We start from the raw sequence: 54933 nt of genomic DNA, 5'->3' as shown, positions 1-54933 counted from the left end.
CACCGCCGATAACAGGCCCTGGATTAAAAAATAAATACATCAAGCAAGGTCTGGAGGAGCGTGGCTTCACTGTCACCTGGATAAATACGCTCGAACAGTCACCGGACACCGTTCTGGAACTCCTGCGCGAATCCTGGGACGCAGACCGGTTTCTCGTGAGTGCGTCGACGAAGGTACGGCTCGGCACTGCCCTCCTGCTGTCGCGGAAACTCGCCGACCCGGCCGTCGACAGTGCGCTGTTGCCGGCCGGTGGCTCCTTCGCGACCGAACTGGAGAGTCTACCACCGGGTATCCGCACCAAATATCTGGACTGGTTCGGTCGGTTCGACTGTATCCTCCCACAGTCGGACGAACTCTCCGGCGAACTGCGGGCGCTTTTCGACAGTGATGTACTCATCTCGACGCTTCCGAACCTCCGCCCGGTCCCCGACCAGCCGCCAGATTTCGACGATTTCGAGGGTACAGACCGTCTCTTGCGGCTCGCGTACGTCGGCCGGATAAAGGAGACGAAAGGATTGCACCATCTGCTGGATGCGGTCAAAGAGATAAACGAGACGGAGCGTCGTGTCTCACTCGACGTGTTCGGTCACTTCCTGGAGGGCGACGAGTACAAAGAGCAGTTCCTGGCGCAGTGTGAATCCACGCCCGAGGCGAGGTTTCTCGGGAAACTCGACAACCAAGACGTCATCGGTCGGCTCAGGGAGTACGACGTCTTCGCGTTCCCGACCTACTACTCGGGCGAGGGGTTCCCGGGCGTACTCGTCGAGGCTTTCGCGGCCGGCTGTCTGATACTCGCCTCGGACTGGAACTACAACGGTCAGCTCGTCTCCGATGGCGAGGACGGACTCCTGTTCGAACCACGGAGTTCGGACGCGATCAGAGAGCAACTCCAGTGGCTACTCGACAACCCCGGGTCGGTCGACGATCTCAAACACAACTCCTGGCAAAACGCGGCAAACTACAGCATCAGTACCGTGACCGACGAACTGACGACCTATCTCTCGCAGGCTGGCTGGTAACGCCGGGACGAGACACTGATCAGGATTTCCGAAGGATGATCTCGACTGTAATGTCGATATCTCGCATCGCTTCTATCGAGTCGATCTCGATTTCCCTGTCGGAGTAGGTTGGATGGTCGTCTTGGAGATTGGTCGTGCGGCCGTCGGCGGCGAACACCAGTTCGAAGCCGGCCTCCTGGAGCATCGAAATGAACTCGTCGTAGCTACCGGTGCGTTTCAGCGTACTCGGATGTAATTCCAGAAAGACGAGCCCGACGGAGCCGTTCCGAAGCAGCTCCGACATCCCCTGAAAGACCTCGTACTCGTACCCCTGGATATCCATCCGGAGGACGTCGACCGATTCGGGCGCGATGCCGTGTTCGGACAGGAACCCATCCAGGCTCTCGACTGGGACTGTGATCTCGTCGGTGTGGTGTGAGGAGGGGCTGTCGGTGATCGCACTCAGATTCCGATGTTTCGAGAGATGCATCGACGCCGATCCCGACGCCGCGCCGAATGCACACTGGTAACAGTCCACTGCGTCCGCAACGCCGTTGAGTCGGAGATTCTCCAGCAGAAGTTCGAACGTCTCCGGCACCGGTTCGATCGCGATCACCTCGCCGCCATCACTGCACTGGGTGAGATACAGCAGGGCGAAGTAGCCGATGTTGGCACCGATATCGACGACGGTCAGCCCACCACGGTCCGCTTCGAAGCGGGACAGCTCTGCCCGGTACCGCGCCGTCGCCCGGGGTTCCCGGAGACCATCGATTACCAGATCACGGGAGAGTCCCTCATCGAGGAGGTCGACCCGCATCCGGAAATCGAGGACGTCACACTCCAGATAGCGGCGGTCGTCGTTCGATTGCAGGAAGGACTGGTATCTGTCTCCGCCATCGATCTGGTCCAGCGCGTAGCGGGCACCGAGGGCGTACCTCCGCTTCGCGACGAGCGCAGCGACCATCTTGAACCGACGTGTGAGATACGAAATCGGTAATCGCGGATTCGACACTGCAGCTCGAGTCTCCGCCACGGTTTGCGACATTTATTCTACTGAACAAAAGAAACAGTGACTATTTAATATACACTAAATAGCCGAATGTATAGATATACTAACAACCGAGCGAAATATAGAGCGTATTGAGGTAGGTGGCTATTTCTTAATAGTATAGAGTAGTACGTTCCACAGGTGAGTAATCGTACAGCAACGTGGGACGGTACGAAAAAGAGCATCGACGAGGACGGACTGGTCAGTGTCTGTGCCAGCCTGGTCGGCGACGTACTCCCACAGCGGTACCGGACAGCTCTCGGGGCACGGTACAAGCTGGTGACCGATCTCCGTTCGGATGATGGGTCGGGACTCCCGGTGAGCGAGCGACTCCGGGCATTCCGTCACGGGTTTACGACGCGGTTGTACAATCTCTACGCGCTCGATAACGGAACGGAGCCGGAGTTGTATCTCAACGATATCGAACGGCGGCGCGCGAAATTTATCAATCCCCGGCCGGAGCTCCTCGACAACAAGTACAAATTCGACCGACACCTTCGTGAGAGCGGGTTCGGTGAGTATCTGCCAGAACTGTACGGATACATCAGCGATGGGACGTTCAGAAGTGACCAGTACGCGAGTATCGCAGAACTCGTCGCGGACGAGGGCCGCGTCGTAATCAAACGATATCGCGGCGGTGCTGGCAAACACGTCTACATCTGTACGGACGGCCCCGACGGTCCCACGCTCCGGGGCAAGAGTGACCGAGCGATCCCCTTGGACGAACAGATCGACGACTCCGAGAGCTATCTGGTGACAGAGTTCTGTGACCAGGCCGACTATCTGGATGAAATCTACCCGCGCGCGACGAATACGATCCGACTGCTCACGCTCAAAAGCGACGAGGAGGGTGTGATATTTCCGGCCGCAGTCCACCGGATCGGTTCGACACAGACCGGTGTCCTCGACAACTTCACACAGGGTGGGTTCTCGGCAGCGATCGACCTCGACACCGGAGAGCTGTCCGCGGCAGCCGAACCGGCCGCGAACCAAGGCGTGACCTGGCACGACACTCATCCGGATACGGGCGCGACGATACCAGGCACGACGGTACCAGGGTGGGACAGTATCCAGACGGAGATCCGACAGATCGCCAGAGAGATCGATAGATTCAATCACGTCGGCTGGGATCTCATCGTGACGGACCACGGTGAGTTCAAGATCATCGAGGCGAACAGCTATCCCAATCCGGATGTCCTCCAGGTCCATGCCCCACTGCTTGCAAACGACGACGTCCGTCGGTTCTACAGACAACATGATATCTTGTAAGAGAAACCTGTGACCGTTCGACGGACGTGTAGGACACTCTTCTGTCGACCGCACAATTAATTCCGACGTGAGAGAAAAAATTGAATAGCTGTCGATGGCTCTAAATTAGTCCTATCAAAACTGTCTGACCGTACGACTGTATGTCTATTTAAACAATGTATACAGTCTGTTACTTAGTAGATGAGCTCCGAGGTACATGTGTAATGTCCTCGATTGCAGTCGTCGTTCTGGACACTCTCCGGAAAGACTACTTCGACGAGTATTTTGACTGGGTACCGGGGCGAAGTTTCGAAGCAGCATACTCGACGGCAAACTGGACGGGTCCAGCACACGCCTCCCTCTTTACAGGCAAGTACGGGAGTGCCGTCGACGTCTCCTCGAAAGCGACAGCCCTCGAGTGCGACCGGCCCGTGCTGGCCGAGATCCTCTCGGAGGCAGGCTACACGACGAAGGGCTGGTCGGCGAACCCGAACGCCAGCCAGACACAGAACTTCGACCGCGGATTCGAGGAGTTCACAGGACCGGGCGAACTGAGATCCGGGGATCTGAACATCCTCGATACGAGTGAGTTCGCTGCCGAACACGACGAGCTGTCGCGGCCCAGGAAGTACACGCGTGCACTGAACGAAATTATCACCGGGGAGTACGATACACTCCCCTCATTGTGGTACGGGTTGAAAAAGATCAACGGATCACGCTGGCGGCCGATTCCCGACGACGGCGCATCTGTCGTCGAGGACCGAACGGCCGATATGTCGGTCGATTCCGACGAGTTCCTCTTCGTTAATCTCGTCGAGGCGCATACTCCCTACTATCCACCGGAAGCATACCGGGACTTCGACGAGCCAGTTGGGATGGGATTCGGGGACGCCTACGTCGGTGTCGACGATCCGGAACTGGTTCGCGAGGCGTACGATAACGCTGCCCGATATCTCGGTGATATCTACCGAGACATATTCGACAATCTCTCCGCGAAGTTCGATTACGTGATCACGCTGTCGGACCACGGAGAACTGCTGGGGGAACACCATAACATGTGGAACCACGTGAGTGGTGTCTATCCAGAACTGACGCATATCCCGCTGGTCATTTCGGGCGATGGGTTCGAGGGAGAAACCGACACAGTGGTCAGTATTCTCGATCTGTACGAGACGATTCTCGAACTGGCGGACGTCGACGGCCCTGTCTCAGATGGACACTCGATCGTGTCACCAACCACCGACCACGCACCCTATCTGGCGGAGTACCGTGGGCCGTTCAACCACAGTCTCGAACAGTCCAAGAAGTACGATTTCGACCTCGAACCGTACGACAGCGATCTGTTCGCACTGATCGAACCGGACTACTACGGCTACGAGGATTACGATGGCTGGAAAGAGATCGGTGAGCCACGACGAGACGAGCCGCGGAGCTTCTTGCGGGAACGTATCACCGAGTACGGGATGGACTCGACCGAGCACAAGTCAGTCGAGTTGACCGACAGTGCCGAATCCCGACTCGAAGAACTCGGATACATATGAAGCAGCAAATCGAAACTAGGCCATCTCGGTAGGTGGTACGAGAATAAATATAGAACGTACGAACGGCTGAAAGACGGGCTCGGCGGTCGATATCAGGAATTATACCGCTAGCTCTTTTCGACAGTGGTAGATATCCTCGAACTCCCGTTCGAGGAACTGCTCGCCGACCTCTAACCAGTACTTCTGTACTGTCGTCTCCAACAGTTCTTTGCCAAACGTTCGAACTGAGATCATAAACTCCGCATCTGACAGTCTGTCGGTTGTGTTCTGTCCATACAGTCGAACGTGTCGGGAGGTTCCGAACGCTCGTTCTCGCTGTTCGGGGCTGGTAATAGAACTGTCTTCGTAGATCGTCTCTAGCTGTTTCGTTTTCAGGACCATAATAATCGCGTCGCCAGATGATTCGAGAACACGGTGCAGTCCTGTCAACGCAGCCGTGTCGTCCGGGATATGTTCGAGAAGATGTGAACAGAGTCCGTACCGAATGTCGAATCGCGAAACGGGAGATCTGTGATATCTGTGTGGGCATCGAAAGTATCAATTTCCTGCTGGCGACCGATATTCCGTTCCAGCGCAGCCATCAGCACAAAGAGAGCACTCTCCCGTCACATCGATTCCCACCGTCTCAACCGTCAGATACAGCCAGAACGACCGGTGGCGTTTCTTTGGCAGACACTCCCGAGATTTGCCGTCGGGGCGAAATCGCACCCCAGTCGGCGCGAACTATTTGCCCGAGAACTTACAGAGAGAACGACTACGCCCCGATCCGGCACGTTTGCTCCCGGATACGCTTGGTGAGAAATCCTGAATTCTTTCGAACGAGCGACAGTCTCTCCCCGAGGATACCGAGTCTTCTCATCGGCATGCTCAGCCCGGACAAGTAGCAGAGATTGTATGAATTAATACTCTTCTCGGGGCCGAGAAGATATCCGGAGTTCAACTGTCACCTGATAGCGGGCCTGAATACCGTTCTCTCGGAGCGACTACAAAATTATTATTTTAGTGATTGTTTTGTTCGTCGTCGACGTCGATAGCTCGATAGCCGGGCGATCGCGTTCGTGTCCGTACGCTTCGAAGTACGGGCTGGTCGTGAGCGCCCGGTCGGAGACACCGGAGAACTGGAATTTCGCGACCGCGCGTCCGTCGGTTTGGGCCGTGAACCCGTCTTGATTCGGGAACACGTCGATATCCGGGTGGAAGTGGTAGCGAACAGTATACTCTGCAGTCTGGTCCGCATCGATGTGGTCGGTTATCTCCCACCCCTCGGCGGTAGCCGTCACGGTTCTGTGGTGGCTGTAGTTCGGACCACGTGCCCGGCGTTCACACGTCGCCCGGACGGACCGATCGTCGCACCGACCGACAGCAACCGTACTGCGTTTCCCCATCAGATAGCTCCCGCCGATCGGGATCGGTTCGACGGTGCCGTACTGTGCGGTGTTGTGAGCGCGCACGCTCCGGGCGTAGCGCCGGCGTGCGTTGCTGCCGTAATCGTACACGCCAGTATCAGTAAGCAGTGGGTCGCCGTCGATCCAGAGCAACACACTCAGCTGATCGTTGTGGGAGTGCCCCGGGAGATGTGGGGGGCCGGGCTCGCCGACGTCGACGAGGAGGGTACTCCCCCCGGAGGTCAGCATACGATAGCCCGAGCCATCGGGGTGGTCGAGATTGACTCGGCGCGGTTCGAGCGAGCACGCCTCCGCGTAGGCGAGACAGGCTCGTGCGCTGAGCTGTTCCCGATAGACGGAATCGTTCAACAGCGGGATCGCCCCGTCGGGCGACGTGAGCGCTGTCAGAAATCCCATCGCCTCCGATGCGATCCGCTCGATCTCGCCGAGTCCGGACGCGCGCCCGGAGAGCAGATCGTAGGCAGTGACGTAGCGTCGGAGGGCCATCACGTGATACATCGGGCTGCGCTCGAAGTGGCCACCGTCGGCGAGAAACTGCTGTGTTCCGACCTGCTTCAGCAGGGCCAGTCCCTGTTCCGTCCAGCCAGTGTCGTGGTCCCCGAAGAGGACGCCAGCCATCAGCAAGGCGATCGCGTTCTCGATCAGATGGTTCCCATCGACTTCGTACTCGACGTGGTTCGACAGAAATAGTGCGTTCCTGAATATTTCCCCGTAGAGCTGTTCGGGGACGGCTGTCTGTGGCGCCTGCTCGGCCCACGCGGCGTACCGGCTCCAGTTGAGGATCCGCATCGAGACCGCGTGGGGAATCCAGGACCGTCGCAGATAGTTCTGTTCGCCGATCGAGTTGGCCGCCGCCCAGGACCGGAGCTGACGGGCGACCGTCTCGCCAACAGCCGGCGCCGCTGTCGGTGATTCGTAGCCGAGTGTCAGCCACTCCAGATGCTGGAACGACTGTAGTTTCAGCCGCCAGAGCAGCGGATACTCGTCGAGTGCCCCGTGGTCCCAGTCGATCCCGTCGTCGAACTCGATCGTCCGGTTCAGGAAGGTGAATCGACCGTCGAGAGTGTCCTCGAACCGGCGTCTGTACCGCTTTCGCTCGGCGGTAGTGAGGGCGCTTCCGAGTGTCCGCAGGTTCTGGGAAATCGGCGCAGTGGTCACAGACAGCGATTCGGGGACCTGTCTGGCGTATCGGTCGTCGAAATCGACCGGGAGGCGAGGAACGACCGCGTGGCGTGCCTTCCGTTCGAGGATGCCCCCGAGCTGTCTGGCTTTCATATTCCGGAGCGTGTGGTAGATCAGCGACCAGTCGTCGGGCAACTCGACGGGAAGGGGCGTGTCGGCGTCGGACTCCTCGGGTTCGGATTCGAGCAGATCGGCCGTCTCCTGTTTCCCGGTCATGGTGTCGTCACGTCGCGCAGGACGTCGTTCAACTCCTGTGCGACCACTTCTCGGTCGTAGTGTTCGACGACGTGGGTCCGGCCAGCCTCCCCGAACGTAGCTCGTTTCTCCGCATCTGCGAGCAGTGAGTCGAACGCAGCTGCGAGTTTCTCGGGGTCAGTGTCGACGAAGACCCCACCACCGGAGTCGTCGATGAGTGATTCGATCTCGCCGACTCCCGTGGCGACGACGGGGAGTTCCGCAGACATGTACTCGTATGCTTTCGTCGGGACGGCGTATTCGAAGGTCTCGTCCTGTTCAAGTGGGGCAATCCCGACGGCTGCTTCGTCGAGTATCCCCGGGATCTCATCCCGTGGGACGAGCCCAGTAAAGATGACCCGGTCGTGGAGGTTCTCCTCGTCGACGATCTGTTCGAGATCGGTTCGGATATCCCCATCGCCGACGATTTTGAGTGTCGCGTCCGGGTGCTCGATTTCCGACATGGCACGGACACAGGGTTCGAGTGCCTGCGCGTAGCCAACGGTTCCGGTGTAGACGATCTCGGGGTCGGCGTCCGAGTCAGTCGGCTCGTAGACGCCGGTGTCGACACCGTTCGGGAGATGGACGATCTTCCCGGGGTCGAGGCCGTACTGATCGCTCAGCCGCTCACCGAGTACGGTCGTCGTCACGGTGACACGGTCGGCAAGTCGCAACATGAACCCCTCGTAGGCCCGGCTCGCACGCTCCAAGAGACCGCCCTCGGCGAGAAATCCGAGCCCGATGGAGGCGTCGATCCAGAGGTCGCGAACGTCGACGACCCACGGTTTCCGTCCCAGTAGCCGCCAGACGATCCCGACCGTACCAGTGAAAATTGGTGGCGACGACGTGATCATCGCATCGTAGTCGCGGGCGTTGAACAGGAGCCAGACGAGTGCGTGGAGCGGGAAGATGAGATAGTACGCCAGCCGGCTCACAAACGAGGGGTCGGTATCCGTCGGCTGCCACGCCCACAGCCGGTGGACCGTGACGTTTCCCTCGGTATGTGTCTCTTTCCGGGTCCAGTTGCGGTCGAACTCACCGTGCGGGAAGGCAGGTGGCGGTGCGAGGACTGTCACCCTCCATCCCTTGTTGGCCAGGTGGGTGCACGTATCGCTGATACGCGACGCGTTGCCGCCCTGATCGGGGGGGTAGTTCTGTGAGACGACGAGAACCTCTGACTGTGTCTCACCCATCGCTTATTCACCTACCAGCTGTCGGTTTCTCTGCCTGCACCCGTCGGAGAGCCGGATCCGATCGGTCACACCGGCACGTCGAGTGACCAGCCGACCAGTCCGGGACTGGCCCTGATCGGCCGATACGGTGACGGTATCAACAAATATCATTTGATCGCACTAACAAGGGGCTCCTAATCGTTATAGGTTTTCTACTTGCCGACAGGGCCCGAACACGCCCAACCGAACCCGGAGAAGAGGACAGCCAGCGTGTGAGATCGACTGATAGTGTTTGTTGCGGTAATTTTCGTGACCACGTTACAAATATCGGTGTTTCACGCCATGTAATCAATGTCTTGTTACACGACGGCGGTAAAGACTCGCAACAAACACTATGAGGCGGGAGTTCTCGAATCAGCTCGGCAGTATAAGATATATAACTTTGTTTCTCACTCACCCTGGGGAAACCATGGACGGAGTAATACTCGCCGCAGGGGAAGGAACGCGACTACGCCCACTGACCGAAGATAAACCCAAAGGGATGGTCGAGGTCGACGACAAACCGATCCTCACTCACTGTTTCGAGAGTCTGGTCGAACTCGGAGCTGACAACCTCGTCGTCGTCGTCGGCTACATGAAAGAGAAGATCATCGACTACTACGGTGACGAGTTCCAGGGTGTGCCGATCACGTACACCCACCAGCGCGAACAGCAGGGGCTCGCCCACGCCCTGCTGACTGTCGAGGAACACATCGACGACGATTTCATGCTCATGCTGGGCGACAACATCTTCATGGCGAACCTCGAGGACGTCGTTCGCCGCCATCAGGAGTCACGTGTCGACGCTGCCTTCCTCGTCGAAGAAGTGCCCTGGGACGAGGCCAGTCGATATGGGGTCTGTAACACCAACAAGTACGGGGAGATCACCGACGTCGTCGAGAAGCCGGACGACCCACCGTCGAATCTGGTGATGACCGGCTTCTACACGTTTACTCCCTCGATCTTCCACGCCTGTCATCTGGTCCAGCCGTCGAACCGCGGCGAGTACGAGATCAGCGAGGCGATCGATCTGTTGCTCCAGAGCGGCCGGACGATCGACGCGATCGGCCTCGACGGCTGGCGAATCGACGTCGGCTACCCCGAAGACCGGGAGGAAGCCGAGAACCGACTCCAGTCGGCAGAAACAGCCGCCGAAGCAACAAGCGACTGAACTCGGGGCGTCACGGTCCCAGCCCAGTTGTGGCCGGCATCTGCATTTTTTACTCGCACCCCCATAGTGAGTGGCAAAGAATTCCAAAGATTAATTACCACCCTCTGCCACTTTCGGTTTGAGCGGTAATTACATTTCGAACACAGAAAGGCGAATTTGTATGATCTCAGGTAAGTCAGAGGCAAGCGACGGCGGATGGAAAGATGACAGGGTAACACGAACATTCGACTGGACAGACGAGGACGCTGTCACTGTCGCAATTGTCAACACGGTTTCGACAGTGACAGACAGTGAGCCCACCGAGATGGAGCCACTGGGGGACGTGATCGACAGCGAGGCACTCGGGATGCTCTTTGCGACACCAGGGGCTGGTGGGGAGTCGAACTACGTCCAGTTCGAGTACGAGAACTGTTTCGTCAGAGTAAGCAGTGATGGAACAGTCGCCGTGACACCACTCGAACCGGTGTAACTGTTCGGTCAGAGCCACAGCGAGTCGGCAGTTGTCCGGCTCACAGCACCACCCAGGCGAGTAGTGTCGAGTTGATCCCGACAGCGAACACCGATGGGATCGCGAGTGCGAGCGGGACAACACCACCGTACTGGTCGGGGACGAGCGGGCGAAGCACGACTGCAAGCGCGACGACACAGCCTTTCAGGATATAGAGACCGACGAAGCCGATCTGATCGATCGTCTGGCGTGCGACGGGATTCATCTCCGTGAGGCCGAGCTGGAGGCCCTGGATAGTGAGCTGAACGTCGAGTACCATCGCAGTGATCGCAACAGCCCACAGTTCCCGCTCCGCGGAACGGATCGAGGCAAAAACCTGTGCGGTCAGCCATCGAGCTGATCGCCGGGTATCCGTGCCGACAAGCGTACGGAGGAGATCGGTGGGCCACATGTCTGGGCGAGCAGCCAGGAGCAGTCCATAGCACGGGCACCCGGCAGAATACATGTGGACTCAGCCACATATTGTTATCAGTTTCCTTCTGACAGTGTCGGTCCAGCGGAAATGTCCGTTACGCAGACAGAGCCAGACCCCGCTAAAAGCCGCTGAGAACCGTATTATGAGTTGTATAACTTTGTACGATCCACCGCTACCGTCGGTAGAGACGAATGACCGAAACTGTCGATCCCCGGAAAGAAAAAATACGGCTGGTTGCCCAGGTAGAGAACAGACACCGGCAGCCGGATCTGTGTACGATCTACGAGCCCCACTCCGACGAGCTACGACAGATGTCGAGCTGGATCACAGCGAAAGAAGGGGCATTTCTCGATCTCGAGTCCAGTCGCTAACGACTGCTGACGACACAGTGATTTCTGTGGGCAGCGATTGAAGCTCACCATAACTACGATACATCGGTAGAGGGCACGTCTCCCAATCAACCGAAAAAGCCGCGGAAGATGCCACCGGATTGTTCAGTTTCCTCCGACTCCTCCAGGTAGAGATACTTCAGCAGACGAGCGGAGCGGCCGTTCAGTGCAATCGTCCCCCGGTCAGAGTTGTAGTCGATGACACCAGCATCGGCCATCTTCGGGAGATGACACTGGTAGAGACCGACGTACGTGCGCTTTCGCTGCTGGGAGGACAGCTGGGCCACCTCACAGTCACATTCGATGCTCGCGATATGCTCCGCCATCTCACCGAGGTTTACCGTCTCCTCGGTCTGGTCGAGATACCGCAGTACCTCCTGGCGTCTGTCTGCACTGAGTATTTCGAAGATTACCGACTTCGGAAGCGTCCGGCCGTCTTCGATCGCTGCTCGTTCGGTATCGCCAGAGTCCGACTCGGGGCTGTCAACTGCTTTTGACATCGTCACAATGAATAATATCCTTGGACATATATTAGTTAATAGTCTTTTATTCCAGGACCAGATACAAAATAAGATTGTTAGCGAAAAACCTAGAAACTGCGCTGTCTGGCATTAATAACTCCATAATCGGGTTAGATATAGTATGTACATCTAGCCACCACGACATGCAAGCGAGACAGCTGAATCGTGATTAAAATTCAGAGACTATATTGGGAAATTTTTTTGAAAGCAAAGTAAGAAAATCGTATCGTGATGAACAATAGAACCCATTTTATCTGTAACTCACATCCGTACTGACGTAGTGAGACAAGAAGTACACCAGAAACACGCCGAGACAGCCCTGGATTCGTGGTGGGAGGGCTACCGGGAGAGACTGTCAGAAGGGGGCAGCCACCGGGTCGAGACGTTCATTCGATCACGGACGCCGACAGCCGGAACCCACAGCCGTCGTACCCGACTGTTCAGAACACTCGAAAGAGCGACGAACGCAAACCGGATCGAACGGTACGACGTCACCCTCCTCGGAGAGAAACTCTGTCTGTGCGATTACTGCCGGGCGTTTCACGACGACACAGCGTTACTGGATACGGTCGAACGACTCGGCTCGTGGCGTGATGGGGAGATTTACTCGACGGGATTTACCGAACGCGAGACAGAGTCGTCGATCACGGGCGAACGGTACAGCGACGTTGTTCCACCGGAGATCGCGCTCGGGATTTACGTCGACGACTCGCTGGCTGGCGTCTTCCCGTGCACGGCTGCCGGTGGCGACTTCCGACCCGAGGCGTATCTCGACGGTCTCGCCGCCGGACGGCTCGCCGGCATAGGCGACTAACCAGTGGATCTTCGAACCGTCACTGTCGGAGGAGTCGTCGTCACAGGAAGCCGACGTGAGCGCAGTGATCTCCGACAGAGAGTATTAACTCATATCATCACAAAAGGTATATTGGGGTGGCCGAGAGAGGAAAAATCAAGGCAGTCCGAATGGCGTCTCACTACGCCGGCCGGAAGTAAGAATACATGTCCCGAAACAACACGCCGACTAACTGTACGCCATCGAAGGAGACCACATACGACTGGACTGCGTTCGACTCGCCGATCATCGCCATCGTCGAGGGTGCAGCAGAGCTATTGGAGACAGAGCCAACAGAACTGCCACAGTTGTACCAGTCCATCGACACGGATGCACTCGAAACACTACTCGTCCAGGAAGGCCGGATACCGATCGAACTGACATTCGAGTACGGCGAACTGCTCGTCAGCATCGACGGTACCGGACGGTTATGTCTCGAGAAGTGAGCCTGCCGGTCGGGTGACTCCGCCAGGGACACACACGACGTACGGAGGAGCGGTTACCGGCGTCCAGTCACTCTCGACTGGGTGTGTTTGGGGAACACGTCGGAGACAGTCTCGGAGTGGTCGGCTTCGAGTAGTACCCGGAGTTCGGCCTCGTAATCGCCTTTCTCGATCTGTTCGCTCGGACCAGTCTCGACGACCAGCAACTCACGGGCCAGTTCGTCGATCGCACCGCGTCCGATGCCGGCAAGCGGTGCGAGATGGGAGACGTCGTACCGGTCCTCGATACTCTGTGCGAGCGAGCGGGGGACGGTTGGGACGCGGTCGTCACGTCGTGTCCCGTCCGCGATCCCGTCGTAGTCGAGACTGGCAGCCTGTTCGAGCGCGTGTTCGTGGATCGTCTGGATCCCGTTGCGGGGGAAGCCGTCGCCGGCCATCTCTGTGGCCGCTCCGCGAGCGACTTCGGGATCGAGTTCGACCCGACGGACCGGGAAGCCGGCAGCCTCACCGGCAGCCATCGCGTGTCTGTAGTCGTCTGTCACACCGAACGTGCAGCAAAGAAGGGTCAGATCACAGACCGGGTCGAGCAGACAGGCCGCGAGTGTCGAGTCTTTGCCACCGCTGTAGAGCACGCCGACCTCCATCGGTTACCGGCGTTTGATATCGAAACTCTTCGAGTCCGGCGTGAGCTCTTTGAGGATCTCTTTCATCTGGTCCTCGTCGATTTTTCCGCCGAGGCGGCCGCTCTGGGCCAGGGCGAGCACCTGCTGTTCGACCTGTTCGCCGACCTGCGGTTTGGACATCTTCACCGTATTGAGGCGTTTCCGCGCGCCGTCGGTGAGATTCTGGCGCAGCACGGCCTTCTTCTGGGCCTCTGCCTCCTGGCGCTGGGCCTCCATGGCCTCTTCCTGGCCCTCTCCCTGCTGTTCCTGGAGCTGTTTTTTCTTCTGTTCGCGGATCCGTTCGAGTTCGTCTTCGTTTGGCTCACCGCTCATGGGTACTGTTAGTTGGCTGCGAGGCAAAATCATTACGGAGGATTACCATCACTCTTCGACTTCGATAAAGCCGATCATCCCCGAATCCTCGTGTGGGATACAGAAGTACTGGTAGGTGCCGGGGATCTCGAAGGTGTACTCCCAGCTTTCACCCTCGTAGAGCAGGCCCCGCTGGTTGTTCCAGCCCTCGCGTGCGGCCGCCTCGGACTCGAAATCGCCCGTTGCGAAAAACTCGGCCTCCTCGGGGATCCCACCCTCGTAGGCGGTCACCGTGTGGGCGTGTGAACTCGTATTCGAGAACTCGACGGTCGTCCCGGCGTCGACCGTGAGCTCCTCCGGGCGGAATCTGTTTATCGTCATCCCGACAGTGTTCTCGCCGGCCGCCGCTGCATCGAAGAAGTCACTACAGCCAGCGAGCGCGGTCGAGACGCCCACACCGGCAGCCGCGAGGAATGTCCGACGGTCCATAGCTGTCGCTCAGGACTGCAACGACATAGACCGCTCGGTTGCAGGTCAGTACGGCTCCGTTCGAAATACTGTTAATGTGGGCACTGCTACAGGGACTAACAGTGGATTTCCTCGCACGCAACGCACACAACCCCTTCGATATTCATCCCCTCTGTGAACAGTACGTCCCGGGCTATGGCGCGACGACGGCAGATTTCCACGTCATCGGCGACCATCCCGGCGTCCACGGCGGGCTCTCGACGGGCGTCCCCTTTACCGAAAAGGAGTGGTCCGAGCGATTCTTCGACGCGCTCGTCGACGGTGGATTGATCGAATCGGCAGCACTGGCAGACGGACGCATCGACTCACCGGAGACGTTTTTCTCCTATCTGCACATGTGTGCTCCCGAGACGGCAGTACCCGAGCAGTGGTCCTACGACGAGATGGAGCCGTATTTCGACGCCGAACTCCGGGCGATTACAGCCCACGTCCTGTTGCCCGTCGGCGAGCGCGCGACGGAGTACGTCTTCGGGGAGTACTCCGCGATTCCGGTCGACGAGGCGGCAGATATGGACACGGCCCACGCCAGTGATCGACAGGGTGCGGGCTGGCTTATCGTCCCGATCAAAGATCCGGCCGAGTGGGACGACGACGATCAGGAAAAACTCGTCGCCGAACTCCAGGCGCTGCTGGCGTCGGACTACCAGCAGATCTCCGATCTCGGACGCTTCCTCCCGGACAGCGATCCCTACTTCGTCCGATAACTAGTCCTCACTCGCGGTTTCGACGACGCCTGTCGATTCTCCCGTTGTAGTCTCGTCGATATACGCCTCCTTCCAGGTGCCCCGCAGGAACCACGGGATGCTGACGACGACCCCGAGGATGTTCCCGACAGCCATCCCGATCCAGACGCCGCTCGCTCCCCAGCCGAGGCCGAAGACGAGCAGTGAGACCGTGCCGACACGGCCGATCCACAACGTCACGATAGAGATGATCATCGCCGTCTTCGTGTTGCCGGCCCCGCGGAACGCACCGAGCAGGACCTGTGTCACCCCGATAAAGGCAAACTCGACGGAGCGTGTCTGGACGTACTCGACGCCGAGTGCAATGGTCTCGGGTGCGTTCGCCACGTCGCCGAGAAAGACACTGACGATCGGTTCCGTCAGCAAGACGACGACGACGGCGACGAGTAACATCACGCCCGCCGCCGTCGACGTCGCGAGATAGACCGACCGCGTGGCCCGGTCTGCCCGGTCGGCACCGAGGTTCTGGCCGACCATCGTGTCGATCGCCCGCCCGAGCCCCATCGCCGGCAGGAAGACCAGCGAGACGATCCGGTTCCCGAGGCCGTAGGCTGCGACGACTGGCGGGGCGAAGGTGACGACGATCCCGATGAGTGTGATCTGTGCGAGTGCGTTCGCGGAGTTTTCGATCATACTCGGCGTACCCAGCCGGACGATATCTTTCATGAAGGTGAGATCGGGTCGCAGATGTTCGAGCCGTGTCGTCGGCCCCACAGCCGTAAAGAAGAGTATGTAGAGTCCGATCGCACTCGCGACACCGCGTGCGCCGATGGTCGCAACTGCCGCGCCCTCGATCCCATAGCCAGTGAACCCAGTCGCAGCGAGCAGCGAGGCCTCGACACCATCGAGGCCGACAGCACCCAGCAGTGGATTGCTCTGGAACCCGAAGATCAGGAACGGATCGAGCAGGATGTTGGCAACGACCGAGAGCACCATGACGTACATCGGCGTCCGGGTATCGCCGTAGCCACGGAGCAGCGCCGAGAAGACGAAGAAACCGAACAGGAACGGGATTCCGACGAAGAACACTTCCATGTAATCGGCGGCCAGTGGGATGACACGGGCACCGGTATCGGCCTGTGTCGGGAGCAGTTCCAGCGCTGGCCGGGCGAAAAAGAAGCCGACGACAGCGACGACGAGCGAGAGCAGACTGACGAAGGTGACCGTCTGTCCGGCGACGAGTCCCGCCGATCGGTCGCCTTTCGCGCCGGTGTACTGGGCGACGAGGATCGCACCCGCAGTCGTAAAGCCCGCGGCGACGGAGACGAGCAGGAAGATAAGCGGGAAGGCGAGACTGATCGCACCCACGGCATCAGCCGAGAGGCGGCCGAGATACAGCGTATCGACGACGTTGTAGGCGACCTGCAACAGCTGGATGACGATGATCGGCCACGCCAACTGAAACAGTGGCCTGATCAGACTCCCCTCGGTGATCGACTCCCGGGGTTCGTCGGGTCCAGCGCCGTCGCTGTCCGACTCACCGACTCCGGGATCGGACGAGTATCCCTCGGACGCGTCGTCACTGCCAGAATCCACCGACGACGTGCCGTCGCTGGAGGGATCGGGCGGCTCGTCGCTCACTAGATACGCTGTTGTGGGCGTGGTTTCTGTACTTTCCGGTCTATTTCGCCGTCAGAGAAAGTGTGACACGGAAATTACTCGCTGTTTCGCACCGTGCCACCGATCGCGAGTGCCGCACCGATCAACACCAGATTCTTCACGATATACTGCCCTTCGACGGTCAGTTCGTAGGGGACGGTTGCGAACGTGACATCGGGCAACACGACGAACGGGAGGAAGGTTCCGGGCATCTGCAAGAACAACAGCAGGATACCGACACGGGTCAGCCGCGGCGAGAGGAGACAGAGACCGATCGCTACCTCCCAGGCGCCGAGTACTGGAACGAACAGTTCCGGGGGAACGACGTAGACTGTGGCGGCAACGAGATCAGCGGCCGGACTCACGTCGAGGAGCTTCAGCGCACCAAACCAGACGAAGACCAGACCGAGTGAAACCCGCAAGACTGGAATACTCCAGCGAGACATCCCGGCTGCAATCGTTTCGTCGATCGATTCGAACCGATCCCTGTAGGAGTCGAGATCGGAATGGCTTAGTTCGGGTGCCATACTATCCCATACCACGAACTCGTCGAATAAAATACTTGTTAGAACAGAAATAATAATGCAGAATATACTCTGTATAAGATATAGTAGGAGTATTAGAACTACAATTGTACCCTAGCTCATTCAATTACTATCTGATTTTTAATTTCAATTCCCCACGTGTCGGCAGTCCACAACTGGGTCGAGACAGAGACGGACTCGCTGGCGACGGTCTCGCACAACTCGGATCTAGAATAACACTGGTGATTTATGTGTTCACACCAAACATATGTATGGAGTTACTATTACAGACGACGGAGATGCTCGGGGGAGTTATCGGACTCATCCTCCTGGCTTTCGCCGTTGTCGTTGCCTGGCAGTCGTTCGTGATCGTCGACGCATACGAGAAAGGAGCACTGACAGTGTTCGGCAAATACCGTCGGCTGCTCGAACCCGGGATCAACATCGTCCCGCCGTTCATCTCGAAAACGCACTTTTTCGATATGCGGACCGAGACGATGGACGTCCCACAGCAGGAGGCAATCACGCGGGACAACTCGCCGGTCAGCGCCGACGCTGTGGTCTACATCCGTGTGATGGACGCCGAGCGGGCGTTTCTGGAGGTCGACAACTACAGGCGAGCGGTCTCGAATCTCGCCCAGACGACCCTGCGAGCGGTGCTGGGTGATATGGAACTCGACGACACGCTCTCGAAACGGGCGGAGATCAACACCCGAATTCGGGAGGAACTCGACGAACCCACAGACGAGTGGGGAATCCGTGTCGAGAGTGTCGAGGTCCGCGAGGTCAACCCGAGCCAGGGCGTCCAGCAGGCGATGGAACAGCAGACCTCCGCAGAGCGTCGCCGTCGTGCGATGATCCTCGAAGCGCAGGGTGAACGCCGCAGCGCGATCGAGGAAGCACAGGGTGACAAACAGTCCAACATCATCCGCGCGCAGGGTGAGAAACAGAGCCAGATCCTCGAAGCGCAGGGTGACGCCATCTCGACCGTGCTCCGGGCCAAGTCCGCCGAATCGATGGGCGAACGGGCGATCATCGAGCGTGGGATGGAAGCGCTCGAAGAGATCGGCCAGGGCGAGTCGACGAAGTTCGTCCTCCCGCAGGAACTCACCTCAATGGTGGGCCGGTACGGCAAACACCTCCAGGGCAGCGACGCCAAGGAGAACGGCCACGTCCTCGAAAGCGGCGAGTTCGACGAGGAGACACGGGAGATCCTCGGTCTGGACGACATTGCCGAAATCCTCGGTGAGATCGACGAGGAGGCACAGGTGGATCTCGAAGAGATGGAGCGAGCAGCAAAAGAAGTCAAAGACGGGTCGTTCGATCCGGACGGTCAGAGTTAGCTGGGCGAGGCGTTGTAGCGGCCGAGGACAGCGATGGCAGCGACGAAGGCGAGGCTGCCGACGATAAGCGCCCCCAGTGCGAACACGACTTCGAAGAAGGAGCGCTCGCCGTACTCGGTCAGCAGTCGGAACGAGACGGCGATCAGATACAGTACGCCGAGAGAGATAGCCGCTTCAGCGACGGCGTGCGAGTGTGGGTGGCCGTACCGGCGACCGAGGGTGTAGGTTCCAACCACGACGAGTGCACTTCCGATACCGCCGACGGCGACGTACCCCAGTTCGGTCGCTCCAGCACCGAGAAACAGGGCTGTCAGGACCCCGGCGAGGACGCTACCAATGATGACTACGGTGAGGAAATACCCCTTGCTTTTGAATATATTTGTGTCCATACGGTCTCTATGCTGGATTTACACTCCGCGGTTATAACGGTTTTTGAAATTCCCCGGAGAGTTGCGGCTGAATCACCTGTCGAGCAGTCACGACTTGCCTGATGCGGGAATCTCGACGTTGTCGCCGACGGTCGCGCCGGTGGCGTTCATCCAGCCCCGCGGGACTTCGAGCACGTACCGGCCGGTGCCACGGTAGGGGCCGGTCCCGCCGACGGCCGGCACCGGGGCGTCGTGAATCTCCGTGATCGTCCCGTCGCTGTCGACGAAGACGATATCGAGTCCGATGGTCATATTCCGCATGTGGTAGCTTCGGCTGTCGGCAGAGCCGTGGACGAAGAGCATCCCCGTCCCGTTTGCCAGCGAGTCCGTCCGGCTCAGTCCGATCCGGCGCTTGTCGCGCGTGTCGGCGATTCGGGCGTCGACGGTCGCCAGTTCAGTTCCGTCGTCGTCGGTGATCGCGACCGACGTCCGCTCGTACTCGCCGGGTTCGAGGAGTGTCAGCGGAGGGATAAAGATGTAGAAGGCGAGGAGCGCGCCGACGAGGACGACAGCGGCGAGTACCGAGAGTGGCCTGCGCACAGTGGGTGTGGGTGGCCGCTGGGCCTAAATATTCCGACCGAGACAGTAAGCGTTATTCCCCGGGGTCGGCTTGTATCGGACGCAGGGTTCGTGGTCTAGCTGGTTATGACGCGGCCCTTACAAGGCCGAGGTCGGCGGTTCAAAACCGCCCGAACCCACTGATTTTGCGGCGAACGCAGTGAGCCGAAAATCTGTAACGTGAGGGCGTTTTGAGCCCAGAGGACGAGCGGAGTGACGTCCTCGCGGTTCAAAACCGCCGGGAGACGAAGTCTCCCGAGCTGCTCAGAAACGCGACGCGTTTCTGGCATCACGGAAATCACAGATTTCCGTACGACCTCGCTCGTTTCACTCGCGAGGACGCCCGAACCCACTGATTTTGCGGCGAACGCAGTGAGCCGAAAATCTGTAACGTGAGGACGTTTTGAACCCTGCCAGTCGCGCGCAACGCAGTGAGCACGTCTGGCTCCAGTCCGAAGCTGCGAGTATATTTATTTACCAGGGGTATCGATACACCACGAGAAGATGTTAGTGAGCCCACATAATCGGCAGTGGAGGTGGAAATCGTGGTAAGAGAGAGATCCCACCAGTCAGGGCAGCAGAAGGGTTTCGCGCGGCGGACGTTTCTTCGGGCCGCGGCGGTCGCTGGCACTGCCGTGGGTGGCGTCGGCCTCGGCTCGGCAGCCCAATCGGATGACAGAAAGGGCTTTCCGCCGAACGGGACAACCGCGTACGGAGCGGAGATCGAACTCGGCAACGGCAGTGCGCGGCCGTTCACAACCGAGACACCGTCGGGAAAACCGAAGTACCACGGGGTCGAGATCGACCGGGCAGCGCTCGACGGCCTCCCTGGCGCGGACGAACTGGAAAACTCGGGCGAGGAAGAATATACCGACAAATACAGTTCGACTGGCGAGGCGCTCGAAGTCCACTACAAGTGGTCGCTGACGTTCTTCGTCGAGTTCCCCGACGCCGCGAACACGCCGTTTACGTTCCTCGGTCTCAACTGGAATCCGAACGGCCACGCCGGGGGCGGAGGCGCGTGGGAAGTACCACACTTCGACATCCACTTCCATATGCTGGAGATGGAGACGATCGACGCCATCGAGGGACCGGCGCTCCCGCCCTACGACACGATCACGGGTCGAAATGACGATGGGAGTCCCACAGAGATCGAATCCGAACTCGCGGCCGAACAGCTCCCGGCGGGCTACGGCCGGCCGCCACCACCCGAAGCCGAAGAACGATACATCACAGACATGGGTGAGCATGCAGCACCGAGGGACGCCCCGGAACTCCCAGCCAATCCGGAAGCGTTCACGAACACCCTCATCCAGGGATTCGTCGGGACGGGCTGCAGTGGTATGGATCCGGAGCTGGCATTCATCGAGCCGATGACCACGAGGGAATTTCTTGGAGAGTTCAGGGGCACCGAGTCGTACGAGGTCGCACAGCCAGCAGTGTATCCACACGACCAGTACCATCCGACGGAGTACAGTGTCCGGGATCTGCCCGCCGAAGATGCAATCGCTGTAACGATCCAGGCCTTCGAAGAGATCTGACCGGTATGCGGCCGATTGGTAGATAGACGCCGGGTCGGGAAACTGGGTCACGCTGCGTGCACAGGAACCAAATCGTCCGCGTCGTCGCGCTCACCGCCGTAGACAGGTGCTTCGACGCTTTTAAGTGTCGCATTAGCTTTGTACCAGCCGAGACAGGCATTCGCCTGTTTCACTGACCCGTAGGAGCTTCAGGCGTACTACGGAGGTGAACAATGGCAGATCAGGAAATAGAGGAGGCAGTATCCCGCGCGCTCGACGAGTCACCGCCTCGGAACTTTACCGAGACGGTCGACATCGCCGTAAATCTGCGTGATATTGACCTCAACGATCCATCGAACCGTGTAGACGAGAGTGTCGTCCTGCCGGAAGGAACCGGTCAGGAGACCAGTATCGTCGTCTTTGCGGAGGGCGAGACCGCCATCCGTGCCGAGGAGGTTGCTGATCAAGTTCTCGACGGCAACGAGCTTGCAGACCTCGGTGACGACGACGACGCAGCGAAAGATCTCGCTGGCGACACCGACTTCTTCCTCGCAGAAGAGAACATGATGCAGGATATCGGGCGGTATCTCGGGACCGTGCTCGGTCCACGAGGGAAGATGCCCGAGCCGGTCGGCCCCGACGACGATATCGTCGAGGTTGTCGAACGGATGAAAAACTCCGTCCAGATCCGCAGTGGCGACCGGCGGACGTTCCACACGCGTGTCGGCGCGGAGGATATGTCCGCAGACGAGATCGCGACGAACATCGACGTGATCATCCGTCGCCTGCACGCGAGTCTGGAGAAAGGACCGCTCAACATCGATTCGGTGTACGTCAAAACGACAATGGGGCCAGCACAGGAGGTGGCCTAAATGAGTACACAGGAGCGCAAAACCGAGACGATTCCGGAGTGGAAACGCGAAGAGGTCGACGAGATCGTCGACTTCCTCGAAGAGTACGAGAGTGTCGGCGTCGTCGCGATCACTGGCATCCCGAGCCGCCAGCTCCAGGATATGCGCCGGGGACTGCACGGGACCGCGGAGCTCCGTGTCTCCCGTAACACCCTGCTCGAACGCGCACTGGACGAGGTCGACGAGGGATTCGAGGATCTCACCGGCTACATCAGTGGGCAGGTGGGACTGATCGGGACCAACGAGAACCCGTTCGGGCTCTACCAGCAACTGGAAGCCTCGAAGACCTCCGCACCGATCAACGCGGGCGAGATCGCGCCGAACGATATCGTCATCCCGGAGGGTGACACGGGTGTCGATCCCGGTCCGTTCGTCGGCGAACTCCAGAGTGTGGGTGCGAACGCCCGCATCGATGGAGGATCGATCAAGGTTATGGAGGACTCGACGGTGCTCGATGCCGGCGAAGAGGTCTCGAGCGACCTCTCGAATGTTCTCTCGGAGCTTGGGATCGAACCCAAGGAGGTCGGTCTCGACCTCCGCGGTGTGTTCGCCGAAGGTGTGCTGTTCGAACCCGAGGATCTCGAACTCGACGTCGACCAGTACCGGACCGATATCTCGGCGGCGGCCGCACGTGGTCGGAATCTCGCGATCAACGCCGGGTTCCCGACCGCACAGACGATCCCCTCGCAGCTCGCGAAAGCCAGCGGCGAAGCCAAGAACCTCGCACTGTATGCGAGCATCGAGGATCCGGAGATCATGCCCGAGCTGATCAGCAAAGCAGACGGGCAGGTCCGGGCGCTCGCAGCCCAGATCGACGATCCGGAGGCACTTCCGGACGAGCTGCAGGATGTCGCAGAGAGCGAGCCTGCAGCGGAGGCACAGACTGACGACCAACCAGACGATTCCGAGGACGCCGACGACGAAAGTGACGACACAGAAGCCGAAGCCGACGAGGCTGACGACGACGATGACGACGGCGACGCCGGCGATGCACTCGGAGCGATGTTCTAACAACAATGGAGTACGTATACGCAGCACTCATCCTGAACGAATCGGGCGAAGAGATCAACGAAGAAAACCTGACGAACGTCCTCGACGCAGCCGGCGTCGATGTCGAACAGTCACGAGTCAAGGCGCTCGTCGCCGCACTCGAAGACGTCGACATCAGCGAGGCTGTCGAGGAGGCAACGGCTGTCCCCGCGACGGCCAGCACGGGCGGCGCAGCCGCCGGCGGCGCTGCTGACGACGCAGAGGCAGACGACGACGAAGAAGAAGCCGAAGAAGAAGCAGCTGACGAGGAAGACGACGACGAAGACGACGGTGACGCAGGCGAAGGGCTCGGCGAGCTCTTTGGCTAACTCACGATCGCTTTCTTTCGACACAGATTCCGGATAGCGGTGCCGCCGGTTTCGCCCGGTGAACCCGACAGCGAAATGCCAGATGAGTAAGTTATACACCCGTCGGCCCGTACCCTCAGCTATGAGTCACGAACACGAGGACGCCGTCGAAGCCGAGACAGATCCGAAGAAACTCTCCGCTGTGGGCGGGTTTGTGGGCACCGTCATGGGGTCACGTCGCGGTCCGGTCGGGGCGATCGCCGGCGGCATCGTCGGCGGGACTGTCGGCTACCTGGCCGGAGCGACCCTGGAAGGCGAGGATATCGACGAGATGATCGAGACCGAACCGGTGTCGATCGACGTGTCAGAGCCGGAGTCTGGATCGGACGCGGAATCCGTGGAAAGCGAGACAACTACCGACGTGGAGGCAGACGACGAGGAGACGGACACCGACGGGGAGACAGGCGGCAACGAAGAGACCCCGTAGCCTCTCGCTCACTGATACATCCCGAGTGGCTGGGCCTGGGAGCTCTCCTGGGTTGCCTGCTCCATCTGTTTTGCGAGATTTTCCTTCGCGTCGGCGATCTCTTCGGCCTTTTCGACCAGCGACTCGGTCTCGACAGAGATCCCGGCGATGGGCTCGATCCCCTCCAGGAGGAGGATACGGGCGGCTTCGGGGTCGGGGAACTGCTTGTTCGACTGGACGATCAGGCCGACAGCGCCGAGTTCGTGTTCGCCGGCCTCGGCGAGGAGCGCACCGGTCGGACCGCTGATCAGTCCATTCTGGTCCGGGGCGTCGATGTCGTGTTCGTCGAGTAACTCGTCAGAGTCACCGGTCCCGATGCCGTACATCTTCGGAACGTCGTCTTTCTCCGCAGGGAGCCCGCTCAGACAGATCGGGGTGACGTCGTGTTCGTCGAGCCAGCCGGTGACACAGGAGGCAAATGAAGGGGCAGTTTCGGGCGACACCGGGACATCGCTCTGGAGCGCGAGCAGGTCACGGCGTTCGTCGCCGTAGATTCTGATTGGTGGCCTGATCTGGTGGCTCCCCGCCTCGTACGTCGCCACGCGTGGAAGCCCCTCACAGTGACAGGACGCAAAATGCTCCATCTCGAAGCTGTTGATTATGTGGTCGGTCGCGATCTTGCCAACCAGTCCGACACCGGGCAGCCCTTCGACCAGTACGGGTGATTCGAGGTCGAGTTCACTGTGGGTTTCGATGTGCGCCATACAGAGATATGACGGGCCAGTGACTTAATCGTGAACCCACCCCGGGGTCAAACCCCCGGGGCAGTCGCCTTGACCACCTGTACAGCCGCCAGGAGTTCTTGTATTTCGTTTGGACAGTACCTTGACGTCTGTGAACAGCAAGAAAGCCCCCGGTCGCTTGACTGACCGGGACTTGCTATTTTGAATGTCGCTCCAGAATATTCCGATCACACCCACCCCCTCACGAAACACCGTGTTCACTCCAGAAACTGTCGAGTTTGCCACCCAGGAACTCCGGCGTGAGCCGGACGAACTCTGATTGCTCGCCCGGGGAGAGATACGGAAAGACGCTGTGGCGTGCGCCTGGTGTGTACCGGCGGCCGACGAGTGCCCTGACGCCGACCTCCTCTGTTCCCCGGATCACTCGACCGAGCGCCTGGCGAGCACGACGCACCGCCGGTACTGTCAGCGCGTACTCGAAGGCCTTGTCCTCGCCGAAGGCCTCACCGTAAGAGCGTTTGACCGCGCGGACCCGCGGCGAACCGATATTGACCAGCGGAACGCCGACGACCGCCGCGCAGTTGAGTTTCTCACCGTCGTAATCGACACCTTCGGTCAGGGTCCCCCGCGTACTCGTCACGAGGACTTTCCCCTCACCGCGGAAGAACTGCTGTTTCAGCTCTTCTGTCGCCTCGTTCGAGGAACTCTCGTCGACGAGTACCTCCTTGTCGACGACATCGTCCAGATACCCGCCGGCCCAGGTTGCCTCCCGGTAGTTCGGCATCGCGATCAGAACATTTCCGGGTGATCTGGCGAGCGTCCGCAGGACGTGTGCGTACTCGTCTCGCGTCCGGTTCCAGGTCGCTGGATCGCGCTGCTCCTCGGGGTCACCGCGATTGCGGGCAGTGAACGGTTTGGTATCGACGAGAAAACTCGCGCGGTTCTCCTCGGGGAACGGGAGCTTGTACGTCCGCTCGACGACCGGGCGATTCGACTCCCGGAGCGCTTCGAGTCCCGCGACTTCTGTAAAGATATCGAGCGGTTCCAGCGTCGCACTCATCAACACCCCACCGCCGAGTCCGTCGAAAATCTGCTGGAGAGTGTCGCCAGGCATACACTCGAAGAGGATCAGTCCGGCGGTGTAGTTGGCCTGCCAGGGCTGTTCGACACTCTGGGGCTCTTTCGGCGCGTGTTCGAGTTCGATCTCCCGGAGGAAACTGGCGTGGTCGGACTCCCACCAGTTCCCCATCAGCGCACCGACGGCCGTACAGACCGGTGTCCGAGTGAGTCCCATCTCGTCGATTGTCTCCTCGACTGCGAGTCCGATCGCAGAGAGCGAGCGCCAGAGGTCGCCAGTATATCCCTCCCGTTCGGCCCACGCGGTCAGTTCGTCCTGTTCGACAGTCTCGGGATCACGCAGCGGTATCTCCAGGTTCCGGTCCGGTAGGTTGTCGGGTGCGCCCGGCCGCCAGCCCTCTCCGACTTCCTCGTCGAGGTAGGCGGCGATGCGGTCGTCCAGCCAGGCGAGCAGATCGTCGTAGAAGTTCCGGGCCTGTTCGACAGCGGCGAAGGGCACGTCGTGGCTGGATAGCTGATCGCGGACCTGTTCGTGGTTGTCGTCGCTCTCGCGGGCACGCGAGAGGAGCGTGGCGAGATCGTTCCGGGCGCGTTTCAGCGTCGTCCGCCCCACCCGATCCGAGAGCAGATCCCGGACACGTTCTTCGAGGCGGTGGGCCTCGTCGACGATCAGGAACGTGTCCTCGTCAAGGATCGCCTCGACCAGCGGCCGGGAGTTCGGGTCGAACAGGTGGTTGTAGTTCCCGACGACGACGTCCGCGCTTTCGAGCAGGACACCCATCGCACGATGCGGGCAGAGTCCGCGCTCGGTCGCCTGCGGGAGGTAGTCGTCGGCGGTGAGGACGCTATGTTCGCCGGCAGAGAAATCGAACGGGACGCCCTTGTTGCGGGCGTACCAGTCGGCCTCGAAGGGGCAGTACAGCGGTTCGTCGTTACCCTCGCTCATCGATTCGGGTGCACTCGGCTGGCTGCGGGGGTAGGGACTCGTCGCGCCAGCCGTCGCGAGCATGTCAGAGGCGAGTCGTTGCTGGCCGGCCCCGTCGGGGCGGGCGTGTTTCACGAGATCGCTTCCTTTCTTCGGGTCCCACCAGATCTCCTCGGTCTGGACGCCGATCTCGGCGCTGGCGACGGGCATCTCGTCACTGCTGCCCTCGCTTTCGACCAGTCTGGCAGTGTTCTCCCGGAGGTCCTCACAGCGGTCGTGCACACTCACGTCGTCGGGGAAGACCCCCTCCCGGCCGTACGGGCAGAGATCACGCTTGCCCACGAGGGCAATTTCTTTCATCGGCTCGTCGAGACCTGCATTCAGGGCGCGGAGATCCTCGATAAACTGCAAACGTTGCTGTTTGACCGGCGTGACGACGAAGACAGTGTCGTACTCGCCGGCTTCGACCAGCGACGTGGCGGCGGTCAGGGAGGCCATCGTCTTTCCGGTCCCGCAGGGCCCCTCCATCGCCAGGTAGCCCCCGGCCTCACCGACCTGGATCGCGGATTCGATCGCGTCACGCTGGTTCTCGTAGGGTTCGGGGAAGGCGAAATACTCCGCCCAATCGGCGTCGGCCATTCGAAGCAAACTGGGGCGGCCTGCCGTTTGAACCCACGGATTCGTCCCGTGGCAACTGGCTGCCTTCTACAGTGGTCGGTTACTCCTCGATGATGGATGTGGTAACCTCGTAGTACGACCCCTGGAACTCGTAGACTCTGTCCGAGTTGCTCCCGAAGATCGGCGTCACGCCGTTGTACTCTTCGAGTCGGACACGGTCGGCGTCGTACTCGAAGGCGAGGGCGATGGTATCCCGGAGCTGTTCGGTCCGGAGGACCTGTTCGGTGATCACTGGCTGGACATCCCCGGCAGGGTCGCTGACACGCTGGAGTTCGAATGCACCCTTCTTCGAGTACTCGTTGTCGGGATCACCGCGTGTCGAGGTTGCAACGAGAGTCTCGCCGTCCCACTCGGTCGATTCGATGCTGTTCGTCGTGGTCAGCTGGATCGGGGGGCCATCGAACTCGAAGGTCGCGGCGAAGGCGATCGCCTCTTGGTAGCTCTCCCCCTCGAACCAGCCGCGAGCACGGAAAGCATAGTGGCCACCGCCGACACCACCGAGGGTGAGCTGTTCGGTGCCACTCATCGATGGTACTGACTCCCCATCGACGATCCCGCTATTGTCGATGCTGACCGTCCAGGTGTGGGAATCGTCCGGTTCGACGGCCATCAGTGGCTCGGGATACTCGTGCGGTGCGACGTGGTACCACTCGCCGTCGACGCGTTTGTGGATCCGCCAGTTGTAGAAGTTCGTACTCAGTTTCGACTCGCTCCGGTTGTACAGGGTGAAATCGATGGAGTCCCCCTCCGCGACTGTCCGAGCCGTGGGTTCGAGGACGGCCGGAACCGTCTCGGGATCGACTGCATCGTAACAGATGACGCGGTCGACGCCGTCGTACTCTGGACAGTCCTCGGGAAACTCCTCGTCGGGGAAGCGGGACTGTAACTGGTCGGGCTCACCGGTTCTGGGGTCGTCGTCGCTGTTGTTGTCGTCAGTCTCGTCCGGGTCGTCGTCCGAGCCGCTGATACAGCCGGCCAGAGCGAGGCAAGCACCGCCGGCAACTGTGCCGAGCAGTGCGCGGCGTGTTGGACCATTCATACTCGCAGTTCACCCCGCAGTGATAAATACGCGGGGAACAGTCAAATGACCGTTTGAGAGACGCCGCTCGGAGAAGCACAGTTACAGCTGATCTTCGGCGTCAGAGTCGAGCGAGTAGAGCCGCTTTCGCGCGTCGACGACCGACGGCCGCGCAGTGACGATGCCGGCGTCGTCGAGTTCGGACAGGGCAGACCGAACCGTCCGGCCGGCGAGTCGTGTCTTCTCGGTGAGCTGTGGCTGGGTCAGCTCACCCTCGTACTCCAGGGTTTTCGCGACGAGTTTTGCACTCGGTGGAAGCTCCGACAGCGCATCGATGGCTGTCATCTCCGGCGACTGGTGGCTCATACTCGGTACTGGCGGTGACGGGAGTTTAATAGCATACCGGCTGTGCATCACCACTGCACAGCCGGTTTCGGGGAAAGCTCACTCGAAAAACGCTGCCAGCCGATCGGCGGCCTCCTCGACGCGCGGTGTGACGAGCGCGAACCGGATCCACTCGGCCCGAGAATCGCTGAATGCCTCGCCGGGCATCCCCGCCACGCCGGCCTCGTCGATGAGTCGCTCGACGTTTTCGAGCGAACCCGCGAAGTCGGGGAACCGCGCCATCACGTAGAATGCACCCTCGGGATCGGTGTACTCCGCGCCAGCGTCGTCGAGTGCGTCGGTAAACGTGGCGATCCGGTCCCGGAGGCGGTCGCGGCTCTGCTCGTAGTAGCTCGGGTCGGTGTTCCGCAGTGCGTGCAGGACGGCTTCCTGAACGGGCCGCGAGCCGGTCACGTTCGTCAGCATGTGTCTGGTTCTGGCGTTGTCCAGCAGGTCGCCGTCGGCGTCGGGAAAGACGGCGTAGCCGACCCGCCAGCCGGTGATCGCCATCGATTTCGAGAAGGAGTTGGTGACGAGTCGGTGCTCGGAGTCGACGGCGAGTGCGGACTCGAACCGGCCGGAGTAATCGAAGTGATCGTATACCTCGTCGCTGACCAGCAGTGCGTCGTACTCCTCGGCAACCTCGACCAGTTCCCGGATCGTCTCCCCGTCGTATGTGACGCCGAGGGGGTTGTTCGGCGAGTTGACGACGATGACGGCCGTCTCCTCGCTCGCATGCTCGCGGACAGTCGCCGGGTCGAGATGCCCACTTTCGTTCGCAGGAACGAACGAGATATCCGCGTCGAGCATGTTCGCGCGTCCGGCGTAGTAGGGGTAGACGGGATCGGTGAGCAGGATCTCGGAGCCTGGCATCGTTTCCAGCCCTTCGGTCATCGCGAGGTGGTTCGCCTCGCCCGCGCCGTTGGTGATCAGCACCTGCCCGGTGTCGACCCCACGGCGGGTAGCAATCTCTTCGCGGAGACCCCGGATGCCGACGCTCGGGGGGTACTGGAAGGCGTCAGGGTCGCTGTCCGCGTAGGCGTGCAGTCCCTCCCGGAGTGCGTCGGGTGGCTCCCAGTCGGGGTTACCGCTGACCATATCGACGACGTCGCGGTCCGCCCGGCTCGCGTACTGCATGACGCGGAAAAACTGCGGCGTCTCGTAGTCCATATCCGCCCGTTGGCCCCCGTCGTCTTTGCTGTTGTGACTCTAGCAGTGCCGTGTTTGGGTACGACTGGGCAGTGCAGTACGACTGTTAGCGACAACGAGAAAGCCCCGAACCACTACCCGCCAGGTCGACGGAACGTATAGCTCGTATCGGCGGCTTCGACCGTGAGCGAACCCCCGCCGTGGTCCACAGTTAGCTCGGTCAGCCCGTCCTGCTCGAACTCGTGAAGCGGCATCCCCGTGCTGATCCAGCCCTCGCGTGACAGTTCGACGTACGCAGAGCCAAAATCGAGACGAACCCAGCCATCGTCAGTAGTTACGTCTCCACTGGAACCGAACTGGCGCAGTTCGTCGACAACTGCGTCCCACTCGGTGATGTTGACACGGATCGACATGATCTTACAGGCGGTCAGTCACAGCGTCGGCATCGTAGTTCAGGGAGAGTTCCCGTGACCGGCCTCGGCCCTCCACCTCGGTGTAGCTCGCGTCGATGATCCCGAGCTGGTCGAGTTTGTTGATGATCTCCGAGTAGCGAGTATAGCCGAGGTCGGTCTTCTCGTGGAACCGATCGTAGATCTCGCCGGCTTGCTCGCCGCTGTGTTCGGCGATCACCTCCACGAGTGCCGTTTCAGAGTCGGACAGTTCCTGCAGTCGGCGCGAGAGGTGGACGTACTTCGAGTTCTCGTAGGCCTCCTCGACGTCCTCTCGCTCGACGGTTCGGCTGGCCCGCATCTCCGCTTTCATCCCGGCCCGGCGGAGCAGATCGATCCCGACCCGGAGATCCCCACCCTGTTCGGCGGTGAGTTCGGCTACCTTGTCCAGCACCGGCGCGGTGACGACGTCGTCGTGGAACCCGCGATTTGCACGTTCCTGCAGGATCTCCGCGATTTCGGGCTCGTCGTATTTCGGGAAATAGATATCCTCCGGTCGGAACACGCTCTGGACCCGCCCGTCGAGTTCTTCGAGAATGTCCATATCCAGATCCGAGGAGATGACGATCACGCCGATCTTCGCGCCACCCTGCTCTTCGTGTGCGCGCAGGAGCGAATACAGTGTATCGGAGGCCTCGGACTCGTAGAAGAGATAGTTGATGTCGTCGAGTGCGACGACGAGCACCTCGTCACTCTCGACGAGGCGGTCGGTCACCTGCGAGAACAGCTTCTTGAAGGAGATGCCCGATGCTGGTGGCTCGTAGTCGAAGACTTCCTCGAACAGCCGCGAGAAGATCGCGTACCGTGTCGAGTTGACCTGGCAGTTGACCCTGACGGCCTGGACGTCGGTCCGCGCGCGCAGCTCGTCGAAGAGGATCTGGACCGAGGTCGTCTTCCCGGTGCCGGGTGGACCCTGGGCCATCACGTTGAGTGGGCGCGAGCCACGCACGGCGGGTTTGAGTGCGTATTTCAGGCTCTCCATCTGGCTTTCACGGTGGATGAACGTCTCCGGGACGTAGTCGATCTCGAAGACGTGTTCGTTGCGAAAGACGGACTCGTCCCAGGACAACATCTCCTCGTCTGGCTCGTCCGTCATTATACTTTCACCGAGCTTGCGGCGACACTTAACAGTATTGCAGCGTCATAGTGATTGTTGCGGTTATTTTCGTGACCGAGTCACGGATATCGACGTGTCACGGCGTGTAACACAGAATTTGTGTCGCCAGAGCCGTAAAGACTCGCAACAATCACTATCAGACGAAGTCGCAACTACCCACACGTTTTCTTGTGTCAACTCGAATTTCAATTCATGGAACACGAACTCCGCTGGCGGCTCGATTTGATTATCGGGTTGGTTGTGTTTGTCGCGCTGTGTGCGGCGACGATCGTCGTCACCACAGTGGCGTACGGTATCCTCTGGGTGATACTGTTCGCGGTGCTCCTGTGGATCGCGTTCTCCCAGATCGACTCTCTCCAGCAGTACACAGGCTGGCACCGCAAGAAATCGCCCTAGAACTTTTCGAGCAAGCCACTGTAAAACGCCGCCCCGTCACCTGTTTCGTCGTCGTCGGCCAGTTTCTCGACGATCAACTCCGGTGTCGACCGTGCGAGTCGACCCTTCACTGGCGACCGATCGACCTGCAGTTCGCCGTCTTCGATGCCGTCGGCCTGGATCCCGTCGACAGAGAGTTCGATCTCCGCGACATCCATTATTTCGCGAGCCAGGTGGGAGACGAACACCGCCGTCGCGCCGCGCTCGTCGAGTGCTTCCAGAATCCCGGCCATGATGTTCGCACTCGCACCCGGTTCGGTGATGCTTTCGAGTTCGTCGACCAGAACGAGTACCGATCGGTCCTCGCTAACGTCCGTCACGAGATTGCCGAACTCCCGCAGCGTCGATTCGAAGGCCCCCGCATCGAGCGTGCCCTGGGTTTTCGCGTAGTAGTGTAGTTCCTCGATGCGCTCGATTCGGGCCTCGTCGGCGGGCACTGGTAGCCCCATATGTGCGAGTGTTACGACGAGTCCGACGAGATCCAGCGTCGACGTTTTCCCGCCGCTGTTGACTCCCGAGAGAAGTGTCACACCATCGACGCCGTAGTCGATCGGTTCGACATCCTCGAATGGAACGTCCAGCAGCGGGGATCGTCCACCTTCGATTACGAACCCCTCGCCGGCGAAGGTCGGCATCGTGCAGTCGAAATCCCGGGCGAAGCGAGCGACTGCGAGTTCGACATCGAGTTCGAGTGCCCGGTCGACGAGTTGCTCGCAGTCGGCCTGCAATCCAGCGAGTTCGTCGGCGACGGCCAGTTTCTTGCTGGTCGCCCGACGATCCCGCATCGCGACGAGTTCCTCGCGTAAGCGATTGCGGACCTCTTTGTCGTGCTCGACCGGGTAGGTCGGCTCGTCGTCGAAGATCCGCCGCGCCAGCGATTCGTTGTCGGTCAGATCGAGCACGTCGACGAGCTGTTCGCGGGCCTGGTCGACGGCCGCACTGTACTCGTCGGCGAGTTCGCGCTGAAGGAGAGAATCTACACCGGCACCGCGTTCGACGAGTGAGAGCAGATCCGTCCCCTCGATCGTGACATCCCGTTTCTCGATAGCGTTCCGGAGGTGATCGTTCGCCAGCCGTTCTGCCTCGCTGATCGCGCCATCGAGTGAATCGATCGCCGCGTTCAGCCTGTCGAGTTCCTCGTCGCCGGTGACCGTGCCGTCGGTGTCGAGTTTCGACAGCGCGTTTTGCAGCGTATCGAGATCGCAGGGCGAGTCGAGCGCTGCCTCGCGGTGGACGCGAGCCGCCGCCTGCAGGCTGTCCCTGTTGTGTGCGAAAAAGGAGAGCGTTCGCTCGGGAACGACCGACTCGGGTTCGTCGAGTGCGCCGGGCTCGACACGGACGTCGCCTTCCAGTTCCGTTCCGACGAAGGCCTCGTCGAGTGCGATCACCGTCGAGTAGCCGCGGGCGAGTTCGGAGAGCTGGCGGGTATCCTCGACAAGTTCGACGCTGAGTTCGGGGACGGCCTCGCGGGCTTTCGCGTAGGTTTCGGCATCCTGTGTCGCGAGACAGCGGTCACGGACGCGGAGATCACTCGGCGCTTCGAGCGGTTCCACCCCAGCGAGTGCATCGAGAACAGCGTCAGTTGGGTTCTGTTCGATGGCGTCGCGAGCGAACGCCTGGACCTCCTCGATCCGGGACTGGACACCGCTCGGGTACAGCGTCTCCAGTCGGCTGGCAGCGTATTTCGTGACTGTTCGGTCTTTGAGCAAGGCGAGTGCCTCGCGGTGGAGTTCCTTGGCCCTCGGGGTCGCAGCGAATCCGCCGGGATCGTCGTGCTGGGTGCGGATCGCACCGCGGGCGATTCTGGCTGCGCGACCGTCGCTAACCCCCGGTGCCCGTGCGATGGCTGCGACATCTCCCTCCTGTAGCGCCCGCTCGGGCTCGTCGAGTTCCCGCAACGCCTCGGCCGTCTTCGCTCCCACACCGGGGATCGACGTGAGCTCCATCTACGTTGCAATTCGGAGCGGGGGCAAAAAATCTAGCGAGTAGGGTGAGGATTTCGTGTCGTCAGGATTGGAAGGTTCCAATCACTCCGTCAGTTCGGCCTCGAAAAACAGCCAGCTCGATTCTTCCTCAGCCAGTTCGTCTTTCGCAGTCGATTCGTCGGTGATCCGAAAGCCTGCCTCGCGTAACTGCTCGCGTGTCGACTCCTGGCCGGCGATATGCCACTGCATCTCCACGCCGCTATCGAGCCAGTCCGGATTCGTCCCACACCACTCTCCGGTGCCTTCTGTGAGCAACAGTCCCCCACCCGGACGGAGAACCCGGGCACACTCGTCGATGACCTGCTGGTGTTGCGCCAGCGGAACGTGGATGAGGGAGTGAAAGGAAACAGCTGCATCGAACGTGCCGGCGTCGAAGGGGAGCCGGGTCATATCCCCCTGCAAGAGTGGTGTTCCGGGGACTGCCTCACGGGCCATCTGGAGCTGGCCACGGGAGATATCCAGACCGATGGCCGCCCTGTCAGTAGCGAGGGTGCGGAGGATCGGCTCGCCCTGCCCACAGCCAGCATCCAGGATGCGAGCCGACGGGGAGAGTGAGTCGAGAAATCGGTCGAGGATAGCCAGTTCGTCCGCGTCGGGATCACGGCTTCCAGCGTAAATCTCCGTGAGGTCGTCGTACCCACTCCGGACGGCGTCCTTGTCGACCATGTGGACAGCGACGGAGCGGAGTTGTAAACTGTTTTTGATAGATTTCGTGTCGGTGAACTGATCCTGACAGCCCTTATAATCGTACAGTGTGTTGACACAGATATGAACGTCGGCGTCATTTCGGATCTCCACGGGAACAAGGTCGCACTCGACGCTGTGATCGAGGATATGCCGGCCGTCGATCGGATCATCTGCGCCGGGGATATCGTCGGCTACAACCCCTGGCACGCCGACTGTGTCGACTTTGTCCGCGAGGAATCGATTCCGACGGTGATGGGCAACCACGACCGTGCGACCGCGGGCAGTACCTCCTTTGGCTTCAACAGTATGGCCGGCGCAGGGGTCGAACACGCCCGCGAACAGCTCAACGACGACCAGCTCTCCTGGCTCGGTGCACTGCCCGACTCCCGGCTGGTCTGTGACGATCGCGTGAAGATCGTCCACGGCCACCCCGACAACCCCGACCGCTACACCTATCCCTCGGAGTTCAGTCCGAAACTCCTCGACGAGGAGGACGTCCTCGTGATGGGCCACACCCACGTCCAGGCCAACGAGATCTTCGACGAGGGAATCGTGATGAACCCGGGGAGTGTCGGCCAGCCCCGCGATAGCGATCCGCGGGCTGCCTATGCGACCTTGGATCTCGACGAGATGACTGTCGAGGAACACCGCGTCACGTACGATATCGAGAGAGTTCAGGAAGCGGTTCGGGAGGCTGGGCTGCCCGGCCGGATTGCGTCGCGTCTCGAAGAAGGACGGTGAGTTTGGGTTAAGGGTGTTGGAATTATGAGAGATAGAGGGACTCAGAACAGAGATTCAGACAGCCAGAAAGCCCCCGGGCGTTCGCCGGTTGCGACTCGCTGCGCTCCTCGCTTCGCTGTCGTTCGAAAGGCCGCCGGCCTTTCGTGATCACGAGAGAGCTTTGCTCTCTCGAACGACGGTGCTTACGTCGTCTCACTCGGCGAACGCCCGGCCCCTTTCAGTCCCGCCCGGCCTGGAAAATTACATCGGGCGGGACTGATACTGCCGGCTGTAAGAAACTGAAGAATTGCGTCACCCCGGGGTAGCGCATATCTTTACGAATTTACAGCCGGCAGTATGAAAGGGGCGAGGCGCTGGACGAAGGCGGGCGACGTAAGCACTGGACCGAACGGAGTGAGGGAAGCGCGCAGCGAACCCCCCAAGTTCAGCGCCTCGGGGCTTTCTTGCTGTTTGTAACTCGAACATCGCTATCCCAAGTGAAAAATCCGACTCCTAGAACACGTCTCGCAGCAACTCCAGTGCACGTTCGCGTTCTTCCCAGTCGACGAACACCGAAATCGACGTCGCGCTGGTCACCACGTCGTGGATGTAGATGTGCTCTTCGGCGAGCGGACCGAGCACGTTGTTCACGGCGCCGCTTTTGTCCTGGAGTTCACCACCCGCAACCCGGACGACTGCGATTCCCTCTTCGAGCGTGACACTGGAGAGAATCTCGTCTTCGACGACTCGCTCGTGGAGCACCGTCTCGGCTTCCTTCGCGTCTTCACAGTCGACGTAGAAGGTAATCGAATCGAGGCCGCTGGAGTTGGTCTCGACGTTGATCCCCGCCTCGGACAGGGTCGCCGAGAGTCGGGAGAGCACGCCGGGCTGGTTTCGGATCGACCGACCAGCGACCGTGATACAGGCCAGTTCGCGCTCCTGGAGATCGATCAGGTTCTCGAACTCGCCTTCGATGTTCGTCCCGCCGGTGAGGAGATCACCGTGCTGGTGATGGACGACACGGACTTCGAGATCACCAGTCTTGTATGTCAGCGCAGACGGTGCGACGACCTCCGCACCGCGGAAGGAGAGATTTCGGAGTTCGTCGACCGTGATCTCGCCGACGTTACGGGCCCCTTCGACGACGTTCGGGTCGCCGGTCATGACGCCCTCGACGTCTGTGACGATGACGACCTCGTCGGCAGCCATGTAGTTGCCGAGCATGACCGCAGTCGTGTCACTGCCACCACGGCCGAGTGTCGTGATCGTCCCATCGTGATCCTCGGCCAGGAAGCCGGTGATGACCGGGACGACACCGTTGGCCATGGATTCTGCGCAGTCTTCTGCGCGTGCACGCGTCACATCCACGTCGACCTCGCCGTACTCGTCGGTGATGATCGGCCAGTTGTCCCGGCCCGGTTCGAGGAACTCGGCGTCGATGCCGCGGGCCTCCAGCGCGCCTTTCAGCATTCTGACGGAGGTCCGCTCGCCCATGCTAACGATCTCCGCGCGGTCAGCCTCCGTCGCGTCGAATTTCATCTCGTCGAGCAGTACGTCAGTGGTGCCGCCCATCGCACTGACGACAACGGCGACCTCGTGGCCAGCCTCGACGGCTGCCGCGATCGAATCAGCCGCGCGATTGATCCGGTCGCCGTCCGCGACGCTCGTACCACCGAACTTGGCAACTATCCGCATACAATCACCTGTTGTGTGTGTCGGTAACTCATTTTCCGCCCCTTTGTCGCCACTGTGGATAACTGCTTTCATCTGGACTACCCAGAAATGTTAGAGCAAGGACAGTCCGAGCGGTCCTGCCCGGGGACGAGCCGGGCGTGTGAGAGAGACACATATAATTGGCCCCGGGTCCAACGGGTGGCTATGGAACTGCGGGACGCTGTGGAGGCCGACGCCGGACGGCTCGCTGCGCTGACGGACGCACCGCGGGACGTCATGCGGAACCTCGTCCACGACAGAACTGTTCGTATCGCCGAACGGGACGACGAAATCGTCGGGTTCGTCAGCTACGACGCCCGCGACCAGACCGTCCACGTCACACAGCTCGAGGCGGAGGGAGAGGCGTACGAACGGCTGCTCGAAGAGCCGGTCCGCTTTGCCCGAACGGAGGGGATGGCTGTCGAACTGCTCGCACTCCGCGAGGAATCGGAGATCCAGACGGTCGCCGACGAGATGGGGTTCGAACGAACCGGCAGTGGCCCCCGGTTCGACGGGAAACCGACCGTCAGATACCGCGCCGAAAAACTGTAGCCGACCCCCGAGACCGACAACTATAGCACGACCTGCGACACCCGCCAGCCACCTGCGCGCGCGAGACCGAGCACCGACCCGAATCCCGACCGTCGCGGGCGATACCTGTTGGACGAACGTACATATGAAGACAGGCGTGTGTCAGCCGTCAGACGGCCGGCATATCCCGACTTCCTCTGTCGATTAGGGATTTATACTGTCACACGTGGGTTTAAGTACATCCAACGAAACCGATAGCTTGCAGTCGCGACTGCAAAGTCACACGCTTCCGGCGGTTTCGGTACGTCCACCGGAGACGGACAGTATATGACCGGCCGGGCCGAAGAGTTGTCGCATGCTCGAACTGGACGACGTACAAGCGGCTCGCGACCGGGTAGCGGAGACATCGCGGCACACGCCGCTGGTGTACTCGCATACCTTTTCTGCGATGACAGGTGCCGACGTCCACGTCAAACAGGAGATGCTCCAGCGAACGGGGGCGTTCAAGATCAGGGGGGCGACCAACCGGATCGCGACGCTCCCAGCGGAGACGCTCGAAGCAGGCGTCGTAACGGCGAGTGCCGGCAATCACGCACAGGGGGTTGCACTCGCAGCCACGCGCATGGGCGTCGACTCGAAAGTCGTCATGCCGGAAGACGCACCGATCTCGAAGATCAAAGCCACCCGCAGCTACGGGGCCGAAGTGATCCTCCACGGCGTCGACTACGACGAGGCCGCCGAGCGCGCCCGTGAGATCGAAACAGAAGAGGGGCGGTACTATCTGGAGGCGTTCGACGACTGGGAGGTTATGGCCGGCCAGGGGACGCTCGGGCTGGAGATCTACGACGATCTCCCGAGCGTCGAGACAGTCGTCGTCCCGATCGGCGGCGGCGGACTCATCTCGGGGATCGCGACTGCCCTCAAAGGACTCGACCCGGACGTGAGAGTGATCGGCGTCCAGGCCGAAGGTGCGTCGAGCGTCGCCCCCTCACTGTCGAAAGGTGAGCGGATCGAACTGGACAGCGTCGATACGATCGCAGACGGGATCGCGACCCGGACCATCGGCGAGAAGACCTTCGAGGTGATCAAAGAGCGCGTCGACGAGGTCGTCACCGTCTCGGATGCAGATATCGCAGTCGCAGTGACGACGCTGCTCGAACGGTCGAAAACCCTGGTCGAGGGGGCCGGGGCGGTCCCGCTTGCAGCACTGCTCGCGGGTGAGTTCGAGTACGAGGACGACGAGACCATCGTCCCGACACTCTGCGGGGGGAACATCGACATGAATACGCTGACGACGGTGATCATGCGCGGGATGATCGAGACTGGGCGCTATCTCCGAATTCGGACGGTACTGCCGGACAGACCCGGCGCGCTGGATTCACTCGTGGCGGTCATCTCGGAGCAGGAGGCCAACATCTACGCGATCCAGCACGACCGGACCTCCCGGGACGTCTCGATGGACGACGCGGAGATCGAGATCGATCTGGAGACGCGGGGCCACGACCACGTGACCGAACTGATCGACGCGCTGGAGACGGCAGGCTACGAGATCGAGATCCTGACCGGTGAGACCGAGTTCTGAGTAACAGAGCCAGACAGCAGGATCCAACTAACGAAATTAGAGGTTATTTATATATACTTATACTCCATTCAATATATAAATAATTCAGATTACATAATAGAAAGCATAAATAGATGTATTTTAAAGAAAGTAATATTTTCTCGAAAAATAGTTAATACATCCGGGCAAAAATCGAAATTTGGATGGTAAATAACAATCCAGATGCGGAAAGAGTAGATGAATCAAGTGATTTTGACAAGATGTCAGAGTCGGTGGGTACCAAATCAGCTTTGACGCGACGGACACTTATGAAGATAGCAGGAGCGAGTGGGATTGTTGCGGGAACTGGATCAATGACAGGAGCAGCAGGAGCAGACGAACACGAGAGCGACGAGGACGGTGAAGACGAGGAATCTGAAGAACTTCCAGAGATCCTTCTCGTTGGATCTGGTGGAACTGTCGCGAATCCAGAGACAGAAGGATATCTATCACCGTCAGAGTTGGTCGAGGCACGACCAGAACTGGAGGAGGTCGCAAATATTTCCGTTGCAGGCGTCTCGCAACTGGGAAGCAGTCAGTTGAACAAAGATGTTCTGTTCGGGATTCACGATGCGATCATGGAAGCCGCAGAAAGTTCGTCACCACCAGATGGTGTTGTGGTAACCGTCGGTTCGAACACCGTCGAGGAGGTGCTGTATTTCCTCAATCTATCGCTAAAAACGGAACTCCCAGTCGTCGGGACCGCTGCCCAACGGGGTGTCGATGCACTCGGAACCGATAGTGACAAGAACCTGTACGATGCTGTCCGCGTTGCAGGTCACCCCGACGCAGCAGGCCGTGGCGCGCTGCTAATGGTAAACGACGAGATCTTCCACGCGCGGGATGTGACAAAACTGGTAAGCAGTCGTCCCGACGGATGGAGTTCACCGAATACTGGCCCAGTCGGGCTGACAGACGGCGGTATCGAATTCTATCAGCAGGTGGAGCGAGCATCGTATCCAGATACCGAATTTGACCTTTCCAACCGAACACCGGAGGATTTCTCACTCGGTGAGATCGATATCACGTATTCTGCGCTGGGTATGGAAGGCAGAATGGTCGACGCAGCAGTTGAAGCAGGTACCAAGGGCTTCGTCGATGCGGCCTTGCTGACAGGTACTTCTGCCCGTCCGGACGGAAAACGTGGCCTACAGTCAGCACTCCGACATGCAGCACAAGATGGTATTCCGGTCGTCACCTCTCATCGAGGGACGCAAGGTGTGATTACCGGTGACGAGGATTTCATCGGCGGTGGAAGCCTCACTCCGCAGAAAGCAAGAATCCTATTGGCGTTTGGCATGATGGAAGGGAAAGAAGGTGAAGAGTTACGGGAACTATTCGAAACGTACTGATCTGTCTGACAGAGCTGCTACACTTATTTTGCACACTGTGTCCGAGCAAGACTGAAAGCGAAATAAACGACTGATAGAGAACCACCACCGATGAGTACACTTTTGAGATGACCGCCCCAAAGAGCGGGTATGTTGAGCGCGAAGATGGAGGATTATCTCAAAGCCATCTACGAGGTCAAACAGCGGGAGGGGGAACCCGTCTCGACGTCGGCCGTCGCGGAGTTGCTCGACGTCGAGCCACCGACGGTGACGAGTATGATGGAGAAACTCGAATCGCGCGGGCTCGTCGACCGGGAGAAGTACAAGGGGGTGGAGCTGACGACCGAGGGGGAGACCGTCGCGCTCGAAGTGCTCCGGCACCACCGGCTGCTCGAAACCTATCTCGCCGAGCAACTCGATTACGACTGGGCCGAGGTCCACGACGAGGCCGACCGGCTCGAACACCACATCAGCGAGGAGTTCGAGAAACGCGTCGCCGAACTGCTCGACGATCCGGAGGTCGATCCACACGGTGATCCGATCCCCAACGACGCACTCGAACCCGTCCAGGGCGAGGACAGGAAACTCAGTGGACACGAAGAAGGCGAGACGCTGATCGTCCAGCGTGTCAGGGATCGCGATCCAGAAGAGCTGTCCTATCTCCAGCGCGTCGGGATCACGCCGGGGACCCAGATCACGGTCGACGAGATTCCACCGATCGGGATGGTGACCGTCAGGCTCGCCGACGGGGAGACCGTCTCACTGCCCGACTCGATCGCGGACTCGATCCGTGTCCGGGTCCCCGGTGCCAGTGTCGAAGACGCCAACGGACTCTCGTAGGACGATACTCCGTCTCCAGCGGGCGACGGCCAAGTCGAATCATTTTAGAGGGCCACGACGCTACGGGACTGTACCAATGGCCATCAAACCTGCATACGTCAAAAAGACGGGGCGCTTGCTTATGGAGAAGTACCCGGACGCGTTCGGCCCGGATTTCGAACACAACAAGGAACTGGTAACGGAGCTCACCAACATCGAGTCGAAGGGCGTTCGTAACCGCATCGCTGGCTACGTTACTCGCAAGCAGCGCTCGCCACAGCCTGCATAACGCGTTCTCTATTACTCAAAAAAAGCCGCGCCTAGAGATCGATGTCGACGACGGTGTCTGACTGGAGCCAGGCCGTACTATTCTCTCGATCGTAGATCACGCACTGGCCGCCACCAGTCTCGATTAGTCCGTACCGTTTGTCTTCCTCTTCGGAATTGATTTCGCCTTTCATGGCATTATGTGGGAGGGATTCCCGCTGTCTGGTGGTAGGTGTCAACTAAATATAACCCTTTCGCACCTGTATATATGAATTAACGAACCGAGCGGTGAAATAATAGTGTGGGTTTGCTGGAAACAGTCTGGAGCAGGCTGGTCTCACTCACCGCGGAGTTCGGCCATGTGATCGATCCGTTGCTGGACGAGATCCGGTTTGCCGATGTCGTGGCGCACGCGGAGCCCTTCCTCGCCGGCAGCAGAGATAGCTTCTTCCGCGATCTCTTCAGCCTCGGTGATCGAGTCGGCGACCCCGACGACGGCAAATGATCGTGAGGTTGTCGTGTAGATGCCGTCGTCACGTTCGTCGACACTCGCGTAGTACAGCAGTGCCTCGCCGGCGCTCTCCTCGTCGATAGTAACTTCAGCACCCGATTGCGGATCGGTCGGATATCCGTCGGGAACTGCGTACTTGCAGACGGTCGCCTGGCGCTGGAAACTCAACTGCGGGAGTGACTCCTCCTCGCGGGCGGCAACGAGCACGTCCAGGAAGTTGGTGCCCAGGACAGGGAGTGTATTCATCGCCTCCGGATCGCCGAATCGGGCGTTGAACTCGACGACCTTGATGCCATCAGTAGTCAACATGAACTGGCCGTACAGCACACCCTTGTAGCCGTCGAGTGCGTCGACGGTTTCCCGGAGCACGTCGACAGCGTCGTTGTACTCCGACTCGCTCATAAACGGGAGCTGGAGTGCTGCGTCGCTGTATGCACCCATCCCGCCGGTGTTCGGCCCCTCGTCTCCTTCGTAGGCACGTTTGTGGTCCTGGACTGCGGGCGTGACACGCAACTGGCCGTTCGCGACGAAGCCCTGGATCGTGAACTCCTCGCCGACGAGTCGTTCTTCGAGGACGATCCGGTCGTAGTCGGAGTCGCGGATGTACTCCTTTGCCTCCTCGGCTGTACACTGGTCGCCGATCACACGGACGCCTTTGCCGCCGGTCAGCCCCGCGGGTTTGACTGCGAGGTCGCCGTCGTAGTCGTCGATATACTCACAGGCGGCCTCCATGTCGTCGAAGGTCTCGAAATCCGGACAGCCCGGAATCTCGTGTTGTTTCATGAACCGGCGCTGGAAGGCCTTGTCCGTCTCGATACGGGCCGCATCTTCCTGCGGGCCGAAGGTGTAGACACCAGCCTCGTCGAGTGCGTCTGCAACACCTGCGGCGAGGGCGGCCTCCGGACCGATGACTGCGAGTGTCGCGTCGACATCGTCAGCGTACGAGCGGACAGCCGTCGGGTTCGTCGTATCGAGTGTCTCGAACCCCTCGGCGAGGCGCGCGATACCTGGATTGCGATTCCCCGCACAGGCGTACAGTGTGGCCGCAGACTCGGAGAGCGCGCGTGCGATCGCGTGCTCTCGGCCACCGCCACCGACCAGCAGCACTGTCTCTTCCATATCCAACAAAGACCCCGAACCGAGTGTAAAACTTCCGTTCCAGCGGTCCAGCTACACGGCGTGGACGACGTGACGGAAGATCGCGCCGGGGACTGTCGTCACGACTGCGAGCGGCTGGTCGGGCCCGGTGTACAGCGTGACGGTGCCATCGACTGCGCGGACGACTCGGCCGAAGCTGGAACCGAACTCTTCGGCGAACCCGGGCCCGTCGACCGTCGCGTCGAGTTGGCCCTCGACCTGTGTCCCCCCGTCGGTCAGCCCGAAGTTGACCTGTCCGGCGGTAACGGTCAGTGGATACCGGTCGAGACCACACCGCCGGGCTGCACCGACGAGTCGCGCAAGCTCGGCTGCGGTCGTCTCGATACGTGTCGGAACTGGATCGCCGCCGTCGTCGAGGAAGACGCCTCCGTCGAACCGGTCCGGAAGCGAGAGTTCGATCTCGTCGAGCAGTGCCGGGTCGACCGCACAGTCGACGGCCACTTTCGAGTGTCGGCCGACGAGGCGAAGCTGTGAGGCCATCGCTGCGCCGGGTTCGCCGACGAAACTGAGCGTGATCGGGTCGGTGCCAGCGAGCCACTCCAGCCAGTCGAGCACTTCGACGACCGGGAACAGCGCTGCAGTCGGTTCGAACACCGAGAGTCTGTCGAACAACTCCGATGAGAGCGTACAGTACGAGCGCTGGGCTGCATCGACGCTGCTGGCCGGTGTCTCCAGCCCGTCGGCGGTGATGTCGACGAACATCTCCCGGTGTGGCTCGTTTCCATTGCCTCCAAGCGCGGCTGTCCGGAGTGCGTCGGCGATTACGTCACCCTCGCCTTCGATGACTGCCAGTTCCTCGCCCATGGAAACATAGGTAACCCGCAAGAACTTGTAGCCCACTGATTCTTCGAGGAGTTATCAGAGACAGTATCTCAAGAAGTCGACTATCCCCAGTAACAGAGACCTCAGAGTTTCGTCGTCGCATCCAGCGCAATCTTGATCGCGCGGTCGACGTTGTTTTTGGCCTTCTCGGGAAGTTCCTCGTCCTCCGTCTCCCCTTTCTGTGTTCCCTCGACGAGGTTCCCATCGACGGTACAGATCGCGCCCGCACGCAGGCCCTTCCGCCGGGCGAGCGTAAACAGCGCAGCAGCCTCCATCTCGACGGCGAGCAAGCCGGCATCCTCCCACGCGTCGACGTACGCCTCGGTCTCCGCGTAGAAGGCGTCGTCAGTCGCGATCGGTCCGACGTGGATATCCTCGCCCTGTGCTTCAGTCACGTCGACCAGCGCCGAGAGCACCTCGTAGTCGGGCACGGCCGGAACTGACACGTCCTCGTAGCGCTTCGTCGTCCCCTCGTCTTTCGCCGCGCCCGTCGCGACGATCATGTCACCGATCTCGATACCGGACTGGAGTGCGCCAGTCGTCCCGACACGGAGCAGCGTGTCGACGCCGACTGCAGCCAGCTCCTCGGCTGCGATCGCGGCCGACGGCGAGCCGATGCCGGTCGAACAGATCGTGAGCTCGCGGCCCTCGTAGCTGGCGTTGACGAGTTTGTACTCCCGATTTTCGGCGACGACAGTGTGATCGTCACAGTGGTTCGCGATGCGGTCGACGCGGCCGGGGTCGCCCGGTACGAGTGCGATATCAGTCAGCTCACCCGCCTCGACGAGCAGGTGTGGTTGTTTCGCCATGGGAGACGGTTTTCGCGGGAGCTACTAAGAGTGCCGACTGACCGTGGGTATCGCGGGTCTGCCCCACCAGGCGACAGATAACCGCAACAACAATGATGATAGATACGGCCGAACAGTGGGCTAATTCGGGTGTTGTAGCTGTTTTCGCTCTTTTGCTGGACATCTATCTGTTAGTAAGACAGTTCCCGAGGACAGACTGCCGCGTTCCCGAGGCGAAAGATAATGATTTAACCCGGACGGTGGGAAAGTATGTGTATAATGTCCGACCAACTCAAGAAGGGCCTGGAAGGCGTGCTCGTTGCCGAGTCATCGCTGAGCAATATTGACGGTGATGCCGGGCAGCTCGTGTACCGGGGGTACGATATCGAAGATCTCGCGGTCAACGCGAGCTTCGAGGAAGTGCTCTACTTGCTCTGGAACGGCGAACTCCCGACGGCCGAGCAGCTTGCGTCTTTTATTGATTCCCTCTCCGAGGAACAGGAAATCGAGGAGGGCGTTATTTCGACGCTGGAGACACTCGCCGACGCCGACGAGGAACCGATGGCCGCGCTTCGGACTGGCGTCTCGATGCTCTCCGCGGCCGAGCCCGAATCGGACGCCGAGCCAGAAGATCTCGATAGCGCCCGCCGACAGGGTCGACGGATCGTCGCGAAGATTCCGACAGTTCTGGCTGCCTACGACCGCCTCCGCCGCGACGAGGAGCCACTCGATCCGAAACCGAAGCTCTCCTATTCGGCAAACTTCCTCTATATGCTGACCGGAACGGAGCCAAGCGAGGTCGCCGAGGAGACCTTCGATATGGCACTCACGCTGCACGCCGATCACGGACTCAACGCCTCGACCTTTACCGCAATGGTAATCGGCTCGACGTACGCCGACGTCTACAGCGCGATTACCGGCGGCATCGGGGCACTGTCCGGACCGCTACACGGCGGCGCGAACCAGGACGTAATCGAGACGTTGCTCGAACTCGACGAGAGCGAGAAGGATCCACTGGCGTGGGTCAAAGACCAGACCGAGTCCGGTCGGCGGATTCCCGGCTGGGGACACCGCGTCTACAACGTCAAGGATCCGCGCGCGAAGATCCTCCAGCAGCGACTCGAAGAACTCACCGAGGAATCCGGCCAGACCAAGTGGCTCGAATACACGAACACGATCGAGCGGTACCTGACCGAGGAGAAAGGTCTTCCAGAGAAAGGGATCGCGCCGAACGTGGATTACTACTCCGGCGCAGTCTACTACAAGCTCGGCATTCCGATCGACATGTACACCCCAATCTTCGCGATGGCCCGCAGCGGCGGCTGGCTGGCGCACGTCCTCGAATACCAGGAGGACAACCGCCTCATCCGCCCACGTGGTCGGTACGTCGGCCCGGACGACCGCGATGTCACCCCGATCGACGAACGGTAAGCGGTCGTGGCGGTGTTCGTCTACGGGACGCTGACTGATCGCGACACAGCAGCCCAGGTCGTTGAAACCGTCGAGTACCGTGGTCGGGCAAACGTCGACGGACTCCACCGCGTCGACGGCCGGTATCCGACACTGCTTCCCGGTGGGAGTGTCGCGGGTCGGATTCTCGTCCCACCAGCGATCGAGCCCCTTGACCGCTACGAAGGTGTCGAGTCGGGACTGTACGTGCGCGTCCAGGTTCCGACAGCCGATGGCGGGAACGTCGCGACCTACATCGGCGATCCGGCCCGGCTCGGCGTCGCCGACGAGTGGCCCGGTTCGGGTCCCTTCCCCGAACGCGTGCGGGCGTACATCCGCGAGCACGCTGTCGTGGTGCGTTTCCAGGATTGATCGGGAGATTCTGCTGAACTCGGTCTAGTGACAAATATCAAGACCCCTCCAGCACAGTACTGGGGTATGAGTACGAACCAGCAAAACAGGGTACGGGATATTATGTCCTCACCCGTCGAGACCATTTCACGGAACGCATCGGTCAGCGCGGCTGCGGCGAAGATGCGCGACGAGGATATTAGCGCGTTGATCGTCACCACGAGCGAGCCGTCAATCATCACGGCGACGGACATTCTGGACGCCGTCGCCACCGGGGAGGATGCCTCTGAGATGGCCGTCACCGAGTTGATGACCAAATCAGTCGAGACGGTGCCGCCGGATCTCCGGGTCGGCGAGGCCGCGGCGATGATGACCAGTTTCGGGATCGAACACCTGCCGGTCGTCGAGCGTGGCGACTACATCGGGATCGTCTCGTCGACAGATATCACCGCGGAGTTCTAGGGAAGATCGAAAACCAGTCGGTCCCCGGTCTCGACGCCGTGTTCTGTCGTCCAGTCGCGATTGACTTCGAGGACGTACTGTCCTCGGCCGGGGTACTCGAAGTTCTCACCGTCCTCGTCCGGCCCGGGGGCCTCGGCGTGGTGGATCGACGTGACGACGCCATCCGAATCCGCGTAGACGATATCGATCGGGAAATCCATCTCCCGCATGACGAAGGTCAGGTCCTGTTCTTCCTCGAAGACGAACAGCATGCCGCGGTCGTCGGGAAGTGATTCGGTATCACTCAGCCCCGTGTATCGGAGGTCGCCGGTGTCGGCGATCGCTGCGGTGACGGAGCCGAGTGTCTCGCCATCCTGGGACTGGACCGTAACAACTGTTTTTTCATATTCCTCGTGGATCGATGCGCTCTCATCTGGGGCTGGCTGTTCTGATTCGTCATCCTCCGGAGCTGATGAGTCCGTGCTGTCAGTCTCCGAATTATCGGACTCTGCGTCGTCTGTCGACGACTCATCAGTGTCGCCGCTACAGCCAGCGAGTCCGGCCGTTCCGACCGCGACAGCCACGAGGTACGTTCGTCGGGAGATGGGGCGCATACCGCTAGATACAGTCAAATAGACATAAACCGTGGGCATTCACCACGAGTTCCTGTCGTTTCGAAGGGCGGATTGTGATTTGTGAATTCGCTGAATATCATTCAAAACAGCAAGAAAGCCCCCACGAGACAACGTCAGTACTGGAACCGCTGTAAACAGCAAGAAAGCCCCCGGTCGTTCGCCGGTTGCGACTCGCTGCGCTCCAGTAGGTGCTTACATCGTCTCACTCGGCGAACGACCGGCCCCTTTCATAGTGTTTGTTGCGAGTCTTTACCGCCGTCGTGTAACAAGACATCGGTTACATGGCGTGAAACACCGATATTTGTAACGTGGTCACGAAAATTACCGCAACAAACACTATCAGTCCCGCCCGTATCGGCCGGCCAATTAAGCGACGAGGGTGGGACTGATAGTGTTTGTTGCGAGTCTTTACCGCCGTCGTGTAACAAGACATCGGTTACATGGCGTGAAACACCGATATTTGTAACGTGGTCACGAAAATTACCGCAACAAACACTATGAAAGGGGCGTGGCGCTGAACGAAGGCGGACGACGCAAGCACCGCAACCCGGAGGGTGAGGAGCGCAGCGAGAGTCACGTGAGTGAAACGAGCGTGACCTCGGAAGACGAGCGAAGCGAGTCTTCCGGTGCCCCCGAGTTCAGCGCCACGGGGCTTTCTTGCTGTTCGAAACAACAGTTCAGATTTGAGTGTCTCCTCTCTGGGCTTTCTTGCTGTTCTCGATAAGGATATATCGAGCCAAGCTATCTCAAGCAGATCAGTCAGAGATGTTTAGTCACCAGAGGACACACAGAGCAGTACAGTGGCCGGAACAGACGAATCACAGGCGAGTGACGAGACGGCTGACCAGCAGGAGACCCCCAGCGAGCCAGTCGTCGCACCGGAGCCAGTCGAAGATTCTGACGGCCCCCATCCGAGCGAGGGACTCCAGATCAGAGGCGAGGTGATCGGTGTCGACCGCGTCTCCGCCAGTGCTGTCCCGGCCGACTATCCAGTAACGATCACCACCGAGCAGGCACTCGCTGTCGAGGTGTCGATCGGTGGTCCCGACGAAATTGCTGTCGTCGTCTACTTCGAGACCCCGAAGATGGGTGTCGACGGCCGACTCGGCCGCCTGCTCACACTCGCAGAGACGGACGACCCAGCCGATATCGTCGGGAAGTCGCTCCTGTTGACCGTCGAAGACGGCTTCTACATGCCGGTCGTCCCCGAAGATCCATCGCGGGGCGACGGCCGCGGCGTCTACGGAATCGGCCTCGGACTCGTCCCCTCACTGCTCGTCGGCCTCGTCGGAATTTTTGCTCCGGGATCTGACCTCATCGCCACGACGCCCTTCGTCCTCGCCTGGCTGGTCGGTACCTTCCTCGTCCTCCCGGTCTCGGTCTACATCGACGCGGTGAACCTCCGGGCGACGACCGACTGGGAGGGGTCACCGCGAAACTGGACGATCCTCGCCGCACTCCCGCCGATCAACGTGGTCGCGATCCCACTGTACCTGATCGGCCGGGAGAACGCACAGCCGATCATCTGAGTGCGATCGCTGGCGATCGTGTACACGTCAAAAGAGTGGCCGAAAATCCGGTCGGTTACTCTTCTACGTCTGCGTCTTCTTCCTCGACGTCGACGCTCGCTTCCTCTTCTGCGGCGACTTCCTCGGGTCGGGCTTCGAGGGTCATCTTCTGGATCTCGACACGGCGAAGCGGGTAGATCGTCTTCGCCTCGTTGTAGATCGCAGAGGAGAGTCGACCCTCGACGACGCTGTCGGTCAGGTCCTCGAAGGTCCGCTCTCTGGCGGATTCGCGGACGAGATCGATCATCGTCCGGCGGATCGCCTTCTCCTGGCTCTCGTCGGCCGATTTCGTCGTCAGCGCGACCGGCTGGATCTGGACACGGTAGTCGTCCGTCGTCAGCACGGTGATGTAGGCCTCGATCTTCGAGGAGCCACGGCGCACGAGACTGCGCAGGTAATCCCGCGTCAGCTCGTGTTTGACAAACTCCGTGTACGCCGTATCGCTGGCGACCTCGTTGATCTTGAATTTGAGTTTCGTGTTGTTTCCACTGGCGTCGTTTTTCAGATCGCCGAGTGTCGTTTCGATGGTGCGACCGAGCACCTGGTCCGGTTCGTCTGCTGGTGTCTCACCGAGTTCCTCCCTGTCGAACTGCTCGGGAGCCTGCACGGTGTACCACCGCTTTTCCTGTTTCTGTCTGGATACTGATCGTTCGCTCATATGTTATCTGTTGTCGTGGACGTCTCCCCGTCCGTGGTTGCAAGCTGTGCTGCGACCTGGAGATTGACGACGTAGTCGTCGGCGGTCGACTGCATGCCGCCGGTGGTCTCGCGGTCGATCGTCGTGACGATCCGCGATCCCTCCGTCCGAGTCTCCATCTGTGCGGTGTTGTCCGGGCTGACTGCGTTAGCGATCGCGGCTGCCCGCTCGCTATCGCCGTGGTCGGTCTCGATGCGTGCCCGCCGAGTTGCCTGCTGTCGATGGGTCATACTGCCTCCTTGAACGCTGCGACGAACTCGGTCGGATCGGCGTCGAACTGGGCGCGGCCCACAGTTGCGGTGCCGCCACCCAGCCCGTCGAACTCCGTCGCAGTCTGTTCGATTGCAGTTCCGACCGTTGGCGACTCGTCGCCGACAGCTCTCGCGGCCGCGACGCCGTCCCCGACGACGAGGACGAGCGGCTCCGGCGAGCGAAACTCGGCGACGAGGCGGGCGACGGTCCCGACCGGGGGCTGGCCGTCACACTGCGCGACGAAGAGCCCGTCGTACCGGCCGGTCCGTGCCGTCCGGATCGTTTCGTGAGCGGCTGTCGCGTGCGCACGCCAGATGTCGAGAGCTGTCTCGGTGTCGACACCGCCCAGTGCGACTGCGACTGCGAGTCCGGGCTGTTCGCGGACGAGCGCGTCGAGGACGTCGGCGTAGCCCTCGATCGTCTCGAACGGTCCCCCGGAAAGCGGGTGGAGAAACCGTTCGACCCGTCTGGCACCACGGGCGGTGCCGTCGGGGTCGGCCCCGACCGTCATTGCGACCTGCGAGGCGAGCGCGCGCCTGCCCTCTGTCTCGTCGAGATCGAACCCGGAAACGGCCGACTCGGTTGCTGTAAGATCACCCGAGACGGGCGCGTGTACCAGTGTCGAGTGTGCGAGTCCGTCGGCCGGATCTGTCGTCGGGATGCCGAGACCCGGTCGTCGCTCGATGCCACGTTCGACAGCACGCGTCGCGAGTTCGTCGCCAGGGTGACCGTCGGCAGCCACCGCGCCGGCGAGTGCGAGTTCGAGTCTGTCCGAGCCAAGCTCCGTCGCGACAGCGTAGGCAGTGCGAGCACTCGGCCCATCGACGCCGATCGTCAGCGCTGGGTCGGTTGCCGACCGTCCGATCGCGACCGTCAGATCCGCATCTGTCGACCGCTCCGGGCGCTCGGACAGCGACGTCACCGAAATCTGGTAAGGGACGCCACTGGTATCGAGTGCGCTCGCGAGCAGCCCGACGGCGGCGACACTATCGCCATCCGGTCGCGCGACGAACCGGACGAAGCCGGCATCGCGTAGCCGTGTGGCGAGATCTTCCGATGACGGTGCGTCTGGACGGTCGGCGGCCGACATCTCAGATCAGGTCTCGCGCTTCGTCGACGCTGTAGCTGAAGTCCTCGTCGATCTTGTCGCCGCGGTAGTACTCGAGCAGGCGGCGGATCTTCGACTCGGTGTTCTGCAGCGCCCGCTTGTTGCGGTAGTCCGTCTGGTTTTCTTCCATGTGATCGCGCAGGCGGACGGCCTTCGCCATCAGGTTCCGGAGATCCTCCGGAATGTCGGGCTCTTCGCCCGCTTCTTCGATGATCTCGGTGACCTTCTTGCCCGTCGCGAGTGAGACGTCCGGGATCGGCGTCCCCTGGACACCCTCGTCGCGCAGTTTCAGTCCGATCTGGCTGGGACTGTGACCCTGCTCGGCGAGTTCGACGACGTGTGCTTCGATCGTCTCGCTGTCTACGTCACTCCACTCCGGTGGTTCGTCTGCCGCCGGCCTGTCCGAACCGGACGAGCCACGGCGGCGTGTATGCATTCGTGCCATATGTTTGTTGGAACGACACGAACCGCTGTAATCAGCGGGTTGTCCGATTGTAGCCGATTCGGCCGACTGTCCGACGCGCGGTGATCCACAGCGAGGACAGCCGGCTGTCGGCCGACACTCCCACAATCCCAAGCCGCCCAACTGGACGGCGATGTCAGATTTGCGGTCGTGCGTTCCCATCCATGCGGAGCAGTTCGCCACTGTTAACCGTTACTGTTCGCTGTCAGCGATACAGTATCAAGACTGAATTTCGCATCGACAGTCGAGTCTTTATTCGATCCGGGTTCTACATCGGTTCAGGACTATGTTCGATAGTTCTTCGGTCCCACCGTACGTATATTGATAATTGGCCATAGCGCTTATACGAGGAGCAATGTTAGCTGTATGAAATGAGGGACCCCTATGGCGAGCAGTAAGCGGTCAGTCAGTTGTGACGAGGGGAGACGGGGTCAAAGCGAGACGGTCGGTTTCGTGTTGCTGTTCGGGATGGTGCTCGTGACCGCGGGCATCCTCGTGTCCTTTGGAGCGGCCGCAGTGAGTGAGTCCGAAGAGAGCCTCTCCGCGGACCGGGCCGAGAAGGTGATGACACAGATGGATTCGGAGATCTCGATGGTCGCACTCGGACGAACGGACAGCCAGGAGATCGACTTCGACCGCGTCCCGGAAGAGCAGTTCACGATCGACGAAGAATCGGGTGTCATCAACATTTCGACAGTCGGAAAGACGCCCGAAGTGATAATGCACGACACCAATCTCGGTGCTGTCAAGTTCGAACGCGGGAACTCGGTCGTCGCCTATCAGGGTGGCGGCGTCTGGCGGTCGGACGGTGAGGGTAGTGGGATGATCTCCCCACCGGAGTTCAACTACCGTGATCAGACGCTGACGCTCCCGCTGGTGACTGTGACTGGTGAGCACTCACTGGGCGGTGGTGCGGTCGTGAAAAAAGCCGGGCCGAGTACGAGCTACTTCCCGAACACGGCCAGAAGTTCGAATTTCAGTAATCCACTCGAAGACGAAATCGTGCGGGTCAAGATCCAGAGCGAATTCCACGACGGGTGGACCAGGTACTTCGAGACACGGACCGAGGGAGCTGTCGAGCACTTCCCGTCGAATCAGACCGTCGCGGTCAATCTGACTGCTGCGGCAGTCCAGGGGTTCAACAACGCAGCCGCGACGACGACCAGCTCTGACCCAACCACCAAAGAAAACGGTGAGATCGTCGGACCGACGCGAACAAACATCAAGGCACCTTCGGTCAGTCCCGACGTCGACGACAAGATATCCGAATGTTCGAGTGGTTGTACAGACCCGGACAGTTTCTCAGGTGGAACCTACTCCGCTTCGACCTACTACTCCGACGACGACCTCGATATCGGGAACAACGATCCGGTGTTCGATACGTCCGACAATGATATCGAGGTCGTCGTCGACGGGACATTCGATATCGGTGGCAACTCGGAGATGGAGATCACCGGTGACGGGCAGGTTCGGTTCTACGTCAAGGGTGACGTCGATATGCAGGGAACACCCGACACTGGCGGTGATCCGGAGAAACTGGTCGTATTGGTTCACTCCACCGCAGACGAGGTTACATTCGGTGGTAACCAGCAGTTCAACGGCTACATTTACGCCCCGAACAGTGGTTTCGAGATAGATGGTGGCGGTGGACAGGACAAGAACCTCTACGGCGGCGTCGTCGCAGATACGATCGCGGCCGGGAACGGTGCGATCGTCCACAAGAAGCCGGGATTCCAGCTGGAGGTCGGGGAGGGAGTGAACGCCCTGACTTTCCTACACATCAGTACGAACCCGGTGACCATCTCGGGGAACTGATACTGAGGGCTATAAATTCGTGAAGATATTCGACCCCCGTGGGGTCGAAATTCTTTATTTTCTTATAGCCACCAGTATGAGCCAAGAGCATTTTTGACGGACAGAGGGTGCAGTAACTGTTAGCGCCAGCAAAGTACACCCAAGAGCGCTGGAAGCTATTGTAGCACTATCTGAGTCCCCCGGAACCGGTAGTGAGAGAGGAGTTCGAAGTAGCGAAGAAATCCAGCGACAGTCCTCACAGAATAGTCAGTATCCGAGCACAGTGTGTCAAACGGCCACCGGACGGGGGATCAGATCTCGAGGAGAATCCTGATCTCCTGATTCGTCACGAACATCTGGGTACTACCTGCGGTCGGGCTCCAGCCACAGTCAAGATCAGGCCCCGTCGTACAGGACATCCCGAGTTCCTCCTCGAAGTAGCGTTGCCAGACTGCCTGCCGTGGTGAGTCCGAGACGGTGATATTCAGCTGTGTGCGCTGGTCGACGATATCGACCGACCGGCTCGTCGACTCCGCCCGGACGAGAACCGTCCCGCCGCCTGTCGACTGCAGGGAGTTGCTGTAGGTTTCGATCAGCGGCAGGAACACACGATCGTCGCTGACTTTGAACGGCGGGTCGCGGAGCATCACGTCGCTGTCGGGCTGGTCACGGATGACGGCACCGGCCTCGTAGACGAACTGGGTACTACCTAGCCCGCGGAAGATAATGGGGTTGACCTCCATCTCCGTCGAATTGGCATCGGAGCCGGTACCGACGGTGACGTTGAACGTGACAGGGTCACCGGTTTCGACGGCGCCGTCGTCGGCACTCAGCTCGGTCGCGCGGCTGGGTGCCCCGCGGTCGTACACCTCGATGAGATTGGTATTCAGCACGTCGAAGGCGCGTTCTGCATTCTGTAACTGTTCACTCTCCCGTGCGTCGTCGAACGCCGGAATCCCAGCGACGGAGACCAGCCCGACCGTCGTGAAGATGAGCGAAAAGATGAGGATGTAGCCGACAACCTCGCTGACCGCTCGGGAATCCGAGCCAACCTTACGCATCGTCAATCACCACCGCGTCCTGTGACGCGTCGTACTCGATGACGACTGATCCGCCGGATGCACGCGATTGAGCCATTGCAGTCGTATTCGTCAGGTAAACCCTTGTAGCGATCTCGGCGTCCGACGTTT

General features: G+C 60.2%; 61 protein-coding genes and 1 tRNA gene (2 of these 62 cut by a window edge). 28 read left to right on the top strand and 34 right to left on the bottom strand.

Features of this window, described 5'->3' with window-relative positions; genetic code table 11:
* On the top strand, positions 1-1019 hold the 3' portion of the coding sequence (locus EOW68_RS08655; protein ID WP_128224762.1) for a glycosyltransferase family 4 protein. Its footprint begins 37 nt before the window's first position; 1019 of the gene's 1056 nt are visible here — the last part of the coding sequence; the start codon falls outside the window, past its left edge; the stop codon is at positions 1017-1019.
* 19 nt (positions 1020-1038) lie between these two features.
* Here EOW68_RS08655 and EOW68_RS08650 read toward each other — a convergent pair whose 3' ends face one another.
* The gene (locus EOW68_RS08650) at positions 1039-1962 is read right to left on the bottom strand and encodes an FkbM family methyltransferase (RefSeq protein ID WP_431358827.1); all 924 of its coding nucleotides are present in this window, start codon (positions 1960-1962) and stop codon (positions 1039-1041) included.
* 225 nt (positions 1963-2187) lie between these two features.
* Between EOW68_RS08650 and EOW68_RS08645 the strand changes: the two genes are divergently transcribed.
* Together EOW68_RS08645 and EOW68_RS08640 are read left to right on the top strand one after the other, a co-directional pair.
* Positions 2188-3315 carry a sugar-transfer associated ATP-grasp domain-containing protein gene (locus tag EOW68_RS08645; RefSeq protein ID WP_128224760.1) on the top strand — a complete coding sequence of 376 codons (1128 nt, stop codon included), beginning with the start codon at positions 2188-2190 and terminating at the stop codon, positions 3313-3315.
* Positions 3316-3518: 203 nt separating this feature from the next.
* Positions 3519-4835, top strand: a complete 1317-nt coding sequence (locus tag EOW68_RS08640) for a sulfatase-like hydrolase/transferase (RefSeq protein ID WP_431358826.1) — start codon at positions 3519-3521, stop codon at positions 4833-4835.
* A 99-nt stretch (positions 4836-4934) separates the two neighbouring features.
* On the opposite strand, the gene EOW68_RS08635 is transcribed toward EOW68_RS08640, so the two are convergent.
* From EOW68_RS08635 to EOW68_RS08625, 3 genes are all read right to left on the bottom strand, one after another.
* The gene (locus EOW68_RS08635; protein ID WP_128224758.1) at positions 4935-5216 is read right to left on the bottom strand and encodes a hypothetical protein; all 282 of its coding nucleotides are present in this window, start codon (positions 5214-5216) and stop codon (positions 4935-4937) included.
* 602 nt (positions 5217-5818) lie between these two features.
* A complete protein-coding gene (locus EOW68_RS08630) occupies positions 5819-7639 on the bottom strand; it encodes a heparinase II/III domain-containing protein (protein WP_128224757.1) in 1821 nt (606 codons plus the stop codon).
* The gene (locus tag EOW68_RS08625) at positions 7636-8850 is read right to left on the bottom strand and encodes a glycosyltransferase family 4 protein (protein WP_128224756.1); all 1215 of its coding nucleotides are present in this window, start codon (positions 8848-8850) and stop codon (positions 7636-7638) included. Before EOW68_RS08625 ends, EOW68_RS08630 begins: the two co-directional genes overlap by 4 nt.
* A gap of 448 nt (positions 8851-9298) precedes the next feature.
* Here EOW68_RS08625 and aglF point away from each other — a divergent pair, with 448 nt between their 5' ends.
* On the top strand, positions 9299-10039 hold the full coding sequence (gene aglF / locus EOW68_RS08620; protein WP_128224755.1) for a UTP--glucose-1-phosphate uridylyltransferase AglF: 741 nt from the start codon (positions 9299-9301) through the stop codon (positions 10037-10039).
* A gap of 160 nt (positions 10040-10199) precedes the next feature.
* On the top strand, positions 10200-10508 hold the full coding sequence (locus tag EOW68_RS08615) for a HalOD1 output domain-containing protein (protein WP_128224754.1): 309 nt from the start codon (positions 10200-10202) through the stop codon (positions 10506-10508).
* A gap of 40 nt (positions 10509-10548) precedes the next feature.
* Here the strand turns inward: EOW68_RS08615 and EOW68_RS08610 are convergent, their stop codons facing one another.
* Complete coding sequence (locus EOW68_RS08610; protein WP_128224753.1) at positions 10549-10938, bottom strand: DUF5658 family protein; 390 nt, start codon at positions 10936-10938, stop codon at positions 10549-10551.
* Between the two features lie 215 nt (positions 10939-11153).
* Between EOW68_RS08610 and EOW68_RS18630 the strand changes: the two genes are divergently transcribed.
* Positions 11154-11333, top strand: a complete 180-nt coding sequence (locus tag EOW68_RS18630; protein ID WP_431358825.1) for a DUF7511 domain-containing protein — start codon at positions 11154-11156, stop codon at positions 11331-11333.
* An 86-nt stretch (positions 11334-11419) separates the two neighbouring features.
* Here EOW68_RS18630 and EOW68_RS08605 read toward each other — a convergent pair whose 3' ends face one another.
* Positions 11420-11851 carry a DUF7344 domain-containing protein gene (locus EOW68_RS08605; protein ID WP_128224752.1) on the bottom strand — a complete coding sequence of 144 codons (432 nt, stop codon included), beginning with the start codon at positions 11849-11851 and terminating at the stop codon, positions 11420-11422.
* Positions 11852-12152: 301 nt separating this feature from the next.
* Between EOW68_RS08605 and EOW68_RS08600 the strand changes: the two genes are divergently transcribed.
* On the top strand, positions 12153-12686 hold the full coding sequence (locus EOW68_RS08600) for an HTH domain-containing protein (RefSeq protein ID WP_128224751.1): 534 nt from the start codon (positions 12153-12155) through the stop codon (positions 12684-12686).
* Positions 12687-12871: 185 nt separating this feature from the next.
* Positions 12872-13150 (top strand): HalOD1 output domain-containing protein, encoded by a 279-nt coding sequence (locus tag EOW68_RS08595; RefSeq protein WP_128224750.1) that lies wholly within the window; start codon positions 12872-12874, stop codon positions 13148-13150.
* Positions 13151-13203: 53 nt separating this feature from the next.
* Here EOW68_RS08595 and EOW68_RS08590 read toward each other — a convergent pair whose 3' ends face one another.
* The 3 genes from EOW68_RS08590 to EOW68_RS08580 are packed head-to-tail and all read right to left on the bottom strand — an operon-like array spanning position 13204 to position 14610.
* Complete coding sequence (locus EOW68_RS08590) at positions 13204-13791, bottom strand: DUF7411 family protein (protein ID WP_128224749.1); 588 nt, start codon at positions 13789-13791, stop codon at positions 13204-13206.
* Positions 13792-13794: 3 nt separating this feature from the next.
* The gene (locus EOW68_RS08585; protein WP_128224748.1) at positions 13795-14142 is read right to left on the bottom strand and encodes a DNA-binding protein; all 348 of its coding nucleotides are present in this window, start codon (positions 14140-14142) and stop codon (positions 13795-13797) included.
* A gap of 48 nt (positions 14143-14190) precedes the next feature.
* On the bottom strand, positions 14191-14610 hold the full coding sequence (locus tag EOW68_RS08580) for a cupredoxin domain-containing protein (protein WP_128224747.1): 420 nt from the start codon (positions 14608-14610) through the stop codon (positions 14191-14193).
* Between the two features lie 74 nt (positions 14611-14684).
* Between EOW68_RS08580 and EOW68_RS08575 the strand changes: the two genes are divergently transcribed.
* Positions 14685-15353 (top strand): uracil-DNA glycosylase family protein, encoded by a 669-nt coding sequence (locus EOW68_RS08575; protein ID WP_128224746.1) that lies wholly within the window; start codon positions 14685-14687, stop codon positions 15351-15353.
* Here the strand turns inward: EOW68_RS08575 and EOW68_RS08570 are convergent, their stop codons facing one another.
* Entirely contained in the window at positions 15354-16973 is a 1620-nt protein-coding gene (locus tag EOW68_RS08570) for an MATE family efflux transporter (RefSeq protein WP_128224745.1), read from the bottom strand.
* Between the two features lie 74 nt (positions 16974-17047).
* A complete protein-coding gene (locus EOW68_RS08565; RefSeq protein WP_128224744.1) occupies positions 17048-17518 on the bottom strand; it encodes a DoxX family membrane protein in 471 nt (156 codons plus the stop codon).
* A gap of 269 nt (positions 17519-17787) precedes the next feature.
* Here EOW68_RS08565 and EOW68_RS08560 point away from each other — a divergent pair, with 269 nt between their 5' ends.
* A complete protein-coding gene (locus EOW68_RS08560) occupies positions 17788-18858 on the top strand; it encodes an SPFH domain-containing protein (protein WP_128224743.1) in 1071 nt (356 codons plus the stop codon).
* Here EOW68_RS08560 and EOW68_RS08555 read toward each other — a convergent pair.
* Together EOW68_RS08555 and EOW68_RS08550 are read right to left on the bottom strand one after the other, a co-directional pair.
* Positions 18855-19247 (bottom strand): hypothetical protein, encoded by a 393-nt coding sequence (locus EOW68_RS08555; RefSeq protein WP_128224742.1) that lies wholly within the window; start codon positions 19245-19247, stop codon positions 18855-18857. The genes EOW68_RS08560 and EOW68_RS08555 overlap by 4 nt on opposite strands.
* Before the next feature lie 87 nt (positions 19248-19334).
* Positions 19335-19826 (bottom strand): DUF192 domain-containing protein, encoded by a 492-nt coding sequence (locus tag EOW68_RS08550; protein WP_128224741.1) that lies wholly within the window; start codon positions 19824-19826, stop codon positions 19335-19337.
* A gap of 84 nt (positions 19827-19910) precedes the next feature.
* Here EOW68_RS08550 and EOW68_RS08545 point away from each other — a divergent pair.
* From EOW68_RS08545 to EOW68_RS08520, 6 genes are all read left to right on the top strand, one after another.
* Positions 19911-19984 (top strand) — tRNA-Val (locus EOW68_RS08545).
* 405 nt (positions 19985-20389) lie between these two features.
* Positions 20390-21385 carry a hypothetical protein gene (locus tag EOW68_RS08540; RefSeq protein ID WP_431358824.1) on the top strand — a complete coding sequence of 332 codons (996 nt, stop codon included), beginning with the start codon at positions 20390-20392 and terminating at the stop codon, positions 21383-21385.
* Between the two features lie 212 nt (positions 21386-21597).
* Positions 21598-22236, top strand: a complete 639-nt coding sequence (locus EOW68_RS08535) for a 50S ribosomal protein L1 (RefSeq protein ID WP_128224740.1) — start codon at positions 21598-21600, stop codon at positions 22234-22236.
* Complete coding sequence (locus EOW68_RS08530; protein WP_128224739.1) at positions 22237-23286, top strand: 50S ribosomal protein L10; 1050 nt, start codon at positions 22237-22239, stop codon at positions 23284-23286.
* A gap of 5 nt (positions 23287-23291) precedes the next feature.
* Positions 23292-23633, top strand: coding sequence for a 50S ribosomal protein P1 (gene rpl12p, locus EOW68_RS08525; RefSeq protein WP_128224738.1), 342 nt, complete (start codon positions 23292-23294; stop codon positions 23631-23633).
* A 121-nt stretch (positions 23634-23754) separates the two neighbouring features.
* Positions 23755-24099, top strand: coding sequence for a hypothetical protein (locus EOW68_RS08520; RefSeq protein ID WP_128224737.1), 345 nt, complete (start codon positions 23755-23757; stop codon positions 24097-24099).
* An 8-nt stretch (positions 24100-24107) separates the two neighbouring features.
* Here EOW68_RS08520 and EOW68_RS08515 read toward each other — a convergent pair whose 3' ends face one another.
* The 7 genes from EOW68_RS08515 to EOW68_RS08485 form a co-directional block, all read right to left on the bottom strand.
* Positions 24108-24842, bottom strand: coding sequence for a proteasome assembly chaperone family protein (locus EOW68_RS08515; RefSeq protein WP_128224736.1), 735 nt, complete (start codon positions 24840-24842; stop codon positions 24108-24110).
* 220 nt (positions 24843-25062) lie between these two features.
* Positions 25063-27462, bottom strand: coding sequence for an ATP-dependent DNA helicase (locus EOW68_RS08510; RefSeq protein ID WP_128224735.1), 2400 nt, complete (start codon positions 27460-27462; stop codon positions 25063-25065).
* A 79-nt stretch (positions 27463-27541) separates the two neighbouring features.
* Positions 27542-28540: a hypothetical protein gene (locus tag EOW68_RS08505; protein ID WP_128224734.1), complete on the bottom strand. Its 999-nt coding sequence runs from the start codon at positions 28538-28540 to the stop codon at positions 27542-27544.
* 81 nt (positions 28541-28621) lie between these two features.
* Positions 28622-28885 (bottom strand): hypothetical protein, encoded by a 264-nt coding sequence (locus EOW68_RS08500; RefSeq protein ID WP_128224733.1) that lies wholly within the window; start codon positions 28883-28885, stop codon positions 28622-28624.
* A gap of 78 nt (positions 28886-28963) precedes the next feature.
* A complete protein-coding gene (locus EOW68_RS08495; RefSeq protein ID WP_128224732.1) occupies positions 28964-30073 on the bottom strand; it encodes a pyridoxal phosphate-dependent aminotransferase in 1110 nt (369 codons plus the stop codon).
* A gap of 113 nt (positions 30074-30186) precedes the next feature.
* The gene (locus EOW68_RS08490; protein ID WP_128224731.1) at positions 30187-30465 is read right to left on the bottom strand and encodes a hypothetical protein; all 279 of its coding nucleotides are present in this window, start codon (positions 30463-30465) and stop codon (positions 30187-30189) included.
* Positions 30466-30469: 4 nt separating this feature from the next.
* Positions 30470-31597, bottom strand: a complete 1128-nt coding sequence (locus tag EOW68_RS08485; protein ID WP_128224730.1) for an ORC1-type DNA replication protein — start codon at positions 31595-31597, stop codon at positions 30470-30472.
* Between the two features lie 213 nt (positions 31598-31810).
* Here EOW68_RS08485 and EOW68_RS08480 point away from each other — a divergent pair, with 213 nt between their 5' ends.
* Complete coding sequence (locus EOW68_RS08480; protein ID WP_128224729.1) at positions 31811-32014, top strand: hypothetical protein; 204 nt, start codon at positions 31811-31813, stop codon at positions 32012-32014.
* On the opposite strand, the gene EOW68_RS08475 is transcribed toward EOW68_RS08480, so the two are convergent.
* Positions 32011-33999 (bottom strand): MutS-related protein, encoded by a 1989-nt coding sequence (locus EOW68_RS08475; RefSeq protein ID WP_128224728.1) that lies wholly within the window; start codon positions 33997-33999, stop codon positions 32011-32013. The genes EOW68_RS08480 and EOW68_RS08475 overlap by 4 nt on opposite strands.
* Before the next feature lie 81 nt (positions 34000-34080).
* On the bottom strand, positions 34081-34704 hold the full coding sequence (locus tag EOW68_RS08470; protein WP_128224727.1) for a class I SAM-dependent methyltransferase: 624 nt from the start codon (positions 34702-34704) through the stop codon (positions 34081-34083).
* 102 nt (positions 34705-34806) lie between these two features.
* On the opposite strand from EOW68_RS08470, the gene EOW68_RS08465 reads away from it, so the two are divergent.
* A complete protein-coding gene (locus EOW68_RS08465) occupies positions 34807-35466 on the top strand; it encodes a metallophosphoesterase family protein (RefSeq protein WP_128224726.1) in 660 nt (219 codons plus the stop codon).
* Positions 35467-35958: 492 nt separating this feature from the next.
* Here EOW68_RS08465 and EOW68_RS08460 read toward each other — a convergent pair whose 3' ends face one another.
* Positions 35959-37140, bottom strand: coding sequence for an aspartate kinase (locus EOW68_RS08460; protein ID WP_128224725.1), 1182 nt, complete (start codon positions 37138-37140; stop codon positions 35959-35961).
* 183 nt (positions 37141-37323) lie between these two features.
* On the opposite strand from EOW68_RS08460, the gene EOW68_RS08455 reads away from it, so the two are divergent.
* The 5 genes from EOW68_RS08455 (at position 37324) to EOW68_RS08435 (ending at position 41728) form a co-directional block, all read left to right on the top strand.
* A complete protein-coding gene (locus tag EOW68_RS08455) occupies positions 37324-37710 on the top strand; it encodes a hypothetical protein (protein ID WP_128224724.1) in 387 nt (128 codons plus the stop codon).
* 334 nt (positions 37711-38044) lie between these two features.
* Positions 38045-39271, top strand: a complete 1227-nt coding sequence (ilvA, locus tag EOW68_RS08450) for a threonine ammonia-lyase (protein ID WP_128224723.1) — start codon at positions 38045-38047, stop codon at positions 39269-39271.
* 332 nt (positions 39272-39603) lie between these two features.
* Positions 39604-40641 carry an asparaginase domain-containing protein gene (locus EOW68_RS08445; protein ID WP_431358823.1) on the top strand — a complete coding sequence of 346 codons (1038 nt, stop codon included), beginning with the start codon at positions 39604-39606 and terminating at the stop codon, positions 40639-40641.
* 129 nt (positions 40642-40770) lie between these two features.
* A complete protein-coding gene (locus tag EOW68_RS08440; protein WP_128224721.1) occupies positions 40771-41460 on the top strand; it encodes a metal-dependent transcriptional regulator in 690 nt (229 codons plus the stop codon).
* 76 nt (positions 41461-41536) lie between these two features.
* Entirely contained in the window at positions 41537-41728 is a 192-nt protein-coding gene (locus EOW68_RS08435) for a 30S ribosomal protein S17e (RefSeq protein ID WP_128224720.1), read from the top strand.
* Between the two features lie 31 nt (positions 41729-41759).
* On the opposite strand, the gene EOW68_RS18625 is transcribed toward EOW68_RS08435, so the two are convergent.
* From EOW68_RS18625 to EOW68_RS08420, 4 genes are all read right to left on the bottom strand, one after another.
* Entirely contained in the window at positions 41760-41900 is a 141-nt protein-coding gene (locus tag EOW68_RS18625; protein WP_431358822.1) for a DUF7331 family protein, read from the bottom strand.
* Positions 41901-42043: 143 nt separating this feature from the next.
* On the bottom strand, positions 42044-43336 hold the full coding sequence (purD, locus tag EOW68_RS08430; RefSeq protein ID WP_128224719.1) for a phosphoribosylamine--glycine ligase: 1293 nt from the start codon (positions 43334-43336) through the stop codon (positions 42044-42046).
* A 51-nt stretch (positions 43337-43387) separates the two neighbouring features.
* A complete protein-coding gene (locus EOW68_RS08425) occupies positions 43388-44179 on the bottom strand; it encodes a hypothetical protein (protein WP_128224718.1) in 792 nt (263 codons plus the stop codon).
* A gap of 101 nt (positions 44180-44280) precedes the next feature.
* A complete protein-coding gene (locus EOW68_RS08420) occupies positions 44281-45006 on the bottom strand; it encodes a guanosine phosphorylase (RefSeq protein WP_128224717.1) in 726 nt (241 codons plus the stop codon).
* 258 nt (positions 45007-45264) lie between these two features.
* Between EOW68_RS08420 and citZ the strand changes: the two genes are divergently transcribed.
* The 3 genes from citZ (at position 45265) to EOW68_RS08405 (ending at position 47247) form a co-directional block, all read left to right on the top strand.
* Positions 45265-46416 carry a citrate synthase gene (citZ, locus tag EOW68_RS08415; protein WP_128224716.1) on the top strand — a complete coding sequence of 384 codons (1152 nt, stop codon included), beginning with the start codon at positions 45265-45267 and terminating at the stop codon, positions 46414-46416.
* 6 nt (positions 46417-46422) lie between these two features.
* On the top strand, positions 46423-46806 hold the full coding sequence (locus tag EOW68_RS08410) for a gamma-glutamylcyclotransferase family protein (protein WP_128224715.1): 384 nt from the start codon (positions 46423-46425) through the stop codon (positions 46804-46806).
* Positions 46807-46872: 66 nt separating this feature from the next.
* On the top strand, positions 46873-47247 hold the full coding sequence (locus EOW68_RS08405; protein ID WP_431358821.1) for a CBS domain-containing protein: 375 nt from the start codon (positions 46873-46875) through the stop codon (positions 47245-47247).
* On the opposite strand, the gene EOW68_RS08400 is transcribed toward EOW68_RS08405, so the two are convergent.
* Entirely contained in the window at positions 47244-47840 is a 597-nt protein-coding gene (locus EOW68_RS08400; protein WP_128224714.1) for a DUF192 domain-containing protein, read from the bottom strand. The genes EOW68_RS08405 and EOW68_RS08400 overlap by 4 nt on opposite strands.
* An 821-nt stretch (positions 47841-48661) precedes the next feature.
* Here EOW68_RS08400 and EOW68_RS08395 point away from each other — a divergent pair.
* Complete coding sequence (locus tag EOW68_RS08395; protein ID WP_128224713.1) at positions 48662-49390, top strand: hypothetical protein; 729 nt, start codon at positions 48662-48664, stop codon at positions 49388-49390.
* A 55-nt stretch (positions 49391-49445) separates the two neighbouring features.
* On the opposite strand, the gene EOW68_RS08390 is transcribed toward EOW68_RS08395, so the two are convergent.
* Genes EOW68_RS08390 through EOW68_RS08375 form a run of 4 tightly spaced genes read right to left on the bottom strand, consistent with a single transcriptional unit; the run spans position 49446 to position 51931 of the window.
* Positions 49446-50087, bottom strand: coding sequence for a 30S ribosomal protein S3ae (locus EOW68_RS08390; protein WP_128224712.1), 642 nt, complete (start codon positions 50085-50087; stop codon positions 49446-49448).
* Positions 50084-50356 (bottom strand): KEOPS complex subunit Pcc1, encoded by a 273-nt coding sequence (locus tag EOW68_RS08385; protein ID WP_431358820.1) that lies wholly within the window; start codon positions 50354-50356, stop codon positions 50084-50086. Before EOW68_RS08385 ends, EOW68_RS08390 begins: the two co-directional genes overlap by 4 nt.
* Positions 50353-51468, bottom strand: a complete 1116-nt coding sequence (locus EOW68_RS08380; RefSeq protein WP_128224711.1) for a hypothetical protein — start codon at positions 51466-51468, stop codon at positions 50353-50355. The genes EOW68_RS08385 and EOW68_RS08380 overlap by 4 nt, the downstream gene beginning before the upstream one ends.
* Position 51469: 1 nt before the next feature.
* Entirely contained in the window at positions 51470-51931 is a 462-nt protein-coding gene (locus EOW68_RS08375) for a 30S ribosomal protein S15 (protein ID WP_128224710.1), read from the bottom strand.
* Positions 51932-52333: 402 nt separating this feature from the next.
* Between EOW68_RS08375 and EOW68_RS08370 the strand changes: the two genes are divergently transcribed.
* Positions 52334-53764, top strand: a complete 1431-nt coding sequence (locus EOW68_RS08370) for a DUF7289 family protein (RefSeq protein WP_128224709.1) — start codon at positions 52334-52336, stop codon at positions 53762-53764.
* A 290-nt stretch (positions 53765-54054) separates the two neighbouring features.
* On the opposite strand, the gene EOW68_RS08365 is transcribed toward EOW68_RS08370, so the two are convergent.
* On the bottom strand, positions 54055-54804 hold the full coding sequence (locus EOW68_RS08365; protein ID WP_128224708.1) for a DUF7289 family protein: 750 nt from the start codon (positions 54802-54804) through the stop codon (positions 54055-54057).
* Positions 54797-54933, bottom strand: partial view of a DUF7266 family protein gene (locus tag EOW68_RS08360; RefSeq protein WP_128224707.1) — the 3' end only. Its footprint extends 319 nt past the window's final position; only the last 137 of its 456 coding nucleotides appear in the window; its start codon lies beyond the right edge, outside the window — the gene reads right to left on this strand; the stop codon is at positions 54797-54799. Before EOW68_RS08360 ends, EOW68_RS08365 begins: the two co-directional genes overlap by 8 nt.

This window comes from Halovenus amylolytica (assembly GCA_004015825.1).
Taxonomy (GTDB): Archaea; Halobacteriota; Halobacteria; order Halobacteriales; family Haloarculaceae; genus Halovenus; species Halovenus amylolytica.
The sequence above is the reverse complement of the archived record's forward strand: the minus strand, read 5'-3'. Positions and strand labels throughout refer to the sequence as shown.

Coding starts and splice junctions, on each gene's coding strand:
- EOW68_RS08650 (WP_431358827.1), bottom strand. CDS start 1,962: ATGGTCGCTGCGCTCGTCGCGAAGCGGAGGTACGCCCTCGGTGCCCGC.
- EOW68_RS08640 (WP_431358826.1), top strand. CDS start 3,519: ATGTCCTCGATTGCAGTCGTCGTTCTGGACACTCTCCGGAAAGACTAC.
- EOW68_RS08635 (WP_128224758.1), bottom strand. CDS start 5,216: ATGGTCCTGAAAACGAAACAGCTAGAGACGATCTACGAAGACAGTTCT.
- EOW68_RS08630 (WP_128224757.1), bottom strand. CDS start 7,639: ATGACCGGGAAACAGGAGACGGCCGATCTGCTCGAATCCGAACCCGAG.
- EOW68_RS08625 (WP_128224756.1), bottom strand. CDS start 8,850: ATGGGTGAGACACAGTCAGAGGTTCTCGTCGTCTCACAGAACTACCCC.
- aglF (WP_128224755.1), top strand. CDS start 9,299: ATGGACGGAGTAATACTCGCCGCAGGGGAAGGAACGCGACTACGCCCA.
- EOW68_RS08615 (WP_128224754.1), top strand. CDS start 10,200: ATGATCTCAGGTAAGTCAGAGGCAAGCGACGGCGGATGGAAAGATGAC.
- EOW68_RS08610 (WP_128224753.1), bottom strand. CDS start 10,938: ATGTGGCCCACCGATCTCCTCCGTACGCTTGTCGGCACGGATACCCGG.
- EOW68_RS18630 (WP_431358825.1), top strand. CDS start 11,154: ATGACCGAAACTGTCGATCCCCGGAAAGAAAAAATACGGCTGGTTGCC.
- EOW68_RS08605 (WP_128224752.1), bottom strand. CDS start 11,851: ATGTCAAAAGCAGTTGACAGCCCCGAGTCGGACTCTGGCGATACCGAA.
- EOW68_RS08595 (WP_128224750.1), top strand. CDS start 12,872: ATGTCCCGAAACAACACGCCGACTAACTGTACGCCATCGAAGGAGACC.
- EOW68_RS08590 (WP_128224749.1), bottom strand. CDS start 13,791: ATGGAGGTCGGCGTGCTCTACAGCGGTGGCAAAGACTCGACACTCGCG.
- EOW68_RS08585 (WP_128224748.1), bottom strand. CDS start 14,142: ATGAGCGGTGAGCCAAACGAAGACGAACTCGAACGGATCCGCGAACAG.
- EOW68_RS08580 (WP_128224747.1), bottom strand. CDS start 14,610: ATGGACCGTCGGACATTCCTCGCGGCTGCCGGTGTGGGCGTCTCGACC.
- EOW68_RS08575 (WP_128224746.1), top strand. CDS start 14,685: ATGTGGGCACTGCTACAGGGACTAACAGTGGATTTCCTCGCACGCAAC.
- EOW68_RS08565 (WP_128224744.1), bottom strand. CDS start 17,518: ATGGCACCCGAACTAAGCCATTCCGATCTCGACTCCTACAGGGATCGG.
- EOW68_RS08560 (WP_128224743.1), top strand. CDS start 17,788: ATGGAGTTACTATTACAGACGACGGAGATGCTCGGGGGAGTTATCGGA.
- EOW68_RS08555 (WP_128224742.1), bottom strand. CDS start 19,247: ATGGACACAAATATATTCAAAAGCAAGGGGTATTTCCTCACCGTAGTC.
- EOW68_RS08535 (WP_128224740.1), top strand. CDS start 21,598: ATGGCAGATCAGGAAATAGAGGAGGCAGTATCCCGCGCGCTCGACGAG.
- EOW68_RS08530 (WP_128224739.1), top strand. CDS start 22,237: ATGAGTACACAGGAGCGCAAAACCGAGACGATTCCGGAGTGGAAACGC.
- rpl12p (WP_128224738.1), top strand. CDS start 23,292: ATGGAGTACGTATACGCAGCACTCATCCTGAACGAATCGGGCGAAGAG.
- EOW68_RS08520 (WP_128224737.1), top strand. CDS start 23,755: ATGAGTCACGAACACGAGGACGCCGTCGAAGCCGAGACAGATCCGAAG.
- EOW68_RS08515 (WP_128224736.1), bottom strand. CDS start 24,842: ATGGCGCACATCGAAACCCACAGTGAACTCGACCTCGAATCACCCGTA.
- EOW68_RS08510 (WP_128224735.1), bottom strand. CDS start 27,462: ATGGCCGACGCCGATTGGGCGGAGTATTTCGCCTTCCCCGAACCCTAC.
- EOW68_RS08505 (WP_128224734.1), bottom strand. CDS start 28,540: ATGAATGGTCCAACACGCCGCGCACTGCTCGGCACAGTTGCCGGCGGT.
- EOW68_RS08500 (WP_128224733.1), bottom strand. CDS start 28,885: ATGAGCCACCAGTCGCCGGAGATGACAGCCATCGATGCGCTGTCGGAG.
- EOW68_RS08495 (WP_128224732.1), bottom strand. CDS start 30,073: ATGGACTACGAGACGCCGCAGTTTTTCCGCGTCATGCAGTACGCGAGC.
- EOW68_RS08490 (WP_128224731.1), bottom strand. CDS start 30,465: ATGTCGATCCGTGTCAACATCACCGAGTGGGACGCAGTTGTCGACGAA.
- EOW68_RS08485 (WP_128224730.1), bottom strand. CDS start 31,597: ATGACGGACGAGCCAGACGAGGAGATGTTGTCCTGGGACGAGTCCGTC.
- EOW68_RS08480 (WP_128224729.1), top strand. CDS start 31,811: ATGGAACACGAACTCCGCTGGCGGCTCGATTTGATTATCGGGTTGGTT.
- EOW68_RS08475 (WP_128224728.1), bottom strand. CDS start 33,999: ATGGAGCTCACGTCGATCCCCGGTGTGGGAGCGAAGACGGCCGAGGCG.
- EOW68_RS08470 (WP_128224727.1), bottom strand. CDS start 34,704: ATGGTCGACAAGGACGCCGTCCGGAGTGGGTACGACGACCTCACGGAG.
- EOW68_RS08465 (WP_128224726.1), top strand. CDS start 34,807: ATGAACGTCGGCGTCATTTCGGATCTCCACGGGAACAAGGTCGCACTC.
- EOW68_RS08460 (WP_128224725.1), bottom strand. CDS start 37,140: ATGCGGATAGTTGCCAAGTTCGGTGGTACGAGCGTCGCGGACGGCGAC.
- EOW68_RS08455 (WP_128224724.1), top strand. CDS start 37,324: ATGGAACTGCGGGACGCTGTGGAGGCCGACGCCGGACGGCTCGCTGCG.
- ilvA (WP_128224723.1), top strand. CDS start 38,045: ATGCTCGAACTGGACGACGTACAAGCGGCTCGCGACCGGGTAGCGGAG.
- EOW68_RS08445 (WP_431358823.1), top strand. CDS start 39,604: ATGACAGGAGCAGCAGGAGCAGACGAACACGAGAGCGACGAGGACGGT.
- EOW68_RS08440 (WP_128224721.1), top strand. CDS start 40,771: ATGTTGAGCGCGAAGATGGAGGATTATCTCAAAGCCATCTACGAGGTC.
- EOW68_RS08435 (WP_128224720.1), top strand. CDS start 41,537: ATGGCCATCAAACCTGCATACGTCAAAAAGACGGGGCGCTTGCTTATG.
- EOW68_RS18625 (WP_431358822.1), bottom strand. CDS start 41,900: ATGAAAGGCGAAATCAATTCCGAAGAGGAAGACAAACGGTACGGACTA.
- purD (WP_128224719.1), bottom strand. CDS start 43,336: ATGGAAGAGACAGTGCTGCTGGTCGGTGGCGGTGGCCGAGAGCACGCG.
- EOW68_RS08425 (WP_128224718.1), bottom strand. CDS start 44,179: ATGGGCGAGGAACTGGCAGTCATCGAAGGCGAGGGTGACGTAATCGCC.
- EOW68_RS08420 (WP_128224717.1), bottom strand. CDS start 45,006: ATGGCGAAACAACCACACCTGCTCGTCGAGGCGGGTGAGCTGACTGAT.
- citZ (WP_128224716.1), top strand. CDS start 45,265: ATGTCCGACCAACTCAAGAAGGGCCTGGAAGGCGTGCTCGTTGCCGAG.
- EOW68_RS08405 (WP_431358821.1), top strand. CDS start 46,873: ATGAGTACGAACCAGCAAAACAGGGTACGGGATATTATGTCCTCACCC.
- EOW68_RS08400 (WP_128224714.1), bottom strand. CDS start 47,840: ATGCGCCCCATCTCCCGACGAACGTACCTCGTGGCTGTCGCGGTCGGA.
- EOW68_RS08390 (WP_128224712.1), bottom strand. CDS start 50,087: ATGAGCGAACGATCAGTATCCAGACAGAAACAGGAAAAGCGGTGGTAC.
- EOW68_RS08385 (WP_431358820.1), bottom strand. CDS start 50,356: ATGACCCATCGACAGCAGGCAACTCGGCGGGCACGCATCGAGACCGAC.
- EOW68_RS08380 (WP_128224711.1), bottom strand. CDS start 51,468: ATGTCGGCCGCCGACCGTCCAGACGCACCGTCATCGGAAGATCTCGCC.
- EOW68_RS08375 (WP_128224710.1), bottom strand. CDS start 51,931: ATGGCACGAATGCATACACGCCGCCGTGGCTCGTCCGGTTCGGACAGG.
- EOW68_RS08370 (WP_128224709.1), top strand. CDS start 52,334: ATGGCGAGCAGTAAGCGGTCAGTCAGTTGTGACGAGGGGAGACGGGGT.
- EOW68_RS08365 (WP_128224708.1), bottom strand. CDS start 54,804: ATGCGTAAGGTTGGCTCGGATTCCCGAGCGGTCAGCGAGGTTGTCGGC.